The organism is Bradyrhizobium sp. BRP56 (genome assembly GCF_020194035.1).
Classification (GTDB): domain Bacteria; phylum Pseudomonadota; class Alphaproteobacteria; order Rhizobiales; family Xanthobacteraceae; genus Bradyrhizobium; species Bradyrhizobium australafricanum.
In genome coordinates, this window is sequence record NZ_JADYVV010000030.1 from 55687 (window position 1) to 100027 (window position 44341).

At 64.4% G+C, this 44341-nt stretch carries 49 protein-coding genes and 1 pseudogene (1 of these 50 cut by a window edge); 25 read left to right on the top strand and 25 right to left on the bottom strand.

Going from position 1 to position 44341, the window contains the following annotated elements:
• Positions 1-615, top strand: partial view of a methyltransferase gene (locus I6F38_RS21545; RefSeq protein WP_225161720.1) — the 3' end only. It extends 759 nt beyond the left edge of the window; the window shows 615 of its 1374 coding nt (coding positions 760-1374); its start codon lies off the left edge, out of view; it ends in the stop codon at positions 613-615.
• 770 nt (positions 616-1385) lie between these two features.
• Positions 1386-1517 (top strand): hypothetical protein, encoded by a 132-nt coding sequence (locus I6F38_RS44030; RefSeq protein WP_256438746.1) that lies wholly within the window; start codon positions 1386-1388, stop codon positions 1515-1517.
• A 362-nt stretch (positions 1518-1879) separates the two neighbouring features.
• On the opposite strand, the gene I6F38_RS21550 is transcribed toward I6F38_RS44030, so the two are convergent.
• From I6F38_RS21550 to I6F38_RS21560, 3 genes are all read right to left on the bottom strand, one after another.
• Entirely contained in the window at positions 1880-2116 is a 237-nt protein-coding gene (locus tag I6F38_RS21550) for a hypothetical protein (protein WP_225161721.1), read from the bottom strand.
• 203 nt (positions 2117-2319) lie between these two features.
• Complete coding sequence (locus tag I6F38_RS21555; protein WP_225161722.1) at positions 2320-3225, bottom strand: ribonuclease Z; 906 nt, start codon at positions 3223-3225, stop codon at positions 2320-2322.
• 216 nt (positions 3226-3441) lie between these two features.
• Complete coding sequence (locus I6F38_RS21560) at positions 3442-3636, bottom strand: hypothetical protein (RefSeq protein WP_092083365.1); 195 nt, start codon at positions 3634-3636, stop codon at positions 3442-3444.
• Positions 3637-3903: 267 nt separating this feature from the next.
• Here I6F38_RS21560 and I6F38_RS21565 point away from each other — a divergent pair, with 267 nt between their 5' ends.
• Positions 3904-4122: a hypothetical protein gene (locus I6F38_RS21565; protein ID WP_225161723.1), complete on the top strand. Its 219-nt coding sequence runs from the start codon at positions 3904-3906 to the stop codon at positions 4120-4122.
• Positions 4123-4161: 39 nt separating this feature from the next.
• Here I6F38_RS21565 and I6F38_RS21570 read toward each other — a convergent pair whose 3' ends face one another.
• The 3 genes from I6F38_RS21570 to I6F38_RS21580 all read right to left on the bottom strand — a co-directional run bounded on the left by I6F38_RS21570 (position 4162) and on the right by I6F38_RS21580 (position 5168).
• The gene (locus tag I6F38_RS21570; protein WP_225161724.1) at positions 4162-4620 is read right to left on the bottom strand and encodes a hypothetical protein; all 459 of its coding nucleotides are present in this window, start codon (positions 4618-4620) and stop codon (positions 4162-4164) included.
• 35 nt (positions 4621-4655) lie between these two features.
• Entirely contained in the window at positions 4656-4820 is a 165-nt protein-coding gene (locus I6F38_RS21575) for a hypothetical protein (protein ID WP_016846117.1), read from the bottom strand.
• Between the two features lie 87 nt (positions 4821-4907).
• Positions 4908-5168 carry a DUF3551 domain-containing protein gene (locus tag I6F38_RS21580; protein ID WP_028340725.1) on the bottom strand — a complete coding sequence of 87 codons (261 nt, stop codon included), beginning with the start codon at positions 5166-5168 and terminating at the stop codon, positions 4908-4910.
• A gap of 339 nt (positions 5169-5507) precedes the next feature.
• Between I6F38_RS21580 and I6F38_RS21585 the strand changes: the two genes are divergently transcribed.
• Positions 5508-6299, top strand: a complete 792-nt coding sequence (locus I6F38_RS21585) for a hypothetical protein (protein WP_225161725.1) — start codon at positions 5508-5510, stop codon at positions 6297-6299.
• A 156-nt stretch (positions 6300-6455) separates the two neighbouring features.
• Here the strand turns inward: I6F38_RS21585 and I6F38_RS21590 are convergent, their stop codons facing one another.
• Complete coding sequence (locus I6F38_RS21590; RefSeq protein WP_018271573.1) at positions 6456-7307, bottom strand: 3-hydroxybutyryl-CoA dehydrogenase; 852 nt, start codon at positions 7305-7307, stop codon at positions 6456-6458.
• A gap of 578 nt (positions 7308-7885) precedes the next feature.
• On the opposite strand from I6F38_RS21590, the gene I6F38_RS21595 reads away from it, so the two are divergent.
• From I6F38_RS21595 to I6F38_RS21625, 7 genes are all read left to right on the top strand, one after another.
• Positions 7886-8035, top strand: a complete 150-nt coding sequence (locus tag I6F38_RS21595; protein ID WP_225161726.1) for a hypothetical protein — start codon at positions 7886-7888, stop codon at positions 8033-8035.
• Positions 8036-8248: 213 nt separating this feature from the next.
• Complete coding sequence (locus I6F38_RS21600) at positions 8249-8464, top strand: hypothetical protein (protein WP_225161727.1); 216 nt, start codon at positions 8249-8251, stop codon at positions 8462-8464.
• 128 nt (positions 8465-8592) lie between these two features.
• A complete protein-coding gene (locus I6F38_RS21605; RefSeq protein WP_225161728.1) occupies positions 8593-8850 on the top strand; it encodes a hypothetical protein in 258 nt (85 codons plus the stop codon).
• 163 nt (positions 8851-9013) lie between these two features.
• The gene (locus I6F38_RS21610; RefSeq protein WP_225161729.1) at positions 9014-10303 is read left to right on the top strand and encodes a hemolysin family protein; all 1290 of its coding nucleotides are present in this window, start codon (positions 9014-9016) and stop codon (positions 10301-10303) included.
• 121 nt (positions 10304-10424) lie between these two features.
• A complete protein-coding gene (locus tag I6F38_RS21615) occupies positions 10425-11024 on the top strand; it encodes a formyltransferase family protein (protein WP_225161730.1) in 600 nt (199 codons plus the stop codon).
• 192 nt (positions 11025-11216) lie between these two features.
• Positions 11217-11576: a hypothetical protein gene (locus I6F38_RS21620; RefSeq protein WP_076828571.1), complete on the top strand. Its 360-nt coding sequence runs from the start codon at positions 11217-11219 to the stop codon at positions 11574-11576.
• Positions 11577-11643: 67 nt separating this feature from the next.
• Positions 11644-12075, top strand: coding sequence for a hypothetical protein (locus I6F38_RS21625; RefSeq protein ID WP_225161731.1), 432 nt, complete (start codon positions 11644-11646; stop codon positions 12073-12075).
• Positions 12076-12168: 93 nt separating this feature from the next.
• Here the strand turns inward: I6F38_RS21625 and I6F38_RS21630 are convergent, their stop codons facing one another.
• A complete protein-coding gene (locus I6F38_RS21630) occupies positions 12169-12567 on the bottom strand; it encodes a RidA family protein (RefSeq protein ID WP_225161732.1) in 399 nt (132 codons plus the stop codon).
• A 231-nt stretch (positions 12568-12798) separates the two neighbouring features.
• Between I6F38_RS21630 and I6F38_RS21635 the strand changes: the two genes are divergently transcribed.
• Positions 12799-13674, top strand: coding sequence for a DMT family transporter (locus I6F38_RS21635; RefSeq protein ID WP_225161733.1), 876 nt, complete (start codon positions 12799-12801; stop codon positions 13672-13674).
• A gap of 86 nt (positions 13675-13760) precedes the next feature.
• Here the strand turns inward: I6F38_RS21635 and I6F38_RS21640 are convergent, their stop codons facing one another.
• Positions 13761-14000: a BrnA antitoxin family protein gene (locus tag I6F38_RS21640; RefSeq protein ID WP_050400483.1), complete on the bottom strand. Its 240-nt coding sequence runs from the start codon at positions 13998-14000 to the stop codon at positions 13761-13763.
• An 18-nt stretch (positions 14001-14018) separates the two neighbouring features.
• Positions 14019-14993: a cysteine synthase A gene (gene cysK / locus I6F38_RS21645; protein ID WP_225161734.1), complete on the bottom strand. Its 975-nt coding sequence runs from the start codon at positions 14991-14993 to the stop codon at positions 14019-14021.
• A gap of 223 nt (positions 14994-15216) precedes the next feature.
• Between cysK and I6F38_RS21650 the strand changes: the two genes are divergently transcribed.
• Positions 15217-15432 (top strand): hypothetical protein, encoded by a 216-nt coding sequence (locus I6F38_RS21650; protein ID WP_028332087.1) that lies wholly within the window; start codon positions 15217-15219, stop codon positions 15430-15432.
• A gap of 9 nt (positions 15433-15441) precedes the next feature.
• On the opposite strand, the gene tgt is transcribed toward I6F38_RS21650, so the two are convergent.
• Positions 15442-16575: a tRNA guanosine(34) transglycosylase Tgt gene (gene tgt, locus I6F38_RS21655; protein ID WP_225161735.1), complete on the bottom strand. Its 1134-nt coding sequence runs from the start codon at positions 16573-16575 to the stop codon at positions 15442-15444.
• 249 nt (positions 16576-16824) lie between these two features.
• Here tgt and I6F38_RS21660 point away from each other — a divergent pair.
• The 4 genes and pseudogenes from I6F38_RS21660 (at position 16825) to I6F38_RS21675 (ending at position 20976) form a co-directional block, all read left to right on the top strand.
• Positions 16825-17957: pseudogene (locus tag I6F38_RS21660) on the top strand (patatin-like phospholipase family protein).
• Between the two features lie 96 nt (positions 17958-18053).
• Positions 18054-18815, top strand: a complete 762-nt coding sequence (locus tag I6F38_RS21665; RefSeq protein ID WP_225161736.1) for a TetR/AcrR family transcriptional regulator — start codon at positions 18054-18056, stop codon at positions 18813-18815.
• Positions 18816-19076: 261 nt separating this feature from the next.
• The gene (locus I6F38_RS21670) at positions 19077-19694 is read left to right on the top strand and encodes a PepSY domain-containing protein (protein WP_225161737.1); all 618 of its coding nucleotides are present in this window, start codon (positions 19077-19079) and stop codon (positions 19692-19694) included.
• A 244-nt stretch (positions 19695-19938) separates the two neighbouring features.
• Positions 19939-20976: an aspartate-semialdehyde dehydrogenase gene (locus I6F38_RS21675; RefSeq protein WP_225161738.1), complete on the top strand. Its 1038-nt coding sequence runs from the start codon at positions 19939-19941 to the stop codon at positions 20974-20976.
• Positions 20977-21171: 195 nt separating this feature from the next.
• On the opposite strand, the gene queA is transcribed toward I6F38_RS21675, so the two are convergent.
• The 5 genes from queA to coaD form a co-directional block, all read right to left on the bottom strand.
• Positions 21172-22248: a tRNA preQ1(34) S-adenosylmethionine ribosyltransferase-isomerase QueA gene (queA, locus tag I6F38_RS21680; protein WP_225161753.1), complete on the bottom strand. Its 1077-nt coding sequence runs from the start codon at positions 22246-22248 to the stop codon at positions 21172-21174.
• A 106-nt stretch (positions 22249-22354) separates the two neighbouring features.
• Positions 22355-22819: a peptidylprolyl isomerase gene (locus I6F38_RS21685; RefSeq protein ID WP_016846097.1), complete on the bottom strand. Its 465-nt coding sequence runs from the start codon at positions 22817-22819 to the stop codon at positions 22355-22357.
• Positions 22795-23232, bottom strand: coding sequence for a TonB C-terminal domain-containing protein (locus I6F38_RS21690; protein ID WP_225161739.1), 438 nt, complete (start codon positions 23230-23232; stop codon positions 22795-22797). The genes I6F38_RS21685 and I6F38_RS21690 overlap by 25 nt, the downstream gene beginning before the upstream one ends.
• Before the next feature lie 5 nt (positions 23233-23237).
• Complete coding sequence (locus tag I6F38_RS21695; protein WP_028332096.1) at positions 23238-23801, bottom strand: peptidylprolyl isomerase; 564 nt, start codon at positions 23799-23801, stop codon at positions 23238-23240.
• A gap of 45 nt (positions 23802-23846) precedes the next feature.
• Positions 23847-24344, bottom strand: a complete 498-nt coding sequence (coaD, locus tag I6F38_RS21700) for a pantetheine-phosphate adenylyltransferase (RefSeq protein ID WP_225161740.1) — start codon at positions 24342-24344, stop codon at positions 23847-23849.
• 268 nt (positions 24345-24612) lie between these two features.
• On the opposite strand from coaD, the gene I6F38_RS21705 reads away from it, so the two are divergent.
• The 3 genes from I6F38_RS21705 to I6F38_RS21715 all read left to right on the top strand — a co-directional run bounded on the left by I6F38_RS21705 (position 24613) and on the right by I6F38_RS21715 (position 28005).
• Positions 24613-24870, top strand: coding sequence for a hypothetical protein (locus I6F38_RS21705; protein ID WP_057018505.1), 258 nt, complete (start codon positions 24613-24615; stop codon positions 24868-24870).
• A 199-nt stretch (positions 24871-25069) separates the two neighbouring features.
• Entirely contained in the window at positions 25070-26935 is a 1866-nt protein-coding gene (locus I6F38_RS21710) for a KUP/HAK/KT family potassium transporter (protein WP_225161754.1), read from the top strand.
• A gap of 110 nt (positions 26936-27045) precedes the next feature.
• Complete coding sequence (locus I6F38_RS21715; RefSeq protein ID WP_225161741.1) at positions 27046-28005, top strand: aminoglycoside phosphotransferase family protein; 960 nt, start codon at positions 27046-27048, stop codon at positions 28003-28005.
• A gap of 89 nt (positions 28006-28094) precedes the next feature.
• Here I6F38_RS21715 and I6F38_RS21720 read toward each other — a convergent pair whose 3' ends face one another.
• The 4 genes from I6F38_RS21720 to I6F38_RS21735 all read right to left on the bottom strand — a co-directional run bounded on the left by I6F38_RS21720 (position 28095) and on the right by I6F38_RS21735 (position 34145).
• Entirely contained in the window at positions 28095-29870 is a 1776-nt protein-coding gene (locus I6F38_RS21720; protein WP_225161742.1) for an adenylate/guanylate cyclase domain-containing protein, read from the bottom strand.
• 171 nt (positions 29871-30041) lie between these two features.
• A complete protein-coding gene (gene gyrA, locus I6F38_RS21725; protein WP_225161743.1) occupies positions 30042-32768 on the bottom strand; it encodes a DNA gyrase subunit A in 2727 nt (908 codons plus the stop codon).
• Positions 32769-32992: 224 nt separating this feature from the next.
• On the bottom strand, positions 32993-33391 hold the full coding sequence (locus tag I6F38_RS21730; RefSeq protein ID WP_225161744.1) for a DUF2306 domain-containing protein: 399 nt from the start codon (positions 33389-33391) through the stop codon (positions 32993-32995).
• Positions 33392-33650: 259 nt separating this feature from the next.
• Positions 33651-34145: a single-stranded DNA-binding protein gene (locus tag I6F38_RS21735; protein ID WP_057018508.1), complete on the bottom strand. Its 495-nt coding sequence runs from the start codon at positions 34143-34145 to the stop codon at positions 33651-33653.
• A gap of 448 nt (positions 34146-34593) precedes the next feature.
• Between I6F38_RS21735 and I6F38_RS21740 the strand changes: the two genes are divergently transcribed.
• The 4 genes from I6F38_RS21740 (at position 34594) to I6F38_RS21755 (ending at position 39819) form a co-directional block, all read left to right on the top strand.
• Positions 34594-35340 (top strand): outer membrane beta-barrel protein, encoded by a 747-nt coding sequence (locus tag I6F38_RS21740; protein WP_225161745.1) that lies wholly within the window; start codon positions 34594-34596, stop codon positions 35338-35340.
• A 256-nt stretch (positions 35341-35596) separates the two neighbouring features.
• Complete coding sequence (locus I6F38_RS21745) at positions 35597-36256, top strand: outer membrane beta-barrel protein (protein ID WP_176936933.1); 660 nt, start codon at positions 35597-35599, stop codon at positions 36254-36256.
• Between the two features lie 349 nt (positions 36257-36605).
• Positions 36606-39593: an excinuclease ABC subunit UvrA gene (gene uvrA / locus I6F38_RS21750; RefSeq protein WP_092083476.1), complete on the top strand. Its 2988-nt coding sequence runs from the start codon at positions 36606-36608 to the stop codon at positions 39591-39593.
• A gap of 94 nt (positions 39594-39687) precedes the next feature.
• Complete coding sequence (locus I6F38_RS21755; RefSeq protein ID WP_225161755.1) at positions 39688-39819, top strand: barstar family protein; 132 nt, start codon at positions 39688-39690, stop codon at positions 39817-39819.
• 270 nt (positions 39820-40089) lie between these two features.
• Here the strand turns inward: I6F38_RS21755 and I6F38_RS21760 are convergent, their stop codons facing one another.
• From I6F38_RS21760 to I6F38_RS21780, 5 genes are all read right to left on the bottom strand, one after another.
• Positions 40090-40389, bottom strand: coding sequence for a VOC family protein (locus I6F38_RS21760; RefSeq protein ID WP_225161746.1), 300 nt, complete (start codon positions 40387-40389; stop codon positions 40090-40092).
• Positions 40390-40588: 199 nt separating this feature from the next.
• Positions 40589-40921, bottom strand: coding sequence for a PRC-barrel domain-containing protein (locus tag I6F38_RS21765; RefSeq protein WP_225161747.1), 333 nt, complete (start codon positions 40919-40921; stop codon positions 40589-40591).
• A 261-nt stretch (positions 40922-41182) separates the two neighbouring features.
• Positions 41183-42121: a cytochrome D1 domain-containing protein gene (locus I6F38_RS21770; RefSeq protein ID WP_225161748.1), complete on the bottom strand. Its 939-nt coding sequence runs from the start codon at positions 42119-42121 to the stop codon at positions 41183-41185.
• A gap of 2 nt (positions 42122-42123) precedes the next feature.
• Positions 42124-42663 carry an SRPBCC family protein gene (locus tag I6F38_RS21775; protein ID WP_225161749.1) on the bottom strand — a complete coding sequence of 180 codons (540 nt, stop codon included), beginning with the start codon at positions 42661-42663 and terminating at the stop codon, positions 42124-42126.
• 157 nt (positions 42664-42820) lie between these two features.
• Positions 42821-43576 (bottom strand): AAA family ATPase, encoded by a 756-nt coding sequence (locus I6F38_RS21780; protein WP_225161750.1) that lies wholly within the window; start codon positions 43574-43576, stop codon positions 42821-42823.
• Between the two features lie 82 nt (positions 43577-43658).
• On the opposite strand from I6F38_RS21780, the gene I6F38_RS21785 reads away from it, so the two are divergent.
• Complete coding sequence (locus I6F38_RS21785) at positions 43659-43982, top strand: hypothetical protein (RefSeq protein ID WP_092083390.1); 324 nt, start codon at positions 43659-43661, stop codon at positions 43980-43982.
• Positions 43983-44341: the final 359 nt, after the last annotated feature.

Below are 44341 nucleotides of genomic sequence, written 5' to 3' on the forward strand. Positions count from 1 at the left end.
CATTCTGCGACAGTAGTGGGCGCAGACGTCAGTCCACGCGCCATCGCATTCTCCAACTTCAATGCAGCGCTAAACGAAAAGAGCAACATCGATTTCGTTGCCAGCGATCTCTTCGATTCGATCGACGGGACATGTGATCTGCTGGTATGTAATCCTCCTTACGCACCGGACACGGCCGCCAAGGCGAGCGATAATTTTTGGAGCGGTGGAATAGAAGGCACTGAGCTTCTGCGGAGGGTCGTCGAGGCTCTTCCCACGAGGTTGGATGCGGACGGAACAGCCTACATCAATGCTCTGTTTCCGAATCCTCCAGGAACGAAAATCAGGGATCATTTCGATGCTTGGCTTGAAGGCAATCTCACGGAGTGGGACGTGCTGGATCACACCTGGCCTGTGCCGGGATATCAAGATTTGTTCTCCGAGCAGCCATTCCAAGGTGATATGAGCGCCTGGCGCTTTGGCGTGGTGAGTATGCGTCGATCTCGGACTGGCCGGGGTTGGTGGAAGGAAGTCGCCGGCAGTGGCCTGTTCTTCCGAGAGGACGGAAGTTGCAGCGTAATCGCTGATCACGATGCCTACGGGTCACCTGCTGGACCATCGCCGAACAACTCGTAGGACACGCGGAACACAGCATCATCACTCCCGGCAGACGTCATGGCCTCTCCGTCCAGCAGACGGACGACAAAGCGAAGGCGCTCTTCCATCACCGAACTCGCTTTCCACGGCATCCACACCTCCCGCAGAACAACAGCGGAAAGTGTAACCCATGTGTCCGGTACGAGATGTCACCTATGTCTCGGGCCGCTGAAACCATTTGAGCCAAGTAGCCAGCCTTCAAAACATTCGCGAAATTTCCGTGTGGCAGTGACATCGCTCTCGTGGTGTTTGGAAGCCGGCCCGGGCCCTGACGCCGGCTCTTCTTAATTTTGTGTGAACTAAGCCACAGTTGTTCGGCGTGATCTTTAGTAGGTTTTCGGCGCGCTGGGGATTTCAGGGCCCAGAGGCTGGAACAGGGCGCCGCCGGGACAACTCATTTCGGGCCCGGCGGCGTAATTTTTCGCGACGGTCAGAACTGCAATCCCAATGCTCGGACCAGACGCATCCGGACGCCAACGGCCCGTTGCTCTCCCTGTCGCAGTCATCACGTTCGGCGTCGCGGGCGTCGAGCCTGCCTGCGGTTCTCCGGACCGGTCGGCGGCGCGTGTATTCCGGCATGAGCCTTGCTCTTTAGGTGGCGCAGGAAATTTCAGTGTCCCGGTTCAGGAACAAGCTGTCGCCGGATGTGTCTTTTGGAGACGAGCAGCTGGATTCATTGGGAGGTATCGTTGAGATACGCAGCGCCCCTACAGTCAAGGTTTGTCGTTCGGAGAGGAAGCACCGACTGGATGGTCTATGATCGGGAGCTCAAGGGGCCAGCGCAGTTGAAGAAAGACGGCCACTTCGCCGAGAAGCTGACGAAGGAACAGGCCGAACACATAAAGCAGGCCTTGACGGACGCCCTGAAGCCCGAGCCGTAAGGCAAAGTTAGATCGAATACCCCGATAGGTGGCGACACAAACCGCGAACAGATGACATCTGTGTTACCTCGTAAGGTATATGAACAGAGTTGGGCAAAGCGAACGAGGCGCGGCGAAATGGCGGCGCATCGATGGAGCAAATTAGGCCCTTGCGGAATTCAGCTTTGGCTACTGGACGTTCTGACCGGGCCAGCGTCGCCGTTGGAAGGGAACGATCGGGGAACAGCTCAAGGCACAACGAAAACCGCCCGCCTCACAAAGTTTACCCCCGCGCCGAGGGGAGCGCGACGCATGACGGCGCAAGCGCGCCGTTCAGCGCACAATTCGGAGCGAACATTCGGAACGCTGCTGGAGTTCGGCCGTCAAGATAACGGCAGTTCGCCCTGACCGCCTGTCCAGTCGATGATATCGAGCTGCATCCCTCGCTTCAGCATCTCGGCCTCGAGGCTGCCGGCATGCCGTTTCCACTCGGGCGTCGCGCGGACGCGGAATTTTGGATCTTCGCCGGCTGCCTCGAATTCGTCGTCGGCTCTGAGCGCACCGCGGACGGCTTCGTACATCATCTTCAGGCTGGCGTCGGTGAAGGCGCCGTAGTCCATCGGTCGTCTCCCTTGGCACTGTGAGACGCAAAAGGCCGCCACGTAGTCACTCGTGGCGGCCTTCTGCTAGCGGCCCATCCAGACGGCCTAGAACGACGTTGCGTGAGTCGGGTTAATGAAACGTTGTTGGCACGGTAGCGGCACACGCCTTCACAGGCGCCCTCGACAGCGTTACTCCACCGGGATCGTGGAGGCTGCCGCACTCAGATCGCGATGCGATCGAAGTCGACGGCTATCCGGCTGTTCGGGAAAATCCTCGTCGCCTCCGCCAGAATGTCCTCGTCCGGATAGCGGCCGGAGATGTGGGTGAGGATGAGCTGCTTGACCCCGCTCCGCGCCGCGAGCGCGGCGGCTTCGCTGGCCGTCAAATGCCCGTAGTCGCGCGCGATGGCCGCGTCGCGCTCGAGAAACGTCGCTTCGATCACCAGCACGTCGGCGTCCCCGACGTGTTCGGCGAGCCCCTCGGTTGCTTCAGCATCACCGACAATGACGAGCTTCTTTCGCCCCTGGGCCGGGCCAAGCACCTGCTCCGGATCGATGGTGCGACCGTCGTCCAGCTTCACCTGCCGGCCCTCCGCCAGCTCCCGGCGAACCGGCCCATCAGGCACGCGCAGCGCCAGAAGCCGGTCCGGGAGGAGATGCCGGCGCACCGCGCTCTGAAAGGTGAAGGCGAAGCTGTCCGTATCCCGGTGGCGGACGGGAAAGCAATCGACGGTGAATTCGCCGGCGTCGAGGACTCGCCCCTCGCTCAACGGCACCAGATCAAGCGGGATCGGCGCTCTGCCCTCGCCCCATAGGCCCGCCAGCATGCGGACGACGACATCGAGCGTACCGGGTCCGGCATGAATCGTCATCGCATCCGAACTTTGCCGCAACCGGAGGGTCGAAAACAGCCCGGGGATGCCGAGCACATGATCGAAATGCCCGTGGGTCAGCAACAGGCGATCGAGCCGGCGAAAGCCGGCGCCGCTCCGCAGCAGCTGACGCTGCGTTCCCTCGCCGCAATCGACCAGAATACGACTGCCGGCAGCCTCGACGAGGATGCCGGGGTGATTGCGCTCGGGAGACGGCACGCTTGCCGACGTTCCCAGAAAAGTCAGCGAGAACATCGCAGCACCTCGCCTTCCGACTGCCGACGGCGCCATGCCGCCGAGATCGCGCAATCTGATGGCAGCGTCGCCCGGTGTGTTCAAGCACTTCGAAGCCGATGACGGTGGGACCGAGGCGTCCTGAAGCCGGCGGCCTTAGGGGCAGACCGCATCCGCGCCATCGGGATCGATCGTCGTGACCGGCGCACGCGGCGCCCTCGTCACGCCCTCAACCGGTCACGGCCTCAAGCATCGAAACAGCTGCGCGAGCGCGGTGTTGGCGGATTGCGCGCGCCGTTCGACGATTTCAGCCGCGGCGGCGTAGTTGCGCGCCAGGATCTGGAGCGCGCGGCGGGCATCCGGCAGCGTGGATTGCTCCGCCATCTCCAGGCACTGATGCTCGAAATATCTGAGCTCCTCAAGTTCGGTCATTCGCGAATCGTCCGATCGGGTCCTGCATTTTCGAACTCAGTGCGCCAGCGCCCTAGTGAAAGTTTGGCAAGTTTGTTGCGGGGGCCGCGCAATCTGGTCGGAGTGTTTCTGGACGCATGATTTGATGATCACCGCTCCGTGACCGATGCGAGGGTGAGCCGCGCGGATCGACAAGCGCGTGCAATCGTCTCACAATGTGGCGGGCTCGCTTGGCGAGCCTTGGAACACACGCGGTTGGTGCGGTATCGAATTGGCTTTGTTGGACCGATGAGGAAACGCGATTGGGCTTTCGTGGCGGCCTGTGTGGCAGGCGCGCTGCTGTTCGGCGTCTGGAGTTTCCAGATGGGTATCGCGTTTCATCGATCCCAGAACGGCGCGACCGACCTCTCCAGTTCGCACCGGCGGAGCCAGGACAGCGCGTCCGCGCACGGCCCGGCCCGGCCGAAGGCGGATGACGGCGATCAGCAGGCCGGGCAGCCGCGATAGGCGCCGCGATCGCGTTCGTCGCCGCCACATCGCGTCGGACTAGGCCCAAGCCAGGCCTGCCATGCCGGTGGCGCCATCGTCATCTGTCTTCGCATGCGTGAGCCGCCTGCGGCCCGTGCTGTCCTTGGCGCGACGGTGACGAACGCCAAACCTGTGCAGCGCCATCGGCACATGCCGCATCACGCCGCGGACGAGACCGATGGCCTGTCTGACGACCACCACAACCGTCGCAACGCGGGTAAAGAAGCCGATCAGGAAGATCATCGAGAAGATGTCGATATAGGCCAGCACATCGCCGACCAGCATCAGCTCGGGAGGAAGCGGAATCCGGTGCCAATAGGCGCCGATCACGATCGCAACCGGGATCAGCGCGATCAGCTTCCGCAACGTCAGCCGATCGAGCAAGGCGGCGAGCTCAACGACCAGGATCTGCCACAGCCAATCGCCAAGCGCGGCTGGCTTGTCGATCGTCCAAGTCTGCCACAAACGCTGCCACATCGCCGCTCCGCCTCCCCTTGCGCGCAATACCGGCGCTACGGCTTCGACGACGCCTCGCTGCCGCTGCCCTCGTCTGCGGCGCCCTGCGCATCAGCCGGATCGGCCGATGGAAAGATGCGCTCATAGTTCGCACGCGCCTCGCGGATCAGACGCGCACGCTCGCGTTCGGACTTCGAGATGAACCTGATGATCTCGCCCATATTCGCTCCAAGGCAGAAATGATGATCCGACCGTCAGCTATGCAACCATCGTGCCCGACGGTCGCATGCCCGACCTCCTCGCGCCGCTCAGCGGAACGCCCGCGGCGCCATCCGCTGCTGGCTGAAGGCAACGCGCGGATTGATGCCGCAATAGGCGTCGCGGCCCGACGCGGATGCCTGGCACTGCTGATAGGTCTGGTAGCCGCAATAGCCGGGATATCCCTCCTGCCGGCCCTGAATGCACCAGGGATACTCGTAGGGATCGGCCGCCGCAGGCGACGCGGAACCGACAATCCAGCTCGTTCCGAGCGCCGCGAACGCCAGAATTGCCCAATTCGTCCTGCGCATGATCGTGTTTCCTTGCTCCATCGGCTCCCAGCCGCTGATCTAGGTACGCCGGCAGGATCTGCGAGGTTTCCGGCCACCGCCTCAAGAAGCTGTGACGATGGTACAAAGCCCGGTCGCGGCACGGTGAGGACCGGCCGACCGCTCATCGGCTCGCGCGGCCTCCAAACCCGCCGGCCCGCCGCCCCCTAGGCCCCCCAACGCACGTAGTTAACCGGCGCCTAATCGGAGATCCGCGGTTGAAATGTCCGATTTAAGCGCGCTGCAAGGCGGCTGCCCTAGTCTCCCGCGCGGCTCAATGGACGACGACACCCGGAGAGGCTCGTCGCACGGGGGATAATCATGCGCAGCGCGCTCATTGCTTCAATGATCCTGTCACTTGCGGCCGGAGCGGCCGTTGCCGGACCACGAACGTCGGGGGCGTCCGAGGCGGCACCAAGCAGCGTCGAGAAATATCGCGGCTACGTCTTTGATCTCTCCGAGAACGCCGACCGCAAGGACGTTACCAGCATCGCCGACATGGTCCGCCGCCAGCTCGACGTCGTGGAAACCGCAGGCTTCAGCCCGAAGGTGTTGCAGTTCTTCCATCGCGTGCCGATCGTTGCGAGCGAGATGGCGTGTCTCGACGAAGGCGCGGCAGCGGCCTGCTATGGCTTGACGCCGCCGGAATGGGACCGCGGCACGACGCGCGACGTCACCATCTGGGATCACGACAAGCAGCAATGGACCAATTCGGATCCGCTCGCGCTTGCGCTCGATTCCGGCATCGGCATCATCAGGATGCGTCCGAACATGATGCGTTACGCGAAGGAGCCGGTGCTGCTGCACGAATTCCTTCATGCCTATCACGCCCGGCTGATGCCGAACGGCTTTGAGAACAAGGGCATCAAGGGCTTCCTCAGCCAGGCGAAGTCGAAGGAGCTGTTCGCCAAGGAGGCCTATGCGCTGAAGAACCACCAGGAGTTCTTCGCGGTGACGGCGAGCATCTTCCTGGCCGGCAAGGATTCCGAGCACGAACCCTATACGCGCGCCACGCTGAAGGAGAAGATGCCGGACTACTACAAGTTCCTCGTCGGCCTGTTCGGCGCCGATCCCGAGGAAACCGGCGTCACGCCGGTCGCATCGGCCAACTGAGCCCGGTATCCCACAAAAAAACGAGGCCCGGTGTGCCTAGGAGACCGGGCCTCGTTTCTGATGTCCCCCGCCTCGTGGCGGATCAGGTCTTGTCGTTACGCGACCTTGTCCGCGCGATCCATCCCGGATGATTACGGGGTCAGGCGCGCGCCGGCCTCACTTGCTGTAGCTGTAGAACCCCTGCCCGGTCTTGCGGCCGAGATGACCGGCATCGACCATCTCCTTCAGCAGCGGCGCCGGCCGGTATTTGGGGTCGTTGAAGCCGGTGTAGAACACCTCCATCACCGACAGCATCGTGTCGAGCCCGATCAGATCGGCGAGCGCGAGCGGGCCGATCGGATGGTTGCAGCCGAGCTTCATGCCGGCATCGATCTCCTCGGCGGTGGCAATGCCTTCCTGCAGCGCGAAGATCGCCTCGTTGATCATCGGGCACAGGATGCGGTTCACCGCAAAGCCGGGGCTGTTCTTCGCCGTGATCGCCACCTTGCCGACCCGCTTGGCGAAGGCTTCGGCCTTGGCGACGGTGTCGTCCGAGGTCTGCAGGCCCCGGATCAATTCGAGCAGCGCCATCACCGGCACCGGATTGAAGAAATGCATCCCGATGAAGCGGTCGGGCCGATCGGTCGAGGCCGCAAGGCGGGTGATCGAGATCGACGAGGTGTTGGTTGCGACCAGCGCGCTCGGCTTCAGCCCCGCACAGAGATCCTTCAGGATCTTGATCTTCAGCTCCTCGTTCTCGGTCGCGGCTTCGATCACGAGATCGCAGGCGGCGAGCTTGGCCTTGTCGGTGGTCGCATTGATGCGCCCGAGCGTCGCGTCGCGATCGGCCGCGGTCATCTTCTCCTTGGCGACCAGCCGATCGAGACTGCTCCCGACCGTCTTCAGGCCGCGCTGGACCGCCGCGTCGGAGATATCCACCATGGTCACGCCGAGGCCTGCCGCCGCGCAGATCTGCGCGATGCCGTTGCCCATGGTCCCGGCGCCGATAATGCCAACCGTCTCAATCATTGCGTTCGTCCCTCGTCGCTTGCGCGGCCGCGCGGCCGCATCGTCAAAAACGGCGGACCGGAGGGGTCCGCGGATGGCGCATGAATAGCAGTCCGGCCGCACGGCCGATACAGCGGAAGCCGGTATTCCGGTGAGGTCTATTCGGGGCGCGGCGGGACAGGCCGCCGTGGCGGAACGGCTGGCCGCGGCGGCGATAGGGTGCGCGGTGGTTCGGCCGTGCGCGACGGTTCGAGCACGCGGTTAAGTCGGACGATCCACCAGGCCAGCCGCCCGTAGCTGCGGCGCAGCGCCGATCCAAATCCCTCGTCGATGTCCTGGTCACGATCCATACCCCTATCATTAACGTGCATCCTTGAAGGAACGGTGAGCGCCATCACGTGCTGCACCGGCAATCGTTAGGAAGCTGGCAACTATTTCGCGCAAGCCTCGGTTGACGGCATGGGCGCCGTAATCTCCCGGATTGCGTGCGGGAGACCTTGCGCCGCAGCATCGTCATGCCGGTGCGACTCGCATTTTGTTGATCGAATTTTCCGCGGCGCGCCGCGACACAAGGACATTAGACGACGAGGGCTACGCCCATGCTTGCTGAAAAATTCTTTTTGGTGCTCGAGACATTGCTCAACGGCCAGACCCATTCCGACGGAAGCCCCCGCGTGGTGAGCACCGCGCCCCACATCCCGGTCGAGCTTCCGCGCGATAGCCAGCCGAAACGCAGCCCTTCCCGCTAGGCCGCTTGCTGGCGGCAGCTGGTCGCCAAGGCCGAGCTGGAGTCGCCGCGGCCACGTTGCTGCGGAATGCTGATCGCGACGTTTGCCTGCGCCAGTTGGCCCGTCGTGACGCACGAAGCCATTTGGCCGGAGCGGCTCCTCCGCTCGTGATCCAGCTCATAGTTGGTGAAGCCGAGCCACGCTACACCGCTCCCGCAACGACGTGGTGCCGCCGTGGACGATAAGACCGACCGCAAGACCGATTTCGCAAGCATCGCCGTCGCAATCTGCGTCGCCGCCTACATCGCGATCATGCTGGCCTATCTCGCCCAATACGATCTCGGACTGACCGCCGCGCGGACGCGTCATCTCTCGATGCTCGCAGCGCTGTTCCTCGCGCTGCCGGTCGCGCTGGATTTGCTGCGCACCGGGCCCGGCGACGGTCGCTGACGCGGACACGAACACGCCTGCAGCCTTCGATCTCCCCTGCCGCAAACGCGCCTGCGCAACATTGCGCTAGGTGAAGCGACGCGAATCAGCGTTACTTTGCAACTGATCGCTTCGTGGGATTTGGCGGCATGACCCAGCCCGACGTGTTTGATCAGAAGGTTCTGGATCAGAACATTCGCGAACTGCAGGAATGGCTGCGCAAGGCTTGGCAGCAACTCGCGGACCCCTCGCTCACCGCCTTCTCCCGCCGCGAATTGCGCAACCAGATGAAGCAATGCAACGCCGATTTGCGCGTGCAACTGCAAGCCGCCTCCAAACGAATGCTGGTGCAGCCCGCCTCATCGGGCAGGAGGTTCGCCAAGCCGCCGCTGCGGATCCTCGCCTAGGCATGATGCCAGCGCGCCAAAATACCGCGATCTCCTGCTGCATGCTGGCCATACGCACCCTCTGCTTGTGCAGGGACGTCCGACAAGGCACAGCAAAACCGCTCCGGTATGCCTATATTGGGCGTCGTGTAGCGGCCAACGCCGCCAATGTTTAGGGACTCCCGTGCTATATCTGGAACTTGCGATCGTGGCGGTCTTGATCGTCGTCAACGGTCTGTTGTCGATGTCGGAGCTCGCGATCGTCTCCTCGCGTCCGGGGCGTCTTGCGGCGCTGGTCGAACGCGGCGTCAGCGGTTCGCGCCGCGCCCTTGCACTGGCCTCCGATCCCGGCAAGTTCCTCTCCACGGTGCAGATCGGCATCACGCTGATCGGCGTGCTGTCGGGCGCCTTCTCGGGCGCAACGCTCGGCCAGCGTCTGACGCAATGGCTGCTTGAGCTCGGCGTGTCCGCAAGTATCGCGGACGCGGTCGGCGTCGGCCTCGTCGTCGGCGTGATCACCTATGCCTCGCTAATCGTCGGCGAGCTGGTGCCGAAGCAGATCGCATTGCGCGATCCCGAGTCGATCGCGGTCAAGGTCGCTCCGGCCATGACCATGATGGCGCGGCTGTCGCTGCCGCTGGTGTGGCTGCTCGACCGTTCCGGCAAGGTGCTGCTGTGGGTGCTCGGCCATCGCGAGGATGCACAGGACCGCGTCAGCGAGGACGAGATCAAGACGCTGGTGGTGGAGGCCGAGAACGCCGGTGTGCTCGAGCCCGGCGAAAAGGAGATGATCGCCGGCGTGATGCGGCTCGGCGATCTGCCGGTCGGCGCAGTGATGACGCCGCGCCACGAGGTCAGCCTGATCGACCTCGCTGCCCCCGCGGCCGAGATCCTGGCGGCGCTGCAAAAGAGCAGTCACTCGCGCTGCGTGGTGTTCGACGGCAACCGCGATCATGCCCTCGGCATCGTGCAGGCCAAGGACGTGCTCGACGTCTACCTCGCGGGCCAGACGCCTGACATCCGCGCGCTCACGCGCGATGCACCGATCATTCCGGAGACCGTCGACGCCCGCGACGTGGTCGCGATCCTGCGCGACTCCAGAGTGCATATCGGCCTCGTCCACGACGAGTACGGCACCTTCCAGGGCGTCGTCACCAGCGCCGACATCCTCGAGGCCATCGTCGGCGCCTTCCACACCGAGGAAGGCCCGGCCGAGCCTGCCTACGTCCGGCGCGCCGACGGCTCCTATCTGATCTCGGGCTGGATGCCGGCGCTGGAATTCAGCGAGCTGCTCGGCATCACGCTGCCATCGCCGCGACCCTATCAGACCGCGGCCGGCTTCCTGCTGCATGAATTCGGCGCGATCCCCGATGTCGGCGCGAAAACCGCCGCGCAGGGCTGGGAATTCGAGATCGTCGACCTCGACGGCCGGCGCATCGACAAGGTTCTGGCCAGCAAGCAGCCGGCGGCCTGATATTTGCCACCCGGCCGTCCTGTTGATAAGCGGCAAGACAGCGAAACAGGCCGCCGCGGTGTGCTATCGGCATAGCGGCGGCCTGAGCAATCCCCGAGTAAACCCCACGGAATAGATCCCCATGCGCATTACCCTTGTCGGTTCCCGCCATTTCGGCGTGACGACCCTGAACATGCTGCGCGAGCACCACGTCACGCTGGTCAGGGTGGTCGTCCATGACGGCGAGGACCGGCTGGCGGCAGCAGCCAGGGCGGCCGGCATCGAAGTCGTTGTCCAGGCCGATCCCAAGCTGGTGACGGCCGCCGAGATCGCGCCGGACACCGACCTGATCGTGACCGCACACAGCCACGCCCGGGTCAGCAGGGAGGCGCTTGCCGCGTCCAGGCTCGGCGGCATCGGATACCACCCGTCGCTGCTGCCGCGCCACCGCGGCATCGCGGCGGTGGAATGGACCATCAAGGAAGGCGATCCGATCGCCGGCGGCAGCATCTATCACCTCGCCGACCGCATGGACGCCGGCGCCATCGCCGCGCAGGACTGGGTGTTCGTCAAGAAAGGCGAGACCGCCCGCGAGCTGTGGGAGCGCGCGCTGGCGCCGCTCGGTTTGCGTCTGCTCGCCCAGGTCATCGACTATGGTAAGGTCAACGGCTCGCTGCCGGCCAAGGTCCAGGATGAGCAGTTTGCGACCAAGGCGCCGAATCTGAGCCCTAGCAAACACTAACCCGAACTAGAGTATATGAATACCTCGTTCGAAAAAGCCATGCTCGGATTTTCCGTTCCTGATCCGGAACCGAATTCACCATGATGTGTTTGGGTTCACAGGAACATTTGGGGCTCCCGCGACGCAGCAAATTTTGAACACATTGTGACAGGATAAGCCGCGTCATCACACGAAATTACAGGGATTTGATTCATGCGTTCGATCCGCATTCGCGACCTGATTTTGGTCACTTCGGTCGCTTCGGCTGCCGCCCTCACCGCTGCTCCCGTGTCCGCTCAGCAGCCTTATGACGGGCTTTGGAACGTCACCGTCGTCACCAAGACCGGCAGCTGCGAACCGTCGCAGAGCTCGACCGTGACCGTCGCTGAAGGAAAGATCTCGGCACAGGGCGCGGCGATCTCCGGCACCGTCGGCAGCGGGGGACTTGTGCGAGTCTCGATCAATGGTGCATATGCGAACGGACAACTCAGTGGCAACTCCGGATCGGGGAAGTGGAATGGGGCATCAGCTGGCGTACCCTGCAGCGGCCGATGGGAAGCATCCCGTCAGTAAGATCACCAGCCTATCAAGTTTCTTTGCCATCGCGCGGCGGCCAGCATTTGCAGCCGCCGCGTTTTTCGTGACCGCACTCGCAAGCACCACGGGACATGCCCAGTCCGGCCCGTTCGCCGGCATGGCGGGCACCTGGTCGGGCGCCGGCTCGGTCACGCTGGACGACGGCTCCAGCGAGCGCATCCGCTGCCGGGCGACGTATCACGTCGGCGGGCCCCGGATGACCATGAGCCTCACCTGCGCCAGCGACGCCTACAAGTTCAACCTGGCGGCCGATGTGCAGGCCGAAGGCAGCGTGGTCAGCGGCAATTGGAGCGAGTCCAGCCGCAATGTCAGCGGCTCGTTGCAGGGTCGCGGCGGCGGCGGCAACTTCCAGGTCGTTGCCAGCGCTCCCGGCTTCAACGCCGATATCTCGATGCGCACCACCGGCAACAAGCAGGCCGTTACAATCAGGGCCGACAGCCAGTTCCGCGGCGCCAGCATCACGCTGTCGAAGTAATCGATCCGCGCTCCAACGTGGAAAGCCCTCCGGTCATCCCCGAGGGCTTTTTGTTTGGCTGCGCGGCAATTCCTCGCGTACGCCCCAGCGGTGCTATGCCGCAGGCACGAATGCGGTGACCTCGATCTCGACCTTGGCGCGCTGATCGACCAGCCCGCCGATATAAAGCAGCGTCGACGGCGGGAAATTGCGCCCGAGCGTCTCCTTCCACGCCGCGCCGATACCGGCGCCCGCGGCCTCATATTCGCTGCGGCTGGTCAGGTACCAGGTCAGGCGGACGATGTGCTCGGGGCCGGCACTGGCTTCGTTCAACAGCTTGATGATGCGCTTCAACGCGGTGCCGACCTGGGCGGCCATCTCGGGGGCGTAGTCGCCCTTCTCGTCGCCGCCGGTCTGCCCCGCCAGCACGATCCACTTGCCGGGCGCGTCGAACGCGACACCGTGCGAGAAGCCGCGGGGTTTCGACCATTCGGCCGGTTGCAAGACGCGCATGAGCAGATCCTCCTTTTTGGCGTTCGTCATTCCGGGATGGCTCGCAGAGCCAGACCCGGAATCTCGAGATCCCAGGTTCGCCCGTTTCACGTGCGCCCCGGGATGACAGCGTCGTCGATGCTGCTTAGCAGAGATCTCGTGGGTGACGCATCACCGCGCAGGCGGAATTGCGCGTTGCAAATTCATGGCAGCTCGCCGATACCGGGCACCCCTCCTCCGCCGTTCCCCGTCATGGATCGCACGCCCTCAAAGACCCGCGCAGCACTGTGGATGTCCGGTTGGCTCGCGCTGATGCTGATCGTGGCTGTGGCCGGCCGCGAGGCGACGCGCGAGGTCAACGTCTTCCAGCTGATGGCCGTTCGCGGCGTGCTCGGCTTCGCGATGCTCTATCCGCTGATCCACATGAATGGCGGGTTTGCGATCGTGAAGACGGCACGGGTGCACGTCCATATCGCGCGCAACCTGATCCATTTCTGCGCGCAGCTCGGCTGGTTCTATGCGCTGACATTGATCCCGATCGGCCAGGTGGTCGCGATCGAGTTCACGATGCCGATCTGGACCGCGATCCTTGCGGCGAGCTTTCTCGGCGAGCGGATGACGCGGTGGAAGATCGTCGCGATCGTGCTTGGCCTGGTCGGCGTGTTCGTGATCGTGCGGCCGGCGGCCGGCGCGATCAATCCGGGCCAGCTGATCGCGCTCGCCGCGGCGGTCGGCTTCGGCATCTCGGTCGCCGTGGTCAAGTCGCTGACGCGGACCGAGCAGACGCTGACGATCATGTTCTGGATGCTGGTGGTGCAATCGCTCGCGAGCATCGGGCCTGCGCTCTATGTCTGGACCTGGCCGCCGCTCTCGACCTGGGGCTGGCTCGCCGTGATCGCGTTCTGCGGCACGTTCTCGCACTATTGCATGGCACGCGCCCTGCTCCACGCCGACGCGACTGTCGTGATCCCGATGGATTTCGTCCGCGTGCCGCTGACGGCGATCGCCGGTTGGCTGATCTATGCCGAAAGGCTCGATGTTTACACGGTGCTCGGCGCGGCCATGATCCTGGCCGGCAACCTCATGAACCTGAAACCGACCGTAAGGAAGCCGGCGCGCGCGAGGTGACGCTCGCGTCGCGCCGCAGCCAGCGTGGCCGCGCCCGCCAGCCAAAGCCCGGGGATCGTCCCGGGCCTCCCGGTTTCGAAAGCGTGTTACTTTCCGGCGGCCTTGCGCAGCGCCGCGTTGATGCGATCCTGCCAGCCGGGGCCGCCCTCCTGGAAATACTCCAGCACGTCCTGATCGATCCGCAGCGTGACCTGCTCGCGGACGCCGGGGACAGCGACGGTCTTTGGCACCGCGTCCGCGACCTTGGTGGTGGCGCGCTTGAACGCCGCCTCGGCTTCGCTGCGCGCATCGTTCAGGGTTCGCGGTCGCCTCGGCTGGTCGGCCATATGCTGGATTCCTGTGTCTCAGATTCCTTCAAACAGTACCGTGGAGAGATAGCGCTCCGAGAATGACGGCACAATCGCCAGAATGGTTTTGCCGGCCGCTTCCGGCCGCTTGCCGATCTGCAAGGCGGCAGCGATCGCGGCACCCGACGAGATACCGCCGGGGATGCCTTCGTTGCGCGCCAGCTCGCGCGCGGTCTCGATCGCGGTCGCGCTATTGACCTTGACGATCTCGTCGATCACGGAGCGGTCGAGGATGTCAGGGATGAAGCCCGCGCCGATGCCCTGGATCTTGTGCGGCGTGTGCTGGCCGCCCGACAGCACCGGGCTCTCTTCCGGCTCCACCGCGACGACACGCAATGACGGCTTGCGCGGCTTCAGCACCTGGCCAACGCCCGTGATGGTGCCGCCGGTGCCAACGCCGGCGACGAAGTAATCGATGTTGCCGCCGGTGTCGTTCCAGATCTCCTCGGCGGTGGTGCGGCGATGGATCTCGGGATTGGCGAGGTTCTTGAACTGCTGCGGCATGACAGCGTTAGGCGTCGTGCGCACCAATTCTTCCGCGGTCGCGATCGAGCCCTTCATGCCCTGCGCGGCCGGGGTCAGCACAATCTCCGCGCCGAGAAAGGCCAGCATCCGCCGCCGTTCGATCGACATCGATTCCGGCATGACGAGCTTGAGCCGATAGCCGCGCGAGGCCGCGACATAGGCAAGCGCAATCCCGGTGTTGCCCGAGGTCGGCTCGATCAGCACGGTGTCGGCGTTGATGATGCCGGCCTTCTCCATCGCCACGATCATCGCCGCGCCGATGCGGTCTTTCACGCTGGCTGCCGGATTGAAGTATTCCAGCTTGGCGAGGATCGTCGCGTTGATGCCAGCCGCCTGCGGCAATCTTCGCAGCCGCACGATCGGCGTAGAGCCGATCGCATCGACGATGGAGTCAAAGACGCGGCCGCGTCCGGGTTGCACTGCACTCGTTGTCGACGGCGCGTCCATCAAGCGGCTCCTGTAGCAGATGTGCTGGGAATATGCGGTCTTGTCTCATTAGAAGCAGCGCACCATGGCACGCAAGTGAGAAACCGCCGCAACGCGAATTCGTTGCATCGCAAAATAGAACCTGCGCAAATAATTAAAACCTACGCATTTGTGTTGCGACAAGGTCAAACAAATGGGTTTATATACTTTCGTCAGGTGCAGCTCAGAACGCAAAGGAGGTCACATGCCAGCTCTCGCTGAAGTTCTGTCGACCACAGCGTCCAGGCCCGATCCGCGCGGCTGCGATTTGCCGACCTGTCCGGTGTGTGCGGACTCCATGGTGGCGGCGGAAGCCTCCGCGTACCTGTTCGACAATCTGATCAGCTATCTCTGGACCTGCGATAACTGCGGTTACGGGTTCGTTACCAAGCACGCGGTGAAACCGATCGTGTGCAACTGATCACACAGCTCATCTTGGAGCGATGTCACCGCGCGCCCAACCGGCGCGCGTTTTCGTTCTGAAGTCCTCGAACGTGCCGCTCGCCACCGCATCGCGGATGCCCTGCATCAGCTGCTGGTAATAGGCGACGTTGATTTCGGACAGCAGCATTGCTCCAAGTGTTTCGCCCGATCGAACCAGGTGATGCAGATAGGCGCGCGAATAGCCGCTCGCCGCCGGCCACGGGCTCTCTTCATCGAGCGGGCGCGGATCGTCGACGTGCCGGGCGTTGCGCAAATTGATCTGCCCGAAGCGGGTGAACGCCATGCCGTGGCGTCCGTTCCGTGTCGGCATCACACAGTCGAACATGTCGACGCCGCGCGCCACCGCCTCGAGGATGTCCTCCGGCGTGCCGACGCCCATCAGATAACGCGGCCGATCGACCGGGAGCGCCGGCGCGGTCTCCTCGATCATCGCCAGCATCACCGCCTGCGGCTCGCCGACCGCGAGGCCTCCGATCGCATAACCGTGAAAGCCGATGTCGGTCAGCCCGCGCGCGCTGGCGTGCCGCAGGTCCGGGACGTCGCCGCCCTGCACGATGCCGAACAGCATGTAGCCATCCGGCGCCGCCTCGAACGCGCGCTTGGAGCGTTCGGCCCAGCGCAGCGACAGCTGCATCGCGCGCTCGATGTCGGCGCGCTCCGCCGGCAACCGGACGCATTCGTCCATCTGCATGGCGATATCGGAGCCGAGCAGCCGCTGCACCTCGATCGAGCGCTCCGGCGACAGCTCGACCTTGGTGCCGTCGATATGCGAGCGGAAGGTCACGGCCTTCTCGGTCACCTTGCGCAGCTCCGACAGCGACATCACCTGGAAGCCGCCGGAATCCGTCAGCATCGGGCCGCGCCAGCCGGTGAAGCGCTGCAGGCCGCCAAGTCCGGCAATGCGCTCGGCGCCCGGGCGCAGCATCAGGTGATAGGTGTTGCCGAGCACGATATCGGCGCCGGCATCGCGCACCTCGCGCCAATGCATGCCCTTCATCGCGCCCGCGGTGCCGACCGGCATGAAGGCGGGCGTCCGCACGAGGCCGTGCGGCGTGGTCAGGCGCCCGGTGCGGGCGGCGCCGTCGGTTGCCAGCAGTTCGAAATGGTTGGGAAGATTCATGCGGCTGCTTATTGCGTGTCGCCGGTGCCCGATCAACCCGTCGGATAGCGGCCCTCGCGCGACTTCGTGAACACGGACAACCGGCTGGACACTTGCCTTGCATCATCAGCCTCGTTAAACAAAACGAAACAGTGTCGTTTTATGACGACAATATGGCAACCGGCTTCCCGCAGCGACGTCGATCCGCGAACGTGACTGGCAGAGATGGTCTTACCCCCTAGCGCCCGGCCCGCCGGCGCCGGCCCTTGGATGACGGCTGCCCGCGCGATCCGGCAAGCGGTCCTGCTGTGCGGCCTCGCCTTGGCGCTTTCGGCCTGCAGCTCGCTGCCGCGGATGCCCTACACGGCCGCCGACGCCGTCAATTCGCGGGTGCTCGATCTGATGGGCTGCGCCGCTATGCCGACGAGCCGGCGTCAAAATTCAAGCTCGAGAAGCGCAGCGTCGCCCCGATCACGAGCTACCTCGCCCTCTCCGGCGGCGGTGCCGACGGCGCCTATGGCGTGGGCGTCCTCAACGGCTGGACCGCGGCCGGCAACCGCCCGGCCTTTTCGGTCGTCTCCGGCGTCAGCACCGGCGGCCTGATTGCGCCCTTTGCCTTCGTTGGCCCGCGCTACGACGACACGCTGAAGGAGGTCTACACCTCGGGCATCGCGGAAAGCCTGCTGCAGGATCCGAGCCTGATGCGGGTGCTGTTCGGCTCCGGGCTGTTCGGCAACAAGCGGCTGCGCGAACTGGTGGCGCGTTACGTCGGTCCGGAGATCCTGAGCGAGGTGGCGCGCGAAAACGCCAAGGGCCGAAAGCTCCTGATCGTCACCACCGATCTCGACACCCAGCGCACGGTGATCTGGGACATGGGACGGATCGCCGCTGTCGAAACGCCCGAGGCGCTGCAGCTGTTTCGCGACGTGATGGCCGCCTCCGCCAGCATCCCGCTGGTGTTTCCGCCGATCATGATCGACGCCGAGGGCCAGGGCCGCCGCTTCCAGGAGATGCATGTCGACGGCGGCGTGACCGCGCCGGTGCTGACATTGCCGGACGCGCTGCTGTTCCGCGAGCGCGGCTGGCCCGCCAACAGCCGCATGAACATCTACATCCTCGTCAACAAGAAGCTCGAGGGCAACTTCGAGCTGGTGTCGAACTCGACGATCGACGTCGCCTCCCGCAGCATTTCCGCGATCACGCAGGCGCAGACGCGCTCGGTCATCCTCTCGACTTATGACTTCGCCCGGCGCAACCGGCTGGGTTTCCATCTGTCCTACATCGAGCGCGACTATCCGGCACCGGAAACGCAGGGCTTCGACACCGCCTATATGCGCGCGCTGTACCAGTACGGATACGACAAGGCCGCCACCGGGCAGGCCTGGACCGTGACGCCGCCGTAAGCGGCCTGCTCCCGGTACCGCCGAATGGACGAATCCGCACGGCGCGGGTTATAGACCGGACAGACCCGTCCGATGCACAACGAGATGAATGGGCAAATGGGATTGACGGCAACCAAGGCCAAGGTGGCCAAGCGCGGCGTGATCAAGTCACGCGGCGGCCGGCCGACGCGGGACGCTGCGATCGAGCGCGACCAGCGGCTGATCGAGGTCGCCACCCGCCTGTTCCTCGAGCGCGGCTTCGATGCGACATCGATCGACGCGGTGGCCGAGGCCGCCCGCGTCAGCAAGCCCACGGTCTATGGTCAGTATGGCGACAAGCGGGGCCTGTTCGCCGCGGTGCTCCGCCGCGAGATCGCCCGCTGGCTTGCCCCGCTCGCCGCCGCGGCGGCCGAAGCGCAGGCCGGCGGCAACTGCGACGGTTCGGTCGAGGAACGGCTGACCGAGCTCGGACGCCAGCTATTGGTGCTGAATTGCAGCGCCGACTCCATCGCCTTCAGCCGGATCCTGACCGCGCAGGCGATCAATTTCCCCGAGGTCGCCAAGCTTGCTGTTGACGAGGGCTGGTCGAAGGCGGTGTCCACCACGGCGGGTTTCTTCGACCATCTGGTCGACAAAGGCGCGCTCGACCTCGAGGACACCACGATCGCGGCCGAGACATTCCTCAACATGGTGGTCGGCCACACCCACCGGATGGCAACATTCGGAATTCCGATCGACATGAAGACCGCCGAGACCCGGATGGAAGTCTCGATCCGGCTGTTTCTCGCCGGCGCCGTCGGGCCGCAGGATCGGCTTCGCGATGCGGCCAAAGAGGCGATCAAGGAAGCGACGAAGGCGCGCCGCCGCCCCACTCGCTGACAGTTTTAGGATCGTTGCATCGCCTCACACGTTGTCGTGATGAGCCTTGAAGGAAACAGAACGAAACCGTATTGTTTAGTTGCAATGAGACGCGAAACCCAAGTTCAGCCCCCAACGGTTTCGGGTCGCCTTGTCACTTCGATCGTCACGACGGAGCTGCCGCCATCGCTCCGTCTGAACGTTCGGCGGCCGACCTCTGACTAACAAAGGTCGGCCGCACTTTCTCTGCCCGGGCGGCGGTTCGACGCGACGGATGCGACCATGACGACGGGACGATTACACGCACTGCGGCATTGGGCATTCGGCACGCGGCTGCTGGCAACCGCGCTCATTGCCTTGCCCTTCGCGACGCCGGCGCACGCGATCACGAGCTCAACGGCCGCAGCGCTTACACCGCAGGATAACGACACCGCGCTCGACGCGCACACGGTTCGCCGCGAGCTCGACAGCTTCCAGGCGGCCCAGATCTCGCTGCGCAAGGCGATGGCGATTGCGGAGGCGCTGCATTCCGGTTCGATCACCGCCGACATCAGCTTTGACGGCGCATCGGAGCCCGCGGTCTACCGGGTCAAGACCATGCAGCAGGATCGGATCTGGCGGCACGCCATCGACGCGGCGACCGGCGAAGTGGTGGGTGGCGAAGCCGCCGCGCCGCTGAAGTCGCTCGGCGCCGAAGACCGTGACAACCTCGTCGTGCTGAGGGCGCTCCGGCATCGGCTTGCCGACGCGGTGCGGGTGGCCGAGCACACGACCTCCGGCAAGGCGATCAGCGGCGGCCTGATGCGCGAACGCGGCAAGCTCAATTTCGTCATCGTCGTGCTGGCCGGCAGCGACCTGAAAGAGGTGATCCTCGAACCGCCGGGCGCGCGCAGGCGATGAGGCCGGCTCGGCACTCGCCAAGTTTTCTCTCGCCAAGTTTTCGCCCAAAAGCCGTTGACGGACGCCGATCTGTCCCGCATAAGTCCGCTCCATGATCACCGCGACCAAACGCACCAGCAAAACCACCAAGCCCTCCGGGGCCTCGGGAGGCGTGCGCGCGTAGTCGGTCGAACCGCATCATCTCTACCCGAAGCCCCGCCTGATGAAGGTCCGGGGCTTTTTTGTTGCCTGAAATACAACTCGAATGGAGGACAAAGTGAGTAACGATCCCGTCGTCGCGATTGTCGGCGTCACCGGTGCCGTCGGCGCCGAATTCATCGCCACCATGGACAAGCGCGGCTTCCGCGTCGGCAAGCTGAAGGCGCTGGCGAGCGCCCGCTCGGCCGGCAAGACCGTCAGCTTCCGCGGCAAGCCGGTCGTGATCGAGGAACTGACCGAGCGCGCCTTCGAGGGCGTCGACATCGCGCTGTTCTCGGCCGGCAGCGGCATCTCCAGGAAGTTCGCGCCGCTTGCGGTGAAGTCCGGCGCCGTCGTGGTCGACAATTCCTCGGCGTTCCGGATGGATCCGAACGTGCCGCTGGTGATCCCCGAGATCAACGCCAACCGCATCCGCGACCACAAGGGCATCATCGCCAACCCGAACTGCGCCGCCATCACCGCGCTGGTGCCGCTGTGGCCGATCCACCAGAAGAACCGCATCAAGCGCGTGATCATCTCGACCTACCAGGCCGCGAGCGGCGCCGGCGCAGCTGCGATGGAGGAGCTCGTCGAGTCCACCCGCGCCAATCTCAACGGACAGGTCTACACCCCGAAGGTGATGCCGCACCCCTACGCCTTCAACTTGTTCAACCACAACACGGCGATCGATCCGGAGACCGGCTACAACGACGAGGAGACCAAGGTCATCAAGGAGACCCACAAGATCTTCGAGGACGAGAAGATCGCGGTCGGCGTTACCTGTGTGCGGGTGCCGGTGCTGCGCGCGCATTGCGAGGCGATCACCTTCGAATGCGAGAAGCCGATCACCGAGGACCAGGTGCGCGCGATGATGGCGCAGGCGCCGGGCGTCAAGGTCGTCGACGATCGCGCCAAGAACTACTTCCCGATGCCGATCGATGCCTCCGGCCAGGACGACGTGCTGGTCGGCCGCATCCGCAAGGATCTCAGCGATCCCAGCGGCCACTCGATCTCGATGTTCGTCGCGGCCGATCAGCTGCTCAAGGGCGCCGCCCTCAACGCGGTGCAGATCGCCGAGCTGCTGCCCGAACGCGCGATGGCGTGAATGCAAGAACCGTCATCCCCGCGCAATGGCGCAGCCATTGTCGCTGGAGGAGCCCGCGCGGCGGGCGTCTCGAAGGATGCATCGGCCCCAGTCGGGCCGTCGCCCTTCGAGGGCCGCTGAAGAGAAGCGGCCGCCTCAGCGACAAAGGCGAAGCCTTTGCGCGGGGGTGACGATGAAGCAGCCGTGCTTGCGGAGCTAGCCTCGCGCGCGAAACAGCAAACACGCATCGCCGTACGAATAGAACCGGTAGCCGTCCCTGATCGCGTGGGCGTAGGCGCGTTGCATCGTCTCGAGGCCGGAGAAGGCCGAGACCAGCATGAACAGCGTCGAGCGCGGCAGATGGAAGTTGGTCAGCAAGATATCGACCGCGCGGAAGCGGTAGCCCGGCGTGATGAAGATCGAGGTTTCCGCCGCAAACGACTCGATGGTGCCGTCGGCATTGGCGGCGCTTTCCAACAGGCGCAGCGACGTGGTGCCGATCGCGACGATCCGGCCGCCTTTTGCGCGCGCGGCATTCAAGGCGGAAGCGGTCTCGGCGGTGATGCAGCCCCACTCGGCATGCATCTTGTGCTCAGAGGTCTCCTCGGTCTTCACCGGCAGGAAGGTCCCTGCCCCGACATGCAGCGTCAGGCGGTGCAGCTCGACACCGCGGCTCTTCAGCGCGGCCTCCAGGGCCGGCGTGAAATGCAGCCCCGCCGTGGGCGCTGCGACCGCGCCCTCATTGGCGGCGAACATGGTCTGGTAGTCGCTGACGTCCTTCTCGTCAGGCGTGCGTTTGGAGGCGATGTAGGGTGGCAGCGGCGTGGCGCCGACATCGGCGATCGCCTGGTCGAGCACCGGACCATGGAACGAGAATGACAGCGTCACCTCGCCCTCCAGCCCCTTGGCCTCGACCTCTGCATCGAGATTGCCGAGCAGGCAGACCCTGCCCTCATTGCCGAAGCGGATGGTGTCGCCCGGGCTGAGCTTCTTCGCCGGCTTCACCAGCGCCTGCCAGCGCGAGCCGTCAAGCCGCTTGATCAAGGTCGCCTCGATCTTCGGCTCGGTGTCGCGTCCGATGCGGCGGCCCTTGAGTTGCGCCGCGATCACCTTGGTGTCGTTGACGACGACCTGATCGCCCGGCTCCAGCCACCGCGGCAGGTCGGCGATCGCGGCGTCGCGCAGCACGCCGTCCGAATGCACCACCAGCATCCGCGCGGCATCGCGCGGGCTCGCGGGGCGAAGCGCGATGCTTTCGGGGGGCAGTTCGAAGTCGAAGAGATCGGTGCGCATCACCAAGCTGTCATTGCCGGGCTTGACCCGGCAATCCATCATCTACGAATAAGTTTCCAAGGATCGATGGATGCCCGGGTCAAGCCCGGGCATGACGATCGGCATTTCAGGCCGCGTCGGCAGCCATGCGCGCCTTGACGATCTTGTCCGGATCCTTCACCGGCTCGCCGCGCTTGATCTTGTCGACGTTCTCCATGCCCTCGGTGACCTTGCCCCAGACGGTGTACTGGCCGTTGAGGAACGAGGCGTCGTCGAAGCAGATGAAGAACTGGCTGTCGCCGGAATCCGGATTGGCGGCGCGGGCCATCGAGGCGGTGCCGCGGACATGCGGCTCCTTGTTGAATTCGGCCTTCAGCTTCTTGCCGGAGCCGCCCATGCCGGTGCCCTGCGGGCAGCCGGTCTGCGCCATGAAGCCGTCGATCACGCGGTGGAACACGATGCCGTCATAGAAGCCCTCGCGCACCAGCTCCTTGATCCGCGCGACGTGGCCGGGCGCGAGATCCGGGCGCATCTCGATCGTGACCGGGCCCTGCGTGGTTTCGAGGATCAGAGTATTTTCGGTAGCAGCCATGCTCGCTTCTCCTGGCTTCGGGGTGGATACTTCTTATTCCTGAACGGGATCGCGAATGGGCGGCCGGCGACTGCGCCGCCCAGGCTCTCGGTAAATGGCAACGGCGTGCAGCGTTGCAACGTCTCCATCACCGCGATCCGGTATGCAATCCGGTCGTTGTCGGTCGCCTCCTGCGATTCATAGCTGATCCTGGGATGCCCGAGGATCGCGCCCTCGCGGTTGAAGCTGACAATGACGGTGATGTCGATCGGGCCGGCGTTGTCTGCCGGCGGCGGCCGCCAGCAGCGGTGGATGGCAAGAACAACGTCCTTGATCGTATTGAGTTGCTCCGGCTCGGCCTGCACCGGTACGGCCAGCGTCAGGCAAACCAGCGGCGCGGCGAACCAGGCGAGTGGTTTGCAGCGCGCCGCCATGCGGATCACTTGATGTCGGATGCGACCTGCACCTTCACCATCTTGTCGGGATCGGTGACGGCTCCGCCAGGAGAGCCCGCAGACGCCTTCTTCAGCTTGTCGACCACGTCCATGCCCTGCACCACCTCGCCGATCACTGTGTACTGGCCGTTCAGGCTCGGTCCGTCGGCGAACATGATGAAGAACTGCGAATTGGCGCTGTCGACGCTGTCGCCGCGCCGGGCCATGCCGACGATGCCGCGCTTGAACGGGACCTGGGAGAATTCCTGCTTCAGGTTCGGATATTTCGAGCCGCCGGTGCCGTTGAAGTTCTGGCCGTCGCCGGTCTGCGCCATGAAGCCGTCCATCACGCGATGGAACGGCACGTTGTTGTAGAAGCCCTCACGCGCCAGCTGCTTGATGCGCTCGGCATGCTTGGGCGCGATGTCGGTGCGCAGCTTGATGACGATGCGGCCCTTGGTGGTGTCGATCACGATCGCATCGGCCTTGTCGAGATTGGCCGGCAGCGGCTGCGCGACCGCGGGCACGACGCAGAGCAGCGCGGCAACGAATGCAAGGATGCGGATCATGGCAACTCCGGAGCTTTAACGTTGGGGTGTGGCAGGCCGCCGGGATCAGCCGGCGAACTTGGCCTTCAGGCTAGCTGCGACTGATGACGGCACGAATGAAGAGAAGTCGCCGCCCATCTGGGCGATTTGGCGCACCAGTGTGGCGGTGATCGGGCGGACCGCAACCGACGCCGGAACGAACACGGTATGCACCTCGGGCGCCATCGCATCGTTCATACCGGCAAGCTGCATCTCGTAGTCGAGATCGGTGCCGTCGCGCAGGCCGCGAATCATCAGCGTGGCCTTGGCCGCGCGGGCCGCCGCGACCGTGAGATTGTCATAGGTCGCGCTCTCGAAGGCGCAGCCTGCCTGCTGGGCGATGGGGCCGAACACCTCATGGACCATGGCCAGCCGTTCCTCGGTGGAAAACAGCGGCTTCTTGCCGGGATGGACGCCAATAGCGACGATCAGGCGGTCGCAGAGGAAGACGGCCTGTTTCACCACGTCCAGATGGCCGTTGGTGACGGGATCGAAGGAGCCGGGATAGATCGCGATACGGGACATGGTCCCTCCTAACCCGCCCGGCTCTCCCCGGCAAGCCGCCCGGGTTCCATTGCTTGCTCGAAACAAATTTTCCAGTCGTCCAGTGAACGAGTCCTGGGATGCCAGCGTCTACGGGGGTGAATGTTTCGTCGGCCGTTGGCGGACGAAACAAAACCGGCCCGCGACGAAACCATTTCCCGCGGTGGCGAAGACACCAGGAAACTTGCGGCCGGTAGACATTGGACAACGAAACGACGGGCCCGGGCGGCCCGATCAACTGGGGACCGTCATGATCAAGGCACTTTCCGCCATCGCTGTTGCCGCGTTCATTGCCGCCGCGCTCACCGTGCTGCCGGGCTTTGCGCCGCAGGTCGAAGCCTCCACCCCGCAGCCGCTGGCCAAGAGCGACCGTCTCGACGTCCACCCGGTCGGCAAGGACTGCTCGCAGCAGGCCTGGCCGAATTTCGAGGCCGCGTGCCTGCGCAGCGCCGGCAACAAGACAGTGGTTCGCGAAGCCCGCCTGGTCACCGCCGACCGTACCCCGTAGCGCGTATTCAAGCGAAGTCGGTCGTCAGCCTGGCGTAAGGTCAGGCCGTCACACAAAACCCAATGGTAATTTGCGACGTCCCGTCGCAGACTATCGTCTAAGGCGCCCGGCCGGATGATCCGGCGGGCGCAGCCATCGGGGGATTGCCGTGACGAGTACGCCCGCCATCGTTTCTTCTGGCCACCCCCCGTCCAGTCCGATCCCGGTTGCCGTCACGCTCGGTGCCCTCGGCGTCGTCTATGGCGACATCGGCACCAGCCCCCTCTATGCCCTGAAGGAAGCCGCCAAGGCCGCCACCCATGGCGGTCCGCTCACCGAGAGCGCGGTGCTCGGCGTGGTCTCGCTGATCCTGTGGGCGCTGATCCTCATCATCTCGATCAAATACGCGATGCTGATCCTGCGCGCCGACAACCGCGGCGAAGGCGGCATCGTCGCGCTCTTGGCGCTGCTCTCGGCGCGCAACGCGGCGCCCGGCACCTGGCGCGGCCATCTTCTGGTGGTCGGCCTGATCGGCGCCGCCCTGCTCTACGGCGACGGCGCCATCACGCCGGCCATTTCGGTGCTGTCGGCGATCGAGGGCCTCAAGGTCGACGCGCCCTCGCTGACCCCTGCGGTGGTGCCGATCACCGTCGTCATCCTGATCGGCCTGTTTATGATGCAGAAGCGGGGCACCGGCTTCATCGGGAGGATCTTCGGTCCGGTGATGCTGTTCTGGTTCGCCGTGCTGGCAGCCCTCGGCATTCACGGCATCGTCAAGGCGCCCGGCGTGCTGGTTGCGCTAAGCCCACTCTATGCATTCGATTTCCTGATCCATCAGGATTTCCACGTCAGCTTCGCCATCCTTGGCGCCGCCTTCCTCGCGGTGACCGGCGGTGAGGCGATGTATGCCGACATGGGGCATTTCGGCCGCTTTCCGATCCGGCTCGCCTGGTTCGCCGTCTGCCTGCCCGCTCTGGTGCTGAACTATTTCGGCCAGGCCGCGCTCTTGATCACCGACCCGACCGCGATCGAAAACCCGTTCTTCCAGCTGTCGCCGGACTGGTCGCATTACCCGCTCGTGCTGCTCGCGACGATCGCCACCGTGATCGCCTCGCAGGCCATCATCTCGGGTGTGTTCTCGCTGACCCAGCAATCGATCCAGCTCGGCTTCCTGCCGCGCATGCACATCGAGCACACCACGAGCGATGCGATCGGGCAGATCTACGTGCCGCTGGTGAACTGGCTGCTCGCCGCGGGGACACTCGGCGCGGTGCTCGCCTTCGGCACCTCGGACGCGCTCGCCGGCGCCTACGGCATCGCAGTGTCGCTGTTGATGGCGATCACCACGCTGCTTGCAGCGCTGGTCGCGATCCAGTGGGGCTATTCGCCGATCATCGTGATCGCCGTGAACGGCTTTTTCTTCATCATCGACGCGATCTTCTTTGCGGCGAACTCGACCAAGCTGTTCGAAGGCGGCTGGTTCCCACTGCTGCTTGCGGCCGCCGTTGCGTTCCTGATGCTGACCTGGCGCGGCGGCGTGAAACTGGTCGAGACGGCGCGCAGCAAGCTGCGTCAGCCGGAAGAAGATCTGATCGAGACCGCGGTCAACAAGTGCCACAGCCGGCTGCCGGGCACCGCCATATTCCTCGCCTCCGCCCCTAACGGCGTGCCGCTCGCCTTGACCCAGTTCGTCAAGCACAACCACGTGCTGCACCAGCGCGTGCTGCTGGTCACCGTCCAGATCGAGGAATCCCCGCGCATCTCGGACGAGGATCGCGTTGTGGTTCACGACGTCACCCCGGGCATCATCCGGGTCATCCTGCGTTACGGCTTCATGCAATATCCGACCGTTTACGAAGGGCTGAAGCTCGCCTGCCGCCAAGGCAAACTGCCCGGTCTTCGTCTGACCGATGTGACCTACTACATCGGCCGCGAGACCATCATCCCGCGGGAAGACATTCCGGGCATGTGGGTGTGGCGGGAATCGCTGTTCGCGTTCCTGCAGCGCAACGCCGAGCGGTCGGCGGCGTTCTTCGGCGTGCCGACCGGACAGGTCGTGGAGTTCGGGACGGAGATCGAGATTTAATCTCGTCGCCTGCGTAGCCCGGATGAAGCGAAGCGCAATCCGGGACAATCGAAACCGCACCGCAAGCCACCGGATTTGGTTCGCTGCATCCAGGCTACGGCATTTGTAAAATGTCAGATGATCCGCCACTTCAGTTGAAGCCGCGCCTGGCGATTTCAGTCGACCAGGCGCAGGCGATCATCAGCCGCGTCGATCCGCGCGCAACGGTGCGCAACGTGACCGAGCTACGCGGCGGCGAGATCAGCACGATCCTCGAGATCACGCGGGCGGACGCGCCAAGCTGCATCCTCAAGGTCTACCCCGCCCAGCTGCAATGGAAGATGGCGAAGGAGGTCTATGTCCTCGGTCTTCTGCGCGACGCCGGCATTGCCATTCCCCGCATCCTCGTAGCCGATGACAGCCGCGCGCTGATCGACTTCAATTTTGTGCTGATGAGCAAGCTCGACGGCGTCGTGCTCGGCAACCGCGAGGCGGCACTGACGGATCAGGAACTGTTTTCGATCCACGCCGCCATGGGCACGGCGCTCCGCCATATCAATGGCATCACGCTCGACAGCTTCGGCTATATCGGTCCGCAGGGCGTCTGGACGTCGCACCCGACCAACCGCGCCTACATGTCCGCGCAGTTCGAGCGGAAGCTGACCGAGTTTTGCACGCGTGGCGGGGACGAAGCGCTGGCCGCGCGGCTGCGGTCCAGCATCCTGGCGCGCAGCGTCCTGCTCGACGCAGCCGACACGCCCCGCCTCTGTCACTATGACTTCCACGCCGGCAACGTGCTGGTGACACCGGAGGGGCAGCCGCGTCTCACCGGCATCGTCGATTTCGAGAATGCCACCGCCGGCGATCCGCTGATGGACATCGCCAAGGCGCTCTATTACTTCACGCCGAAGGACGCGCCGAAGCGCGACGGATTGCTCGCGGGCCACGGCACAAGCGACCGGCCGGACTGGGAGGCCACGATCGCGCTCTACCGGCTGGCCTCGACGCTCGAGCTCTGGTGCTGGTTCGCGCAGATCGGCCGGATCGATGCCCTTCCCGCGCTCACGCGCGAACTGGAAAGCGCCGCCTAGGCCGCGCCCCCACAACCGCATCGGGCTAAGGGCCTGTCAGAGCCCGCGGTGCTCCCGATGGCCGCCTCGTCGGCGCCCGCGGGCACAATTCATTCGGGCAATGCCGCCTTCCGAAGCCCCTCGATCAACAGCTGCGCGTTTGGGTACCCGCCCCTGGCGATCATTGCGGATATTGTAAAGGCGGGATCGAGCTGAAGCAGGAGCGCCGCCGCCTCGCGCGCCTCCGCGTCGCGTCCGAGATGAGCGAACGCGGACGCGAGACAACGGTAGGCCAGCGAATAGGAGGCATTCTGGCGCCGGCATTTATTCGCTGCGGCAATGGCCTCGTCAAAGCGGCGAAGCTCGATGAAGGCCATCCCCATCCCAACAAACGTGATGGGTAGCCGCGGGTCTAACGGGCTCAGGCGGATGGCGCGTTCAAAACTCCGGACCGCTTCATCCGGAAGCCCGGCAACTCGGTAGACGCTGCCTCTGGCGGTCCATGCGCGATATGAATTCGGATTGAGAGCGACCGCCCGGTCGGCCAATTCGATCTCACTCTCACAATCGCCGACCATGTACGCCGAGGTGAGGGAAACCCAGGCTAATGTTTCCGCATCACCATCGTCGATGCTCAATGCCAGGCGAAGCAGCCGAACCGCTTCCTTGCGGTCAAATTGAGGATCGACGGCATGCCCCCAAAGGATGTTCTGCATGTGCGCGAGACCTGCCAGAGCGGCGACAAAGCCGAACCGGGGGTCAAGCTCCAAAGCGCGATGCGCCAGCCTGATCGCCTCGGCCAACCCGTCGGCGGTCATCAGGTAATGCTGCTGCATGGCGCGGAGATAGAAATCATAGGCGGTGAGGTTCTCTGGTCGACGTGCCGACAGGCCGATTTCGATCTGCAGCAATTTTGGTTGAATGGCCGAAACCACGGCGACGGTCACCTCGTCCTGCAGAGCGAATATGTCCGTCAGGTCACGCTCGAACCTGTCTGCCCAGATGTGCGTTCCGGTCACCGCATCGATCAACTGCCCGGTGATGCGAACCTTCCCCGCGGCCTTGCGCACAGACCCCTCAAGGACATAGCGGACGCCGAGCCTGCGGCCGACCTCCTTGATATCGACGGCCCGGCCCTTGAAGGTAAAACTCGAATTTCGGGCGATCACGAACAGCCATTTGAAGCGCGACAGCGCCGTGATGATTTCCTCGACCATTCCGTCCGCGAAGTATTCCTGCTCGGGGTCGCCGCTCATATTCTCGAACGGCAGCACGGCGATCGACGGCTTGTCAGGGAGCGCCAGAGCTTGCACGCTGTCGACCGGCGGCTCGATCGGCGCCCCCGCAGGATGGCCCGCATTTACCCTCAATCGCCACGCGCGCATCGGCTCAGCAATGTTCTTCAGGTTCTGCGAGCCCATGTCCGCGAACACGGCATCGACCTTGCCGCGGATTTGACGTTGCGCATCGTCCGAGATGCAGATCCCGCCGGGCTCCGCGATCCCTTCAAGGCGGGCGGCGATATTGACGCCGTCTCCAAAGATATCGTTTTCATCGACGATGATGTCGCCGACGTGGATGCCAATGCGGAATTCGATCCGCTTGAGTTGCGGCACCGTGGCATTTCGCTCGGCCATTGCGCGCTGGACCTCAATCGCGCAACGCACCGCATCCACGACACTGCCGAACTCGGCGAGCATGCCGTCGCCCGTGTGCTTGACGACCTTGCCACGGTGTTCGCTGATCTTGGGATCAGCGAGTCCACGCAGACACTCCCTCAGCCGGACGTGTGTCCCTTCCTCGTCCAGGCCGGTCAGCCGACTATATCCGGCCACGTCAGCCGCCAGGATAGCTGCAAGCCGTCGCTCAACGCGATGATCGGTCACAACGGCCTCCCGAAATCGGTAGATCCGCCGGACCGCATCAAAGCATAGGGCGTTGCCCTTGGGCTAGGGGCGTACGGCAGGCCCGCCGGATTTCGCGGAGCCTGTCAACGGGCGCGCCTGTTGCGCGCCCGTTGGCTGCATTCGGGCTGGGGGTTCTCCGAAACGGCGGCGCTAGCCGCCGTTGCCGTTCTCGCCGTTTTCCTCTTCAGGAATGTGCTCGACCGAGACCACGTGCTCGTCCTCGGCGGTGTCGAACACGATCACGCCCTGGGTCGAGCGGCCGGCGACGCGGATATCGGCCACCGGGCAGCGGATCAGCTGACCCTTGTCGGTGACCAGCATGATCTGGTCGGCGTCCTCGACCGGGAACGACGCCACCAGGTTGCCATTGCGGTTGTTGACGCTCATCGCGACGATGCCTTTGCCGCCGCGGCCGGTGGTGCGGTACTCGTAGGACGAGGTCCGCTTGCCATAGCCGTTGACGGAGACGGTCAGCACCACCTGCTCGGCCGCCGACAGTTCGGCATAGCGCTCCTGCGACAGCTGGATCGCATTCGCGGTTTCCTCGCCCTCGGCCTCGACCGGCTCCTCGGTCGCAGCCTCGCCGGCCACCGCGCGGCGCATCTTCAAATAGGCCGAGCGCTCGTCCGAGGTGGTCTCGACATGGCGCAGGATCGCCAGCGAGATCAGCTTGTCGGCCTCGGGCAGCGCAATGCCGCGCACGCCCATCGAGGTGCGGCCGGTGAAGACGCGCACATCGGTGACCGGGAAACGGATGCACTGGCCGCCAGCGGCGGTCAGCAGCACGTCGTCATGCTCGGTGCAGATCTGGACGTCGACGATCGCCTCGCCTTCCCCGAGCTTCATGGCGATGATGCCGGAGCGGCGCACGTCGACGAAGTCGGACAGCTTGTTGCGGCGAACGGTGCCACTGGTGGTCGCGAACATCACGTCGAGATTGGCCCAGGAGGATTCATCCTCCGGCAGCGGCATGATCGTCGTGATGCGTTCGCCCTGCTCCAGCGGCAGGATGTTGATCAGCGCCTTGCCGCGCGCGTTCGGCGCGGCCATCGGCAGCCGCCAGACCTTCTCCTTGTAGACCTGGCCGCGCGACGAGAAGAACAGCACCGGCGTGTGCGTGGACGCCACGAACAGGCGCGAGACGAAATCCTCGTCGCGGGTCTGCATCCCGGCGCGGCCCTTGCCGCCGCGGCGCTGCGCTCGGTAGGTCGACAGCGGCACGCGCTTGACGTAACCCGCATGCGACACGGTGACGACCATGTCCTCGCGCTGGATCAGGTCCTCGTCCTCGACCTCGCCTTCCTGCTCGATGATTACGGTCTTGCGCGGGGTGGCGAACTGCTGCTTCACCTCGGCCAGTTCGGTCTTGACGATGCCCTGCACGCGGGCGCGCGAGCGCAGGATATCGAGATAGTCGGCGATCTCGGCCGCCAGCTTGTCGAGCTCTTCGGAAATCTCGTCGCGGCCCAGCGCGGTCAAGCGCTGCAGGCGAAGATCGAGGATGGCCCTGGCCTGCTCCATCGACAGCCGCAGCGTGCCGTCTTCGTTGATGCGATGCCGGGGATCGTCGATCAGCGTGATCATCGCCTCGACGTCGCGTGCCGGCCAGTCGCGCGACATCAGGGCCTCGCGCGCGGTGTTCGGATCTGGCGAGGTCCGGATGACGCGGATGATCTCATCGATGTTGGCGACCGCGATCGCAAGGCCGACCAGGATGTGGGCGCGGTCGCGCGCCTTGCCGAGCAGGAACTTGGTCCGCCGGGTCACCACCTGCTCGCGGAACGCGACGAAGATGGTGAGCAGGTCCTTCAGATTCATCGTCTGCGGACGGCCGGAATCCAGCGCCAGCATGTTGGCCGGGAAATTGGTCTGCAGCGGCGTGAACCGGTACAACTGGTTCAGCACCACGTCGGGCACCGCTTCGCGCTTCAGCTCGATGACGACGCGATAGCCGTCGCGATCGGACTCGTCGCGCAGGTCGCCGATGCCCTCGATCTTCTTCTCTTTGACGAGATCGGCGATACGCTCGACCATCGTCGCCTTGTTCACCTGATAGGGAATCTCGGTGATGATGATCGCTTCACGGTCCTTGCGGATGGTGTCGATGGTCACCTTGCCGCGCATCACGATCGAGCCGCGGCCGAGATGGTAGGCGCTGCGAATGCCCTGGCGGCCGAGGATGACGCCGCCGGTCGGGAAGTCCGGTCCGGGAATGATGTCGATCAGCTCGTCGATCGTGAGCGCCGGATTGTCGATCAGCGCCACGCAGGCATCGACCACCTCGCCGAGATTGTGCGGCGGGATGTTGGTCGCCATGCCGACGGCGATGCCGCCGGCGCCATTGACCAGAAGGTTCGGGAACCGGGCCGGCAGAACCGACGGCTCTTTCTCGGAGTTGTCGTAGTTCGGCTGGAAATCGACGGTCTCCATGTCGATGTCAGCCAGCACGGCCAGCGCCGCCTTGGTCAGCCGCGCTTCGGTATATCGATAGGCCGCCGGTGGATCGCCGTCGACCGAACCGAAATTGCCCTGGCCGTCGATCAGCGGCACGCGCAGCGAGAAATCCTGCGCCATGCGGACCATCGCGTCGTAAATCGACTGGTCGCCATGCGGGTGATATTTACCGATCACGTCGCCGACGACGCGGGCGGATTTGACGTATTTCTTGTCCGGCGTGTGTCCCTGCTCATGCATCGAATAGAGGATGCGCCGGTGCACCGGCTTGAGCCCGTCGCGCGCATCGGGCAACGCACGCGACACGATCACGCTCATCGCGTAATCGAGGTAAGACTTCTTCATCTCGTCGAGAATGGAAACGGGACGAATATCTGAGGGTCCCGGCGGCTCGCCGGGCTTGTGGTCGTCGTTATCGGACAAAGGGGAAATCCGGTCGGTTCTGCTGGGGAATCATATAGCCCATCGGGGGCCTGATAACCACCCTTGCGCGGCTCCGGCAAGCCGTTTTTCCGTTCGTTTTTTCATGCACTTACGGGTGGAGCGCCGAGGTTCCGGCGGCTTGGTCGGGAAGTGCGTGGCGAATGGCGAACAGCGGATGGAAAAATCCCTATTCGCCACCCGCCATTCGCTACTTGCCTCTCCCGTCAGTGGCCGAAAACCACCGCATGCATGATCCGCCCGGGCATGAAGGTGAACAGCCCGGCAATGACTAGCGCGCCGAAGAAAATGCCGATCATCGTGAACCTGTGGCGGCGGACATCGTGGCTCCGCGCAGCCGTGACGCCGAGCACCAGCATGGCGAGCGAGAAGATCGACAGCAGGTGGATCGGGCTCCAGGGACCGACCAGCTGGATCTGATGGATCCAGAACGAGGTTCCGGCGACCACCAGCATCAGGATCACCCAGATCCAGCCCAGGGTCCGGTGTGGCAGTGTGCCCTTGGGGGCGGCGAGCTGGATGGAGCCGAGCACGAAGGCGGCCATCGCGGCAAAGGCGTGGAGCGGGATCGCAGGCGCGGCGTCGAGCAATGGCGCGAGGCTCATGATGGCGGCTCTCGAGTGAAGCTCGCGGCCAGGCATCAAATGCCGCAGGCCAATGTAAATATCATTTACATCAGGCTGTGTCAAAGTCCAGGGAACCCGCATCCCTGTACGTCGAACCACCGAGGTTCTGACAAAGAGTTACCGGGTTATCCTCATATTCCACACGAGGAAATTGCAGGTCTAGATCGCAGCGACCGTTCCGGGAAAATGATCTTCACGGAACGGCGCCTGACGGAATCGACGGAAGCGCGACCGCTGCTCAGAACGGGATGTCGTCGTCCATGTCGCTGTTGCGGCTGCTGCCACCACCCGCGGCGACGGCGCGGCGCGGCGCCGAGCTGACCGGTCCGGCCGAGCCGAAATCGCTGCCGCCATCATCGGAGAAGCTGCTGCCCCCACCGCCACGCCCGTCGAGCATGGTGAGGTTGGAGTTGAAGCCCTGCAGCACGACTTCGGTCGAGTACTTCTCGACGCCGCTCTGGTCGGTCCATTTGCGGGTCTGCAACTGACCCTCGATGTACACCTTGGCGCCCTTCTTCAGATACTGCTCGGCGACCTTGCAGAGGCCCTCGTTGAAGATCACGACGCGGTGCCACTCGGTCTTTTCCTTGCGCTCGCCGGTGCCCTTGTCGCGCCACGTTTCCGAGGTGGCGATGGAAAGGTTTGCGATCGGACGGCCGTCCTGCGTCCGCCGGATTTCCGGATCCTTGCCGAGGTTTCCCACCAGGATCACCTTGTTCACGCTTCCTGCCATCGCATCATCTCCACTCAAAAACCGGGCGTCCGGACATTCGGCCGCCACTCTCAACCTTCGCCACTTACGTCGCAGGCGTCGTGGATGACCCTATACGCCGGTGCCGGCTCGTCGCCTTTGCCGTCGCGCGGTTATCCACGGATATCGGGATATAGCACCGGATCCGGCATCGTTCCAGTTTTGTTCGCCACAACCATCCGTAGAAGCGGCCAGTGCCGTCGGAGCGGCAGTCGATCTCGGCGCAGGCCGACGCCCGGCAGCAAGATTTAGAAAAACAGCAAACAAATCAGCAACTTGCCTTCTCGGTACTTCTCCCGCGAGTGTTGCATTTGGGAGACTGCGTTTCCGGTTGAATCAGCGTATAGCTCCAACCATGGCGCGGGCGCTCGCGTCTGGGATCGTGCTTCGGGACCGTTTGGAAGCCGATCGGGGTGCTGGGGGACTGATAATGAAGAAGTTTTTGCTCGGTACGGTTGCTCTGATTGCGTTTGCTGCGCCTGCCGCGGCCGCTGATCTCGCTGCGCGCCCGTACACCAAGGCGCCGCCGCCGGTGGTTGCCCCGATCTATGACTGGACCGGTTTCTACATCGGCGCCAACGGCGGCTGGGGCTCGAGCCACAATTGCTGGGATCAGCTCCCGGCCGGCGTCTTCCTCGCCTCTGACGGTTGCCATGACGCAACGGGCGGCGTCGCCGGTGGCCAGATCGGCTATCGCTGGCAGGCCGGCACCTGGGTGTTCGGCCTTGAAGCGCAGGGCGACTGGGCTGACCTGAAGGGCAGCAACGGCAGCGCGATCTTCCCGGGCCTGTTCACCAACCAGTCCAAGATCGACGCATTCGGCCTGTTCACCGGCCAGATCGGCTACGCCGTCAACAACGTGCTGCTCTACGCCAAGGGCGGCGCGGCGCTGACCGACAACCGCTTCAACACCTACTTCACCCCGACCGGTGTGCTCGTCGGCAGCGCCAGCGACACCCGCTGGGGCGGCACCGTCGGCGCCGGCATCGAAGTCGGCTTCGCGCCGAACTGGACCGCAGGCATCGAATACGACCACCTGTTCATGCAGGACAAGACCTACAACCTGATCGCCCCCAGCGGCACGCTGAACAGCACCATCCGCGATCGCCAGGACGTCGACCTCGTCACCGTCCGCGTGAACTACAAGTGGGGTGGCCCGGTCGTCGCGCGCTATTGATCGCGCCAGGCCGATTGATCCAGACGAAAGGCCGGCCTCCCGCCGGCCTTTTTGTTTGTGCCTGTTTGTGCGCCGGCTTTTTCGTTGCGTGTGCACGCGCACCTCACCGGGGCCGTTTTCGGTGCGTTGTGGTTTCGCGGATACACACGTTCCGGCATTTCTCTGTAGAAGCACCAGCACGTCACGCGACACTGCTGTGACGCTCTCTTCAAAATCTTTGAAGAGACAACAAGAAAATGGGACTGGGACTTTGAAAATCAGGAATGTTTTGCTGGCCTCGGCCGGCATGTTTGCACTGAGCGCTTTTGCACCGGTAATGGCCGCCGACATGGCGGCACGCGCGCCTTACGTGAAGGCTCCGCCGCCGGCCGCGATCTACAACTGGACCGGCTTCTACGTCGGTGGCTACGGCGGCTACGCCAGCGAGAACTCCGGCACCCCGAGCATGGAAGGCGGCTTCGGCGGCGGCACCATCGGCTACAACTGGCAGGCCGGCAACATCGTGTACGGCCTCGAGGTCGACGCTGCAGGCGCTGACATCGACGCGTCGGTCTCCGCGCTCGGCGTCACCGCCCGCAGCAAGATCGACTCGCTCGGCACCGTGCGCGGCCGCTTCGGCTTCGCTGTGGACAAGGTGCTGTTCTACGGCACCGGCGGCTACGCCTGGGCCAACAACGAGGTCAGCGTCACCGCGCTCGGCGTGACCGCCTCGCAGAGCAACTTCCACTCAGGCTGGACCGTCGGCGCCGGCGTCGAGGCGTTCATCGCCCCGCAGTGGTCGATCAAGGGCGAATACCTGTATCGCAGCCTCGACAGCGAGAACTATTTCGGCGTGCCGTCCGGTACGCTCGAGCTGCACAGCGCCCAGTTCGGCGTCAACTATCACTTCGGCGGCCCGATCGTCGCCAAGTACTAAGATTGATCTGCGATCAGATCGCACCGAAAGGCCGGCCTCGCGCCGGCCTTTTTGCGTAAGAGCGTTTTCGAGCGAAGCGGATTCCGGCTCGCGCAAGGAAAACGCGTCAAAGCGGGAATCTGGAGCCCCCGTTCCGATTCCATCGGAACGGGAAAGGCTCTAGCGGAACCGGCCCTGCTGACGGCTGCTGCCATCAGGCAAACTATCCGTTGATGGACGCGACTCAGCACTGGAAATTGTCGGCCGTTCTTCCTACGTTCCAGCCTTCACACCCCATCGGCGCAAGGTCCCGGCATCACCGGCGATGCGCGCCCAAAAGGCGCCCAAGCATGCGCCCGGAACTGTCGCTATGGATGAAGTGCTCAAGGCGAAGCGCCAACAGAACGCCGGCTCCTCATCGCGCGCCATCACGATCCGTGGCGCGCGCGAACACAATCTGAAGAACATCGACGTCGAGATTCCCCGCGACAAGCTCGTGGTGTTCACCGGCCTGTCCGGTTCCGGCAAGTCGTCGCTCGCGTTTGACACCATCTATGCCGAGGGCCAGCGCCGCTACGTCGAGTCGCTGTCGGCCTATGCGCGCCAGTTCCTCGAGATGATGCAGAAGCCGGATGTCGACCAGATCGATGGCCTGTCGCCGGCGATCTCGATCGAGCAGAAGACCACGTCGAAGAACCCGCGCTCCACCGTCGGCACCGTCACCGAGATCTACGACTACATGCGCCTGCTCTGGGCGCGCGTCGGCGTGCCCTATTCGCCGGCCACCGGCCTGCCGATCGAGAGCCAGATCGTCTCGCAGATGGTCGACCGCGTGCTGGCGCTGCCGGAAGGCACTCGCCTCTACCTGCTGGCGCCGGTCGTGCGCGGCCGCAAGGGCGAGTACAAGAAGGAGCTCGCCGAGTATCTCAAGAAGGGCTTTCAGCGCGTCAAGATCGACGGCACCTTCTACGAACTGTCCGAAGCGCCCGCGCTCGACAAGAAATTCCCCCACGACATCGACGTCGTGGTCGACCGCATCGTGGTGCGTCCCGACCTCGCCCAGCGCCTCGCGGAAAGCTTTGAGACCGCGCTGAAGCTCGCCGAGGGCCTCGCCGTGATCGAATACGCCGATGCGCCGGCGGCGGCCGCGCAGGACGACAAGAAAGAGGACAAGAAGAAGACCGCGAAGATCCACGACAAGAGCGGGCCCGAGCGCATCCTGTTCTCGGAAAAGTTCGCCTGCCCGGTCTCCGGGTTCACGATCCCCGAGATCGAGCCGCGCCTGTTCTCGTTCAACAACCCCTATGGCGCCTGTCCGGCCTGCGGCGGCCTCGGCGTCGAGCAGCATATCGACGAGGACCTGGTCATCCCCGACAAGGAGCTGACCTTGCGCAAGGGCGCGATCGCGCCCTGGGCGAAATCATCCTCGCCCTACTACATCCAGACCCTGACCGCGCTCGGCAAGCACTACAAGTTCACGCTCGACACCAAGTGGAAGGACCTCACCAAGAAGGTCCAGAACGCGCTGCTGCACGGCTCCGGCGACGACGAGATCAAGTTCTCCTATGAGGACGGCGTCCGCTCCTACGACACCAAGAAGCCGTTCGAGGGCGTCATCACCAACATCAACCGCCGCTACCGCGAGACCGAGAGCGAGTGGGCGCGCGAGGAGCTCGGCAAGTATTTCTCCGACGTGCCCTGCGAAGGCTGCAACGGCCATCGGCTGAAGCCGGAGGCGCTGTGCGTCAAGATCGGCGGCAAGCATATCGGCGATATCTCCGAGCTCTCGGTCAAGCGCGCCGGCGAATGGTTCGAGACGGTGCCGGAGGCGCTTAACGCGCAGCAGAACGAGATCGCGACGCGCATCCTCAAGGAGATCCGCGAGCGCCTGACTTTCCTGCTTGACGTCGGCCTGAACTACCTGACGCTGTCGCGCTCCTCCGGCACGCTGTCGGGCGGCGAGAGCCAGCGCATCCGCCTCGCCTCGCAAATCGGCTCGGGCCTCACCGGCGTGCTCTACGTGCTGGACGAGCCGTCGATCGGCCTGCACCAGCGCGACAATGCCCGCCTGCTCGACACCCTGAAGCGGCTGCGCGACCTCGGCAATACCGTGGTCGTAGTCGAGCATGACGAGGACGCTATCCGCCTCGCCGATTACGTGCTCGACATCGGGCCCGGCGCCGGCATGCATGGCGGCCACATCGTCGCCGAAGGCACGCCCGACCAGATCATGCGCAACCCGAAATCGCTGACCGGCAAGTATCTCACCGGCGAGCTGTCGGTGCCTGTGCCCGACCGGCGGCCGCCGAACCACCGGCGCACCATCAAGGTCGTCAACGCCCGCGGCAATAACCTCAAGAACGTCTCGGCCGAAATCCCGCTCGGCCTGTTCACCTGCGTGACCGGCGTGTCGGGCGGCGGCAAGTCGACGCTGTTGATCGACACGCTGTACCGCGCCATCGCCCGCAAGCTGAACAACGCCAGCGAGGGCGCGGCGCCGCACGACCGCATCGAGGGCCTCGAGCACATCGACAAGATCATCGACATCGACCAGTCGCCGATCGGCCGCACGCCGCGTTCCAACCCCGCGACCTATACCGGTGCCTTCACGCCGATCCGCGAATGGTTCGCCGGCCTGCCGGAAGCGAAGGCGCGCGGCTACGAGCCCGGCCGCTTCTCCTTCAACGTCAAGGGCGGCCGCTGCGAGGCCTGCCAGGGCGACGGCGTCATCAAGATCGAGATGCACTTCCTGCCGGACGTCTACGTCACCTGCGACACCTGCAAGGGCAAGCGCTACAACCGCGAGACACTGGAGGTGCTGTTCAAGGGCAAGAGCATCGCCGACGTGCTCGACATGACGGTCGAGGAAGCCGCCGAGTTCTTCAAGGCGGTGCCGCGCGTGCGCGAGACGTTCCAGACCCTGCACCGGGTCGGCCTCGACTACATCCATGTCGGCCAGCAAGCGACGACGCTCTCGGGCGGCGAAGCCCAGCGCGTCAAGCTCGCCAAGGAGCTGTCGAAGCGTGCCACCGGCCGCACGCTCTATATCCTGGACGAGCCGACCACCGGCCTGCATTTCCACGACGTCGCCAAGCTGCTCGAGGTGCTGCACGAGCTGGTCGCCCAGGGCAACACGGTCGTCGTGATCGAGCACAATCTCGAGGTCATCAAGACCGCCGACTGGGTCATCGACCTCGGCCCCGAAGGCGGTGACGGCGGCGGCGAGATTGTCGCCTGGGGCCCGCCCGAGGACATCGTGAAAGCGCCGCGCAGCTACACCGGCAAGTTTTTGGCGCCGGTGCTGAAGAAGGCGAACAGCAAGCCAAGGAAGAGCTCAGCGAGCGAGGCGGCGGAGTGACACAGGCCGGGTGAGCGAGCCGCAAACATTCATCTCGTTCGAAGATGAGGGCGCGTCGTCCCCTGCAGCGGTGCGCGCCAGCATCCTTGAAAATGTGACGAGCAAAGCGGCGCTCTTGGCCACGCTCGCTGCACAGCTCGAATTTCCCGGTTACTTTGGGAGCAATTGGGATGGGTTCGAGGAATGTATCCGCGGTCGTGGTTGCCGCACGGTCCCGTGCTTGTAATGCATGCTGATGTGCCGGTGGTTGGCGACCTGCCGAACGCGATGACCTACGTTGCGATACTGAATGACGCTGCTCGCAAAATGTCAGGATCGAAAGACCATCCGCTTTCGGTTGCATTTCCCCTCAGATATCGCGACCAGGTCATGTGGCTGCTTCGAGCAGACCATGCCCGTAGCAAGTAGCCTGGATGAGCGAAGCGATATCCGGGGCCCCTCGCGGCCAACAATGTGACCGGTCCCGCATATCGCTTCGCTCATGCGGGCTACACACTTAGCTCCCACGGTAGGTGGCGATCTGCCAGACGTTGGCCCAGGCATCCCGCACCATCGCGCGTCTGTCGCCATAGGGCGTATCCGCAGGCGGCTCGATCGATTCAGCGCCTGCCGCGATCGCCCGCCGATAGGTCTCGTCCGCGTCTCGAACATAGACGTAGAGAAAGGCCGGCATCGCCTCGCGGACGCCTCCGCCGTCGCTGATCAGGATGATCGAGTCTCCGATCCGGATTTCCGTTGGCGCGCCGGAGCGGACTTCGCCCTGCGCATCGAAAACGTCTCGAAGAAATCTGGCCAAGCCAGTGAGGTCGCGGGTGACAATTCGCGGTATGACGGAAGGCCAGCCGGCGGGCTTGAATGGGGGCATGTATACCGGTCTTGAACTAAGCAAGTAGCCCGCATGAGCGGAGCGATATGCGGGGTCTATCAGCCGAACAAGTTAACCGCTCCCGCATGTCGCTTCGCTCATGCGGGCTACGGCAGGCCTCAACTACGCCCTACACCGCCCAATAGTTCGGGTGCGTATACGATTGCGAGCGGTCGCCCCAGTCGAACTCGTCGCCGTCGAACTCCGACGGCCCTGCGCGCAGATCCTCCAGCGTCACCTCGGCCTCGAAGGCCTGGCGCACAGGATCGAAGCGCAGCGCGGTCCATTTGACGGGATAGTGGTGGTGGGTACTCAGCACGCCGCCGGTCTTGATGATGGCGTAGGCCACCGTTCCGCTCACCTTGTCGAGCATCAGCCGCTCGATCGACCCAAGTTTCGTCCCGTCGCGCCCGAAGACGCAGACATGCTCGACCCGGTCACTGGGCACCAAGGTATGATGCATAGCATCCTCCCTGTTTCCTGGTGTTTGCCTGATAATATAGGCCTGCCGCGCTGGTGAGCCAATGGGGCGCAGCTCGACGACGGGTCGCAGGGCGCGGTTGGCTCTATCCTGCGGCGGCGGACGCTTGCACAATTTCGGAATAATAAAAACGTACCGCTGATTTGCCCGACGCGTCAAGTCGCTTTTCCGAGTCTCGGCGGCAGCCTGCTCCTTTGCATGGGGTTATTTTCGATATTTTGGGACACCCCACGCACCTTCCGCCTACTCCGTCCGTCTCAGGAACGCCCCGAACGCGCGCGGGCCGTCGCCGACCCGGACCTCGCCAATCACCTTCAGCTCGGCGGCGTCGATCACGCTCAGCGTGTTGCTCTCCCAGTTCGCGACCAGGATGCGCTTGCCGTCGGCGGTCGCCTCGATGCCTTCGGGGTAATCGCCCACCGTAATCCGCTTCACGGGCTGCAACGTCGCGAGGTCGAACACGCTGACCTTGCCGTCATACTGGTCGGTGACGAAGCCGCGGCCCTGCGCCAGCGCCACAGCGTAGGGGCGCAGGCCGACATGGACGCGGCCGACCTCGCGGGCGGTCGCGATGTCGATCACCGAGACGTCGTTGGTGCCGACATTGGCGGTGTAGGCGCGCTTGCCATCGGCATCGATGGTGACACCAAACGGCCGACTCCCGACCTTCACGATTCCTCTCCGCTCGCGCGAGGCGGTGTCGATGATGGAGACGCTGTCATCGTCGCGATCCGCCGACAGCAGCAGCAGCCCATCCGGCGTCACCGCCAGCCCGGACGGCGATGCCCCGACCGCGATACTCGCGGCGACACGCCGCTCTCTGGCGTCGATCACCCGCACCGCGGCGGCGTACCAGTCTGCGACATAGACCATCGCGCCGTCGGGCGCGACCGCAATGCCGAGCGGCCCGCCGCCGACATCGACCCGCCCGACGACCTTTCGTGCCGACGCGTCGACCACCGTGACCGCCTTGGCATCCGGGCTGGTCACATAGGCGAAGCGGCCGTCCTTGCTGACGGCAACGCCGGCGGGCTTGCCGCCGATCGCGATGGTCGCAACCGGCTTCGAGGTCGCAAGATCGACCACGGTGAGGTCGTCACTGAGCTGGTTGGTGACGAACGCCTCCTCGGCATGCGCGGCGCCGAGGCCGGCAAGCAGCGCGACGAGCGCAATCGCGCGCACGCTCAGGTCCCGCTCTCGATCTTCTTCTTCAGCGCTTCGAGCCCGGCCTTGTAGAGCCCGCTCACCGCCTTCACCGCGGCCTCGTCGCTCAGTTCCGGCGGCGGATCATTGTTCGGAAAACCGCGGTAGAACGCGCCGGCCCATTCCAGCTTCGACTTGCCGTCCGGCGCCGGCGACACCGCCAGCGTAGAGGAATAGTTGGTAACCGGCAGCACCTTCACGTCGACCGCCGTGATCCGGTACGAATAGCTCATCATCTCCGGTTCGTATTTGTAGAGTTCCTCGTCGACGGTGGCGCCGGGCCCGAGCGTCAGCCGCCGCGTGGCGCCGACCTCGTTGCCCTTCTCGCCTTCGGTCTTGGTGACGCCGGCGAGCCAGCTCATGTCCTGGAAATTGCCGATCACCGCCCACACCTTGGCCTGCGGCGCGTCGATCTCGATCGATTCCCGCACCTTCTGGCGGGTCGGCCCGTGGGCCCAGGCGGCCCCCAACACAGCCAATGCCGCCACCACGACGCCAGCTCGCGCGATCGTTCGCCTCATCCTTGTTCTCTCCCGATATGTGTCGGCCATCCGCCGCCTGGCGCATGCCGCAGTTTATGGTCCGGGTTCTAGACCAGATCGGGGACCGGCTTCTTGCACCAGAGCGAAGTCGCAGCCGGCGGCTTCCCCGGGAGGCAAGCCCGCCCGGGCAGCGGTTTCAGTCCTCGATCGCCGCCTCGACGAACCCCTTGGGGTCGTCGCAGAACTCGCGCATCAGCCGGTAGTGATCGGTGTCCTTCAGGCCCACCGGCTCCAGCCCACATTTGGTAACCCGCAACAGCGTCGCGTTCGGATACGCCATCAGCATCGGCGAATGCGTCGCCATGATCACCTGGCAGCGGCCGGTGCCGTTCATCCGGTGCAACAATTTGAGGAATTCGATCTGCCGCGACGGCGACAGCGCGGATTCCGGCTCGTCGAAGATGAAGATGCCCTGCCGCTGGCAACGCTCGTTGAAGAAGCGCAGGAAGCCCTCGCCGTGGGAATAGGACAGGAAGTCAGCATAGGGGCTGGCGACGGAGTCGAGATATCTGGCGACCGAGTAGAAGCTCTCGGCGCGGAAGAACCAGCCATTGGTGATTTTCGGCAGCCAGCTCGCGCGGAGCGCGGTCGCAAGCGAGCCGCCCATTTCCTCGACCGCATTGCTGTGATCGACCGGCATGTAGCCCTTGCCGCCGCCGGCGTCATCATAGCCGGCCATCACGGCGATCCCCTCGAGCAGCGTCGACTTGCCGGTGCCGTTCTCGCCGACAATGATGGTGATTGCCTTGTCGAAGCTCAGCTCGAAATCGTCGCGCAGCAGCGGCAGCACGAACGGATATGCGTTGCGGTTGGGAATGCGCTCGGGATCGAGCCAGACGCGCCTCAGATATGGCGCGGGCATGTTGATCGGGCGGTGTCGTCCTCTGGCCATCGGCGCGGATCCGGGGAAACAACGGCGGGTGGCCCAGTTATATGATAGGAGCCCGCAGCAATCCTAGATGGCCGGATGTCCCATGGCTAGCAAAGCTTACGCCCTCTTCCGCAAGGCGATCCTCAACGAACAGCAAGCGGTCTGCATCTATGACGGCCGGCCGCGCGAGCTCTGCCCGCACATCATCGGCCACAACAAGAGCGGTGAGGAGGTCGTGCTGGCCTGGCAGTTCGGCGGCTCGAGCTCGGGCCAACTGCCGCAATGGCGCTGCCTGCGGCTCGCTCACGTCAGCGACATCAGACTGCGCAACGGTCCTTGGCACGAGGGCGGATCGCACCGCACCGAGCAGACCTGCGTCAGCGCCATCGACCTCGACATCAACATCGATGTCCGCAAGCGGCGGTGAGCGGCCCCTGCGCCCTCTGGTCAAGAGAAGGCGGCAAAGCCGGCAAACCTCCGACAATTCATGTCGCGAGAATGCGGATATGTGCCTCGCAGATCGCGCAACAAATTAAGTGTCGTCCCGGGCAAGCGAAGCGCGACCCGGGACCCATAACCACCGAAGGTCATTGGTGCATAACGCTGGAGCCACAGCTCGCTTCGACAACGAACGTCTGTGGTAACGGGTCCCTGCTTTCGCACTAGTGCATCTACACGTTTGTCGGGCCATTTGCGAGGATTTGGAAGCGGGCCATTCCGGTGTGGAAGGTGATTGGTCCAGGTGGACGGTGGGAGGCGTAGCCGGTCCATCCGCCGAGTTTTGCG

Bases quoted from the DNA above. Each gene is read 5' to 3' on its own strand.
- I6F38_RS44030 (WP_256438746.1), top strand. From the start codon at position 1,386: ATGGTCTATGATCGGGAGCTCAAGGGGCCAGCGCAGTTGAAGAAAGAC.
- I6F38_RS21550 (WP_225161721.1), bottom strand. From the start codon at position 2,116: ATGGACTACGGCGCCTTCACCGACGCCAGCCTGAAGATGATGTACGAA.
- I6F38_RS21555 (WP_225161722.1), bottom strand. From the start codon at position 3,225: ATGTTCTCGCTGACTTTTCTGGGAACGTCGGCAAGCGTGCCGTCTCCC.
- I6F38_RS21560 (WP_092083365.1), bottom strand. From the start codon at position 3,636: ATGACCGAACTTGAGGAGCTCAGATATTTCGAGCATCAGTGCCTGGAG.
- I6F38_RS21565 (WP_225161723.1), top strand. From the start codon at position 3,904: ATGAGGAAACGCGATTGGGCTTTCGTGGCGGCCTGTGTGGCAGGCGCG.
- I6F38_RS21570 (WP_225161724.1), bottom strand. From the start codon at position 4,620: ATGTGGCAGCGTTTGTGGCAGACTTGGACGATCGACAAGCCAGCCGCG.
- I6F38_RS21575 (WP_016846117.1), bottom strand. From the start codon at position 4,820: ATGGGCGAGATCATCAGGTTCATCTCGAAGTCCGAACGCGAGCGTGCG.
- I6F38_RS21580 (WP_028340725.1), bottom strand. From the start codon at position 5,168: ATGCGCAGGACGAATTGGGCAATTCTGGCGTTCGCGGCGCTCGGAACG.
- I6F38_RS21585 (WP_225161725.1), top strand. From the start codon at position 5,508: ATGCGCAGCGCGCTCATTGCTTCAATGATCCTGTCACTTGCGGCCGGA.
- I6F38_RS21590 (WP_018271573.1), bottom strand. From the start codon at position 7,307: ATGATTGAGACGGTTGGCATTATCGGCGCCGGGACCATGGGCAACGGC.
- I6F38_RS21595 (WP_225161726.1), top strand. From the start codon at position 7,886: ATGCTTGCTGAAAAATTCTTTTTGGTGCTCGAGACATTGCTCAACGGC.
- I6F38_RS21605 (WP_225161728.1), top strand. From the start codon at position 8,593: ATGACCCAGCCCGACGTGTTTGATCAGAAGGTTCTGGATCAGAACATT.
- I6F38_RS21615 (WP_225161730.1), top strand. From the start codon at position 10,425: ATGCGCATTACCCTTGTCGGTTCCCGCCATTTCGGCGTGACGACCCTG.
- I6F38_RS21620 (WP_076828571.1), top strand. From the start codon at position 11,217: ATGCGTTCGATCCGCATTCGCGACCTGATTTTGGTCACTTCGGTCGCT.
- I6F38_RS21630 (WP_225161732.1), bottom strand. From the start codon at position 12,567: ATGCGCGTCTTGCAACCGGCCGAATGGTCGAAACCCCGCGGCTTCTCG.
- I6F38_RS21635 (WP_225161733.1), top strand. From the start codon at position 12,799: ATGGATCGCACGCCCTCAAAGACCCGCGCAGCACTGTGGATGTCCGGT.
- I6F38_RS21640 (WP_050400483.1), bottom strand. From the start codon at position 14,000: ATGGCCGACCAGCCGAGGCGACCGCGAACCCTGAACGATGCGCGCAGC.
- cysK (WP_225161734.1), bottom strand. From the start codon at position 14,993: ATGGACGCGCCGTCGACAACGAGTGCAGTGCAACCCGGACGCGGCCGC.
- I6F38_RS21650 (WP_028332087.1), top strand. From the start codon at position 15,217: ATGCCAGCTCTCGCTGAAGTTCTGTCGACCACAGCGTCCAGGCCCGAT.
- tgt (WP_225161735.1), bottom strand. From the start codon at position 16,575: ATGAATCTTCCCAACCATTTCGAACTGCTGGCAACCGACGGCGCCGCC.
- I6F38_RS21665 (WP_225161736.1), top strand. From the start codon at position 18,054: ATGGGATTGACGGCAACCAAGGCCAAGGTGGCCAAGCGCGGCGTGATC.
- I6F38_RS21670 (WP_225161737.1), top strand. From the start codon at position 19,077: ATGACGACGGGACGATTACACGCACTGCGGCATTGGGCATTCGGCACG.
- I6F38_RS21675 (WP_225161738.1), top strand. From the start codon at position 19,939: ATGGAGGACAAAGTGAGTAACGATCCCGTCGTCGCGATTGTCGGCGTC.
- queA (WP_225161753.1), bottom strand. From the start codon at position 22,248: ATGCGCACCGATCTCTTCGACTTCGAACTGCCCCCCGAAAGCATCGCG.
- I6F38_RS21685 (WP_016846097.1), bottom strand. From the start codon at position 22,819: ATGGCTGCTACCGAAAATACTCTGATCCTCGAAACCACGCAGGGCCCG.
- I6F38_RS21690 (WP_225161739.1), bottom strand. From the start codon at position 23,232: ATGGCGGCGCGCTGCAAACCACTCGCCTGGTTCGCCGCGCCGCTGGTT.
- I6F38_RS21695 (WP_028332096.1), bottom strand. From the start codon at position 23,801: ATGATCCGCATCCTTGCATTCGTTGCCGCGCTGCTCTGCGTCGTGCCC.
- coaD (WP_225161740.1), bottom strand. From the start codon at position 24,344: ATGTCCCGTATCGCGATCTATCCCGGCTCCTTCGATCCCGTCACCAAC.
- I6F38_RS21705 (WP_057018505.1), top strand. From the start codon at position 24,613: ATGATCAAGGCACTTTCCGCCATCGCTGTTGCCGCGTTCATTGCCGCC.
- I6F38_RS21715 (WP_225161741.1), top strand. From the start codon at position 27,046: ATGTCAGATGATCCGCCACTTCAGTTGAAGCCGCGCCTGGCGATTTCA.
- I6F38_RS21730 (WP_225161744.1), bottom strand. From the start codon at position 33,391: ATGAGCCTCGCGCCATTGCTCGACGCCGCGCCTGCGATCCCGCTCCAC.
- I6F38_RS21735 (WP_057018508.1), bottom strand. From the start codon at position 34,145: ATGGCAGGAAGCGTGAACAAGGTGATCCTGGTGGGAAACCTCGGCAAG.
- I6F38_RS21740 (WP_225161745.1), top strand. From the start codon at position 34,594: ATGAAGAAGTTTTTGCTCGGTACGGTTGCTCTGATTGCGTTTGCTGCG.
- uvrA (WP_092083476.1), top strand. From the start codon at position 36,606: ATGGATGAAGTGCTCAAGGCGAAGCGCCAACAGAACGCCGGCTCCTCA.
- I6F38_RS21765 (WP_225161747.1), bottom strand. From the start codon at position 40,921: ATGCATCATACCTTGGTGCCCAGTGACCGGGTCGAGCATGTCTGCGTC.
- I6F38_RS21775 (WP_225161749.1), bottom strand. From the start codon at position 42,663: ATGAGGCGAACGATCGCGCGAGCTGGCGTCGTGGTGGCGGCATTGGCT.
- I6F38_RS21780 (WP_225161750.1), bottom strand. From the start codon at position 43,576: ATGGCCAGAGGACGACACCGCCCGATCAACATGCCCGCGCCATATCTG.
- I6F38_RS21785 (WP_092083390.1), top strand. From the start codon at position 43,659: ATGGCTAGCAAAGCTTACGCCCTCTTCCGCAAGGCGATCCTCAACGAA.